At 56.3% G+C, this 57,671-nt stretch carries 52 protein-coding genes, 1 tRNA gene and 2 pseudogenes (1 of these 55 running past the window's edge); 16 read left to right on the top strand and 39 right to left on the bottom strand.

Annotated features, from left to right (window positions below; translation table 11 throughout):
- Positions 1-546, top strand: partial view of an ATP-grasp domain-containing protein gene (locus MLC59_RS12555; RefSeq protein ID WP_248234638.1) — the 3' end only. The gene continues 747 nt to the left of window position 1, outside the view; 546 of the gene's 1,293 nt are visible here — the last part of the coding sequence; its start codon lies off the left edge, out of view; it ends in the stop codon at positions 544-546.
- Positions 547-606: 60 nt separating this feature from the next.
- Here MLC59_RS12555 and MLC59_RS12550 read toward each other — a convergent pair whose 3' ends face one another.
- From MLC59_RS12550 to MLC59_RS12510, 9 genes are all read right to left on the bottom strand, one after another.
- Complete coding sequence (locus MLC59_RS12550; RefSeq protein WP_248234637.1) at positions 607-1,065, bottom strand: ATPase; 459 nt, start codon at positions 1,063-1,065, stop codon at positions 607-609.
- A gap of 200 nt (positions 1,066-1,265) precedes the next feature.
- Positions 1,266-1,652 carry a DUF302 domain-containing protein gene (locus MLC59_RS12545; RefSeq protein ID WP_062785101.1) on the bottom strand — a complete coding sequence of 129 codons (387 nt, stop codon included), beginning with the start codon at positions 1,650-1,652 and terminating at the stop codon, positions 1,266-1,268.
- Positions 1,653-1,676: 24 nt separating this feature from the next.
- Positions 1,677-4,037, bottom strand: a complete 2,361-nt coding sequence (locus MLC59_RS12540; protein ID WP_248234636.1) for a heavy metal translocating P-type ATPase — start codon at positions 4,035-4,037, stop codon at positions 1,677-1,679.
- Complete coding sequence (locus MLC59_RS12535; protein ID WP_096006448.1) at positions 4,030-4,257, bottom strand: DUF805 domain-containing protein; 228 nt, start codon at positions 4,255-4,257, stop codon at positions 4,030-4,032. Before MLC59_RS12535 ends, MLC59_RS12540 begins: the two co-directional genes overlap by 8 nt.
- Before the next feature lie 27 nt (positions 4,258-4,284).
- A complete protein-coding gene (locus MLC59_RS12530) occupies positions 4,285-5,640 on the bottom strand; it encodes an APC family permease (protein WP_149600501.1) in 1,356 nt (451 codons plus the stop codon).
- Positions 5,641-5,651: 11 nt separating this feature from the next.
- The gene (locus MLC59_RS12525) at positions 5,652-6,005 is read right to left on the bottom strand and encodes a hypothetical protein (RefSeq protein ID WP_248234635.1); all 354 of its coding nucleotides are present in this window, start codon (positions 6,003-6,005) and stop codon (positions 5,652-5,654) included.
- Positions 6,006-6,157: 152 nt separating this feature from the next.
- Positions 6,158-6,907 carry a copper resistance protein B gene (locus MLC59_RS12520; RefSeq protein ID WP_248234634.1) on the bottom strand — a complete coding sequence of 250 codons (750 nt, stop codon included), beginning with the start codon at positions 6,905-6,907 and terminating at the stop codon, positions 6,158-6,160.
- Entirely contained in the window at positions 6,904-8,685 is a 1,782-nt protein-coding gene (locus MLC59_RS12515) for a copper resistance system multicopper oxidase (protein ID WP_248234632.1), read from the bottom strand. Before MLC59_RS12515 ends, MLC59_RS12520 begins: the two co-directional genes overlap by 4 nt.
- A gap of 89 nt (positions 8,686-8,774) precedes the next feature.
- The gene (locus tag MLC59_RS12510; protein WP_248234631.1) at positions 8,775-9,308 is read right to left on the bottom strand and encodes a cupredoxin domain-containing protein; all 534 of its coding nucleotides are present in this window, start codon (positions 9,306-9,308) and stop codon (positions 8,775-8,777) included.
- A gap of 203 nt (positions 9,309-9,511) precedes the next feature.
- Between MLC59_RS12510 and MLC59_RS12505 the strand changes: the two genes are divergently transcribed.
- Entirely contained in the window at positions 9,512-10,180 is a 669-nt protein-coding gene (locus MLC59_RS12505) for a response regulator transcription factor (RefSeq protein WP_248234630.1), read from the top strand.
- Complete coding sequence (locus tag MLC59_RS12500) at positions 10,164-11,504, top strand: ATP-binding protein (protein ID WP_248234629.1); 1,341 nt, start codon at positions 10,164-10,166, stop codon at positions 11,502-11,504. Before MLC59_RS12505 ends, MLC59_RS12500 begins: the two co-directional genes overlap by 17 nt.
- 177 nt (positions 11,505-11,681) lie before the next feature.
- Here MLC59_RS12500 and MLC59_RS12495 read toward each other — a convergent pair whose 3' ends face one another.
- Positions 11,682-12,041, bottom strand: coding sequence for a hypothetical protein (locus MLC59_RS12495; RefSeq protein WP_248234628.1), 360 nt, complete (start codon positions 12,039-12,041; stop codon positions 11,682-11,684).
- A gap of 132 nt (positions 12,042-12,173) precedes the next feature.
- On the opposite strand from MLC59_RS12495, the pseudogene MLC59_RS20150 reads away from it, so the two are divergent.
- Positions 12,174-12,394, top strand: a pseudogene (locus tag MLC59_RS20150) (ISL3 family transposase); the annotation flags it as partial.
- Here the strand turns inward: MLC59_RS20150 and MLC59_RS12490 are convergent.
- Complete coding sequence (locus tag MLC59_RS12490; RefSeq protein WP_248234627.1) at positions 12,393-12,692, bottom strand: hypothetical protein; 300 nt, start codon at positions 12,690-12,692, stop codon at positions 12,393-12,395. The pseudogene MLC59_RS20150 and the gene MLC59_RS12490 overlap by 2 nt on opposite strands.
- Before the next feature lie 197 nt (positions 12,693-12,889).
- Between MLC59_RS12490 and MLC59_RS12485 the strand changes: the two are divergent.
- The 4 genes and pseudogenes from MLC59_RS12485 to MLC59_RS12470 form a co-directional block, all read left to right on the top strand.
- A pseudogene (locus MLC59_RS12485) lies at positions 12,890-13,118 on the top strand (IS1380 family transposase); the annotation flags it as partial.
- A 946-nt stretch (positions 13,119-14,064) separates the two neighbouring features.
- The gene (locus tag MLC59_RS12480; RefSeq protein WP_248234626.1) at positions 14,065-14,664 is read left to right on the top strand and encodes a hypothetical protein; all 600 of its coding nucleotides are present in this window, start codon (positions 14,065-14,067) and stop codon (positions 14,662-14,664) included.
- A complete protein-coding gene (locus MLC59_RS12475) occupies positions 14,657-17,038 on the top strand; it encodes a hypothetical protein (RefSeq protein ID WP_248234625.1) in 2,382 nt (793 codons plus the stop codon). The genes MLC59_RS12480 and MLC59_RS12475 overlap by 8 nt, the downstream gene beginning before the upstream one ends.
- Positions 17,035-20,295, top strand: a complete 3,261-nt coding sequence (locus MLC59_RS12470) for a site-specific integrase (RefSeq protein ID WP_248234624.1) — start codon at positions 17,035-17,037, stop codon at positions 20,293-20,295. The genes MLC59_RS12475 and MLC59_RS12470 overlap by 4 nt, the downstream gene beginning before the upstream one ends.
- Positions 20,296-20,619: 324 nt before the next feature.
- Here MLC59_RS12470 and MLC59_RS12465 read toward each other — a convergent pair whose 3' ends face one another.
- The 3 genes from MLC59_RS12465 to MLC59_RS20025 are packed head-to-tail and all read right to left on the bottom strand — an operon-like array spanning position 20,620 to position 22,370.
- Positions 20,620-20,934, bottom strand: coding sequence for a hypothetical protein (locus tag MLC59_RS12465; protein ID WP_248234622.1), 315 nt, complete (start codon positions 20,932-20,934; stop codon positions 20,620-20,622).
- Positions 20,924-22,141 (bottom strand): Arm DNA-binding domain-containing protein, encoded by a 1,218-nt coding sequence (locus MLC59_RS12460; protein ID WP_248234620.1) that lies wholly within the window; start codon positions 22,139-22,141, stop codon positions 20,924-20,926. The genes MLC59_RS12465 and MLC59_RS12460 overlap by 11 nt, the downstream gene beginning before the upstream one ends.
- Complete coding sequence (locus MLC59_RS20025; RefSeq protein WP_345799774.1) at positions 22,134-22,370, bottom strand: hypothetical protein; 237 nt, start codon at positions 22,368-22,370, stop codon at positions 22,134-22,136. Before MLC59_RS20025 ends, MLC59_RS12460 begins: the two co-directional genes overlap by 8 nt.
- A 154-nt stretch (positions 22,371-22,524) precedes the next feature.
- Here MLC59_RS20025 and MLC59_RS12455 point away from each other — a divergent pair, with 154 nt between their 5' ends.
- A complete protein-coding gene (locus MLC59_RS12455; RefSeq protein WP_248234619.1) occupies positions 22,525-22,764 on the top strand; it encodes a helix-turn-helix domain-containing protein in 240 nt (79 codons plus the stop codon).
- 702 nt (positions 22,765-23,466) lie between these two features.
- On the opposite strand, the gene MLC59_RS12450 is transcribed toward MLC59_RS12455, so the two are convergent.
- From MLC59_RS12450 to MLC59_RS12380, 15 genes are all read right to left on the bottom strand, one after another.
- On the bottom strand, positions 23,467-23,805 hold the full coding sequence (locus MLC59_RS12450) for a hypothetical protein (protein WP_248234618.1): 339 nt from the start codon (positions 23,803-23,805) through the stop codon (positions 23,467-23,469).
- 4 nt (positions 23,806-23,809) lie between these two features.
- Positions 23,810-25,207 carry a PDDEXK-like family protein gene (locus MLC59_RS12445; protein ID WP_248234617.1) on the bottom strand — a complete coding sequence of 466 codons (1,398 nt, stop codon included), beginning with the start codon at positions 25,205-25,207 and terminating at the stop codon, positions 23,810-23,812.
- Positions 25,208-28,363 carry a type I restriction endonuclease subunit R gene (locus MLC59_RS12440; protein ID WP_248234616.1) on the bottom strand — a complete coding sequence of 1,052 codons (3,156 nt, stop codon included), beginning with the start codon at positions 28,361-28,363 and terminating at the stop codon, positions 25,208-25,210. It lies immediately after the preceding gene.
- A 10-nt stretch (positions 28,364-28,373) separates the two neighbouring features.
- Positions 28,374-29,396 (bottom strand): virulence RhuM family protein/type II toxin-antitoxin system death-on-curing family toxin, encoded by a 1,023-nt coding sequence (locus tag MLC59_RS12435; RefSeq protein ID WP_248234615.1) that lies wholly within the window; start codon positions 29,394-29,396, stop codon positions 28,374-28,376.
- A gap of 134 nt (positions 29,397-29,530) precedes the next feature.
- Positions 29,531-30,784 (bottom strand): FRG domain-containing protein, encoded by a 1,254-nt coding sequence (locus MLC59_RS12430; RefSeq protein WP_248234614.1) that lies wholly within the window; start codon positions 30,782-30,784, stop codon positions 29,531-29,533.
- Positions 30,785-30,910: 126 nt separating this feature from the next.
- Complete coding sequence (locus MLC59_RS12425) at positions 30,911-32,269, bottom strand: restriction endonuclease subunit S (RefSeq protein ID WP_248234612.1); 1,359 nt, start codon at positions 32,267-32,269, stop codon at positions 30,911-30,913.
- Positions 32,259-32,846, bottom strand: coding sequence for a hypothetical protein (locus tag MLC59_RS12420; protein WP_248234610.1), 588 nt, complete (start codon positions 32,844-32,846; stop codon positions 32,259-32,261). The genes MLC59_RS12425 and MLC59_RS12420 overlap by 11 nt, the downstream gene beginning before the upstream one ends.
- Positions 32,843-33,457, bottom strand: a complete 615-nt coding sequence (locus MLC59_RS12415; RefSeq protein ID WP_248234609.1) for a Fic/DOC family protein — start codon at positions 33,455-33,457, stop codon at positions 32,843-32,845. Before MLC59_RS12415 ends, MLC59_RS12420 begins: the two co-directional genes overlap by 4 nt.
- Positions 33,458-33,484: 27 nt before the next feature.
- A complete protein-coding gene (locus MLC59_RS12410; protein ID WP_248234608.1) occupies positions 33,485-35,197 on the bottom strand; it encodes a class I SAM-dependent DNA methyltransferase in 1,713 nt (570 codons plus the stop codon).
- A 351-nt stretch (positions 35,198-35,548) separates the two neighbouring features.
- Positions 35,549-35,625: transfer RNA gene (locus MLC59_RS12405), tRNA-Arg, on the bottom strand.
- A gap of 160 nt (positions 35,626-35,785) precedes the next feature.
- Positions 35,786-36,574 (bottom strand): SDR family oxidoreductase, encoded by a 789-nt coding sequence (locus MLC59_RS12400; protein ID WP_248234607.1) that lies wholly within the window; start codon positions 36,572-36,574, stop codon positions 35,786-35,788.
- A gap of 45 nt (positions 36,575-36,619) precedes the next feature.
- On the bottom strand, positions 36,620-38,347 hold the full coding sequence (locus tag MLC59_RS12395; protein WP_248234606.1) for an AMP-binding protein: 1,728 nt from the start codon (positions 38,345-38,347) through the stop codon (positions 36,620-36,622).
- A gap of 50 nt (positions 38,348-38,397) precedes the next feature.
- Entirely contained in the window at positions 38,398-39,216 is an 819-nt protein-coding gene (locus MLC59_RS12390) for an enoyl-CoA hydratase-related protein (RefSeq protein WP_248234605.1), read from the bottom strand.
- A gap of 16 nt (positions 39,217-39,232) precedes the next feature.
- Complete coding sequence (locus tag MLC59_RS12385; protein ID WP_248234604.1) at positions 39,233-39,970, bottom strand: GntR family transcriptional regulator; 738 nt, start codon at positions 39,968-39,970, stop codon at positions 39,233-39,235.
- 157 nt (positions 39,971-40,127) lie between these two features.
- Entirely contained in the window at positions 40,128-40,889 is a 762-nt protein-coding gene (locus MLC59_RS12380) for a VOC family protein (protein ID WP_248234603.1), read from the bottom strand.
- A gap of 223 nt (positions 40,890-41,112) precedes the next feature.
- On the opposite strand from MLC59_RS12380, the gene MLC59_RS12375 reads away from it, so the two are divergent.
- Entirely contained in the window at positions 41,113-42,261 is a 1,149-nt protein-coding gene (locus tag MLC59_RS12375) for a C4-dicarboxylate TRAP transporter substrate-binding protein (RefSeq protein ID WP_248234602.1), read from the top strand.
- 103 nt (positions 42,262-42,364) lie between these two features.
- Here the strand turns inward: MLC59_RS12375 and MLC59_RS12370 are convergent, their stop codons facing one another.
- The 4 genes from MLC59_RS12370 to MLC59_RS12355 form a co-directional block, all read right to left on the bottom strand.
- Positions 42,365-43,534, bottom strand: a complete 1,170-nt coding sequence (locus MLC59_RS12370) for an acyl-CoA dehydrogenase family protein (protein WP_248234601.1) — start codon at positions 43,532-43,534, stop codon at positions 42,365-42,367.
- A complete protein-coding gene (locus tag MLC59_RS12365) occupies positions 43,531-44,706 on the bottom strand; it encodes an acyl-CoA dehydrogenase family protein (RefSeq protein WP_248234600.1) in 1,176 nt (391 codons plus the stop codon). Before MLC59_RS12365 ends, MLC59_RS12370 begins: the two co-directional genes overlap by 4 nt.
- A gap of 77 nt (positions 44,707-44,783) precedes the next feature.
- A complete protein-coding gene (locus MLC59_RS12360) occupies positions 44,784-45,602 on the bottom strand; it encodes an enoyl-CoA hydratase (protein WP_248234599.1) in 819 nt (272 codons plus the stop codon).
- 48 nt (positions 45,603-45,650) lie between these two features.
- Positions 45,651-46,454 (bottom strand): enoyl-CoA hydratase, encoded by an 804-nt coding sequence (locus MLC59_RS12355; protein ID WP_248234598.1) that lies wholly within the window; start codon positions 46,452-46,454, stop codon positions 45,651-45,653.
- Positions 46,455-46,670: 216 nt separating this feature from the next.
- Between MLC59_RS12355 and MLC59_RS12350 the strand changes: the two genes are divergently transcribed.
- Together MLC59_RS12350 and MLC59_RS12345 are read left to right on the top strand one after the other, a co-directional pair.
- Positions 46,671-47,366 carry a GntR family transcriptional regulator gene (locus MLC59_RS12350; RefSeq protein ID WP_248234597.1) on the top strand — a complete coding sequence of 232 codons (696 nt, stop codon included), beginning with the start codon at positions 46,671-46,673 and terminating at the stop codon, positions 47,364-47,366.
- A gap of 73 nt (positions 47,367-47,439) precedes the next feature.
- The gene (locus tag MLC59_RS12345) at positions 47,440-48,750 is read left to right on the top strand and encodes an amidohydrolase (protein WP_248234596.1); all 1,311 of its coding nucleotides are present in this window, start codon (positions 47,440-47,442) and stop codon (positions 48,748-48,750) included.
- A gap of 67 nt (positions 48,751-48,817) precedes the next feature.
- On the opposite strand, the gene MLC59_RS12340 is transcribed toward MLC59_RS12345, so the two are convergent.
- Positions 48,818-49,783, bottom strand: coding sequence for a GlxA family transcriptional regulator (locus MLC59_RS12340; RefSeq protein WP_248234595.1), 966 nt, complete (start codon positions 49,781-49,783; stop codon positions 48,818-48,820).
- Between the two features lie 105 nt (positions 49,784-49,888).
- Between MLC59_RS12340 and MLC59_RS12335 the strand changes: the two genes are divergently transcribed.
- Positions 49,889-50,431, top strand: a complete 543-nt coding sequence (locus MLC59_RS12335; protein ID WP_248234594.1) for a cysteine hydrolase family protein — start codon at positions 49,889-49,891, stop codon at positions 50,429-50,431.
- Positions 50,432-50,480: 49 nt separating this feature from the next.
- Here MLC59_RS12335 and MLC59_RS12330 read toward each other — a convergent pair whose 3' ends face one another.
- From MLC59_RS12330 to MLC59_RS12315, 4 genes are all read right to left on the bottom strand, one after another.
- The gene (locus tag MLC59_RS12330; protein WP_248234592.1) at positions 50,481-51,116 is read right to left on the bottom strand and encodes a biliverdin-producing heme oxygenase; all 636 of its coding nucleotides are present in this window, start codon (positions 51,114-51,116) and stop codon (positions 50,481-50,483) included.
- 68 nt (positions 51,117-51,184) lie between these two features.
- Positions 51,185-51,961, bottom strand: coding sequence for an outer membrane protein OmpK (locus tag MLC59_RS12325; protein ID WP_248234591.1), 777 nt, complete (start codon positions 51,959-51,961; stop codon positions 51,185-51,187).
- Positions 51,962-52,451: 490 nt separating this feature from the next.
- The gene (locus MLC59_RS12320; protein ID WP_248234590.1) at positions 52,452-52,940 is read right to left on the bottom strand and encodes a hypothetical protein; all 489 of its coding nucleotides are present in this window, start codon (positions 52,938-52,940) and stop codon (positions 52,452-52,454) included.
- Positions 52,941-52,973: 33 nt separating this feature from the next.
- Positions 52,974-53,750: a hypothetical protein gene (locus MLC59_RS12315; RefSeq protein WP_248234589.1), complete on the bottom strand. Its 777-nt coding sequence runs from the start codon at positions 53,748-53,750 to the stop codon at positions 52,974-52,976.
- A gap of 353 nt (positions 53,751-54,103) precedes the next feature.
- Between MLC59_RS12315 and MLC59_RS12310 the strand changes: the two genes are divergently transcribed.
- Positions 54,104-54,313 (top strand): hypothetical protein, encoded by a 210-nt coding sequence (locus MLC59_RS12310; protein WP_248234588.1) that lies wholly within the window; start codon positions 54,104-54,106, stop codon positions 54,311-54,313.
- A gap of 71 nt (positions 54,314-54,384) precedes the next feature.
- On the opposite strand, the gene MLC59_RS12305 is transcribed toward MLC59_RS12310, so the two are convergent.
- Positions 54,385-55,653, bottom strand: coding sequence for an MFS transporter (locus MLC59_RS12305; protein ID WP_248234587.1), 1,269 nt, complete (start codon positions 55,651-55,653; stop codon positions 54,385-54,387).
- 263 nt (positions 55,654-55,916) lie between these two features.
- Between MLC59_RS12305 and MLC59_RS12300 the strand changes: the two genes are divergently transcribed.
- Both MLC59_RS12300 and MLC59_RS12295 read left to right on the top strand, forming a co-directional pair.
- A complete protein-coding gene (locus MLC59_RS12300; RefSeq protein WP_248234586.1) occupies positions 55,917-56,594 on the top strand; it encodes a nitroreductase in 678 nt (225 codons plus the stop codon).
- 2 nt (positions 56,595-56,596) lie between these two features.
- Positions 56,597-57,565: a sensor domain-containing diguanylate cyclase gene (locus MLC59_RS12295; RefSeq protein WP_248234585.1), complete on the top strand. Its 969-nt coding sequence runs from the start codon at positions 56,597-56,599 to the stop codon at positions 57,563-57,565.
- Positions 57,566-57,671 lie beyond the last annotated feature (106 nt).

The following is a 57,671-nucleotide window of genomic DNA, read 5'->3' as shown; positions in this document are numbered from 1 at the left end:
GATTTTGCCTTGGAGGCCCCGGCTCTTGGGGCGCTGAGGCGCGCCTACCTCGACGGCGCGGCGGTCGTCACGCCCAATCCACGCGCCCATGCGCTGATGGCCGACAAACGGAACCTGATCCTGCTATCTGATGCCCAAACCCTGCGCGACTGGGGCCTGAGTGAAACCGAGGCAGGATTTCTGGATAGAGCTGTACCGAAGACCCGGCTGGTTTCAGCAAGTGATGAGGCGGAGTTGTGGAGCAACCGGCGTAAACTGTTTTTCAAACCGGTAGCGGGCCATGGCAGCAAGGGCGTCTATCGGGGCGAAAAACTAACCCGCCGCGTTTTCGAAGAGATCCTGAAGGGTGATTACATCGCGCAGAACTTCGTTCCCGCCGGAGAACGCATCCTGAGAGTGGATGGCACGGTCACCACCAGAAAGGTCGATATCCGTTTGTACACCTATGCCGGGCAACATCTGCTTGCCGCTGCCCGTGTGTACCAGGGCCAGGCCACCAACTTTCGAACGCCGGGAGGTGGCTTTGCGCCCGTCTTTGAGGTGTGAAGGTGAGCCTCAATTGGAAACATTCAAAGGGATTAAGCCGTCAGCAAAAGTGCTCGGATCTCATAGATCCTGCATTCGGCCAACCTGACGAGCCAGTCTCATCGACTCATTTTCCTCCATCGCCAAAAGAGATTCGAACAGCTCTTTTGCTTCTGGAATTTCGGCTTTTCCAATCAGCGTTTTGTAGAGATCAATAATCTGATCATGAAAGTCGAACACTTCCCGGCAGATACCATCAAAATCAAGCTTCGCGTAAGGCTCGTCGCAGGTTCGATGAGTTTTGATCGGATTATGGGACAGGTAGTCGTACACCCGAGTTTCCAGTGCCTTCTTATCCCCTTGGTGCTCAAACTCGTTCACGATCTGCTCTATTTCCGATTCATGAGCTGCCAGATAATCCAAAAGCGCACGGGCCCGTTCTTCCTCGTGCTTTGTTGCGCAATGGGACAGACAGCTCGCCAGATGTGAGTGCAGATCGCGCGTCCAGTCGATCAGTTGTCCAAAAGTCTTTATATCCATATCTTTTTTCCTTTTTTCCTTTTTTCCTTTTTTCCTTTTTTCTTCTCCATAATATGACTGACATCAAATAGGTATCCCGTCGTCAAATGAGGAGTCCTATTTGCATTTCCAGTGTTCAGTTGGGCTATGCGCTCGCCTGGCTAATTCGCTAATCCATTGCAAACCGCAGGCACTGCAGCAAATCGACGCCTCTACCGGCTTCAGATCGATTCCACAACCTCAGAGAGCATATCCCTGACCTTCCCGGCAACCTGCTTGAGCTCGTCATTATCGATGGCGCTCATGGAAGCCAATGGATCCACTGCACTTACCTCAATGCCCTCCGAAACCTCACGAAGAATAACGTTGCAAGGCAGCATGGCACCCACGCGAGGCTCCACACCGATGGCTTCCCAGGCCATGCCAGGATTGCAGGCCCCGAGAATCCGATAGGCCTGCATATCCTTGTCCAGCTTTTTCTTCATGGTGGCTTTGACATCAATTTCTGTCAGCACACCGAAGCCGTGATCAGTGAGGGCCTGACGCGCTCTTCTGTCCACGTCCTCGAAATCGACATCTTTGATAACTCGATCGATTGTGTATGACATAGCTACCTCCAATGATTCAGAAGTTCATTGCTTTGACCCGAGTTTCACCACCCTCAAACGCAGCGCATTCACAATCACGCTGACCGAGGACAGCGACATGGCGGCCGCTGCAAAAATGGGCGACAGCAGTATCCCGAAAAACGGGTACAAAACCCCTGCCGCTATCGGAACACCGGCGGAGTTGTAAACGAAGGCGAAAAACAGGTTCTGACGGATATTGCGCATGGTCGCCAGAGACAAACGGCGCGCCTCGACAATGCCCATCAGGTCGCCGCGCAGCAGCGTAATGCCGGCGCTTTCGATGGCGACATCGGTCCCGGTGCCCATGGCCACACCGACATCCGCCGTTGCCAGTGCAGGCGCATCGTTTACGCCGTCACCCGCCATCACGACAACACGGCCTTCGTCTTTCAGGCGCTGGACGATCTTGCCCTTATCTTCCGGCAGGACTTCCGCTTCCACTTCGTCGATATGCAGTTTTCGGGCAACTGCTTCAGCTGAAGTGCGGTTATCGCCGGTCAGCATGACCACCCGGATGCCGTCTTTTTGCAGCGCGGAAATAGCGGCTTCGGTGGTTTCCTTGACCGGATCGGCAATCGCCAGCAACCCTGCGACGTTTCCGTCGACAGCAGCAAAAATCACGGTAGCACCATCTTTTCGGAGCTGGTCGGCGTCGCCGTCAAATCGCGTGGTGTCGACATTTTCCGACTCCATGAGAAGGCGGTTACCAAGTAGCACCCGCTTGCCGTCTATTCGACCGGTAACCCCTTTACCATTCGGAGAGTCAAAGTCTTCCGCATCCGGAAGCTTCAGGTCCATGCCCTTGGCTTTATCGAGTATGGCGTGAGCCAGTGGGTGCTCACTGCCTTTCTCCAGGCCGCCTGCATAACGCATGAGACTACTGTCATCGAACCCGTTGGCCGCGACAAGCCGGGTGACTTGCGGCTTGCCCTCTGTCAGCGTGCCGGTTTTATCCACCACCACGGTGTCCACCTTCTCCATACGCTCCAAGGCTTCCGCATCGCGAATCAGAACGCCACTTTGAGCACCGCGTCCGACACCCACCATGATGGACATGGGCGTCGCCAAGCCAAGTGCGCAAGGGCAGGCAATGATCAGAACACTGACCGCTGCAATCAGCCCGAACGCCATAGGCGGCGTGGGCCCGAAGAATGACCAGGCTATAAAGGCGATAATGGCGATCACGATCACCGCAGGCACAAAATAACCCGCCACCTTGTCGGCCAGGCCCTGAATGGGCGCGCGGCTGCGCTGGGCGTTCGCCACCATCTGCACAATCTGGGACAGCATGGTGTCACGGCCAACCTTGTCGGCCCGCATGATAAAGCTGCCCTGCTGGTTGATACTGCCGCCGATCACCTGGTCGCCGGATTTTTTGCTGACTGCCAAAGGCTCACCGGTCACCATGGATTCATCCACGTTGGAGCTGCCTTCAAGCACCTCGCCGTCCAACGGCACCTTGTCTCCCGGACGCACCCGCAAGCGGTCACCGACCTTGACCTGATCAAGCGACACATCGGATTCGCTGCCATCGTCGTCCAGTTTTCTGGCCGTCGCCGGTGCCAGATCCAGCAGGGCCTTGATGGCACCAGAGGTTTTCTCTCTGGCGCGCAATTCCAGCACCTGCCCCAGCAGCACCAGCACCACGATGACAGCAGCCGCCTCGAAGTAGACGGCGACCGACCCGTCTTCCTGCCGGAAGGCGCCTGGGAAGATCTGCGGCGCCAGGGTCGCCACCAGGCTGTAGATCAGCGCGACGCCGGTACCAATGGCAATGAGCGTAAACATGTTCAAGTTACGGCTAACCACGGATTTCCAACCCCGGACGAAGAAGGGCCAACCGCACCAGAGCACCACAGGCGTTGCCAGCACCAGTTGAATCCAGTTGGACGTCTGCGGGGCTATAATGTGATCGAGTCCGGTGAGGTGCCCACCCATCTCCAGTACCAGTACAGGCAGGGCCAGCACCAGGCCGATCCAGAATCGGCGGGTCATGTCTTTGAGTTCTTCCGAAGGCCCGTCGTCCAGGCTTACCTGCTCGGGCTCTAGGGCCATGCCGCAGATTGGGCAGTCCCCTGGCCCTTGCTGCCGAATCTCGGGGTGCATGGGACAGGTATACATAGTGCCCGGCGCTACCGGCTCTTGCTGTTTCTTTTCCCAATCGAGGTACTGCTCAGGGTCCTCGTCGAATTTGGACTGGCAACGCGACGAGCAGAAGTACCAGGTTTTACCGCCATGCTGGCTGCGGTGTTCCGCGGTATGCGGATCGACTGCCATGCCGCAAACCGGATCCTTGGCGGTGTGCCCGCCAGGTTCTTTATCGGCGTGGTGATCGTGGTCATGGGCGTGATGGTGCTCAGCCATTCTGTTCTCCTGTTTTATCGGCGGGCCAGTCTGCAAATGCAATGAAATACAGCAGAACCAGATTGACGATAGGGATCAGTATCAGTACACCCATCCACCCCGGATACCCCGTGCGCTGGCAAATACGCCAGGCCGGAATGACGACCACAATGGCAATCACCAGCATCCACAGCCAGTGGCCTGCCCACATGGTGTTCCCGAACATGTTATCTCCCATCATGGCAATAGCCTCTCTTCCTGATTCTGGTTAATGGTGACGATGCGCGTGACTCTCTTCCTGTTTCGCTTGCGCGGATTCCGGCGATCTTTTCAGGAAAATCTGCTCGGAGACTGCAAGCACAATCATGGTGACCACTGCCACGCCGATGACGAACGGGTCCGTATTCAGTTTTACCCAGACAAAGCCGCCCAGAGCCAAAAGATCCAACAAGATGGCTGTAGTTGGCACCCAGGTGTTGGCCTTAATGTCTTTGCGAAGATAGCGCAGTACACCCCAGTGAATGGCAATGTCCATAATCAGGTAAAACACGATACCCAGCGCGGCAATTCGTGACAGATCAAAGAAGGCGGTGAGGATCAGCCCCAGGACAACGGTATACACCAGTGTGTGTTTCTGGATGCTGCCGGGCATGCCAAAATGCCGATGTGGTACGAGCTTCATCTCCGTCAGCATCGCCAGCATGCGGGATACCGCGAAGACGCTGGCGAGAATACCGCCCGCCGTGGCCATCATGGCAATAGCGACAGTAAACCAGACACCGTAATCGCCGAGAGCGGGACGCGCAGCAGCAGCGAGGGAGTAATCCTGCGTTTCGATAATTTCAGCCAGTGACAGGTTGCTGGCGACCGCGAAGCCCACCAGCGTGTAGATCACCACGCAGGCGGCAATGGAAATCACGATGGCGCGCCCGACGTTTCGCTTTGGGTCTATTACTTCCGAACCACTGTTGGTGATGGTCGTAAAGCCTTTGAACGCCAGAATCCCCAGTGCGGTTGCGCCCAGGAAGTTGCCCAGCGCTCCGGCTTCACCGGGCTCCGAAAAATCAACCGCGACTGAGTCGGCAATCCAGATCCCGACCAGACCGAAAATCAGTATGCCGCCGATTTTCAGGATCCCGATAAAGGAAGCCACCCCTTGAATCATCCGATTGCCCAGCAGGTTGATCAGAAAGGCCGCAAGAATGAGCGCCACGCCGAGAATGGGCACCATGCGGCCACTGTCATCCCCGCCGAAAAGTTGCATGGTGTAAGAGCCAAAGGTCCGGGCCAGGAAGCTCTGAGCGATGACCATGGAAAAATACATCAACAGGGCGTTGAAAGCCGTTGGCAGCCGGTTTCCGTAGGCTTTATGCAAGTACATGCCAATGCCCCCGGCCGACGGGTAGGCGTTGGAAATCTTGATATAGGAATACGCGCTGAAGCCAACAATCAAGGCCGCCGCGAGAAAGGCCAGCGGGAAAAGGACACCGGTCATCTGGGCCATCTGCCCGGTAAGTGCAAAAATACCGGCGCCAATCATGACGCCGGTACCCAGCATCACCGTCCCTGACAGAGTGAGACTACCTTCCTGGTAGCGAGTGCTTCGATCTTCCTCCCTGTTCATTCAACCTCCTGTTATTTTTTCATGGGTGGAATCTTGGAACAGCAGAACGGCTCATGCTTGGCATTTGCCCGGACGTTGTCGTCGGTAAACCGGTACCAGGCCAGTTTGCGCCGGGTCCACCATCCGGTTTTCAATTGGCCACCGCAGGCCTTGACCAGTTCCAGTAATTCATCGACAGACCAGTGGGTTCCGTCATATGTCACCCGCAATGTGCCATTCGGTTTACGCTCGGCGAAATCAACGCAGGGGTGGTGGTTAAGATCGTGGATGAGATCCTCCCACTGACCTTCTCCCATCCCCTCGATGGCCAATTTCCGGCGCAACAAAAACTGCTCCTGATTGGTTGCTTTGTGTGCTTTGGTCATGGGGTGACACCTCTCTTCCTGATGACTTCTCCCTGTATCAAAACACTTCAATCTGAACTGCGGCTGAAAATGGACACAGACTTTCGGTGGATTTGAGTTACATCAAATCATAGACGAAAAAGGGCCGTGGGTTTCCCCATGGCCCATCAGCATCAGAATGCGATTCGAGCGCCGATCACGGCAAACCAGTCTTCTGTACTTCCGCCGCCGGTTTCAGCTAGATCTGCGGTATCGCCGTATTTTCGTTCATGCACCACACCGACATAGGGTGAAAAGGCGCGATCAACCAAGTCATAACGCAGACGCAGCCCAGCTTCGGTGGAGACCAGACCTTTGCCAACGCCAATTTCACGATCCTCACTGAACGCGACCGTCGCATCCAGTGTCGCCCCTAGGATCCAATAATTGGTTAGCAATAATTCATACTCTGCGTCCAGTTCAGCGGACGTCTCACCTTCATTGCTCACATACAGGTTGGCGTCAACCTCAAACCATTGCGGTGCAAGCCCAGCGACACCCAGCACGGCATAAGTGCGATCCGGTCCTTCAGGGGTGTCGAAGCGAACACCCGCTTTGGCGTCGAAGAACTTGGAAATGGGGATCTGGCCGACCAACTGGTTTTCCAGTGTTTCGTAGGCCTGCTCCTCTATCTCGTATTCACCGGTTGTGAGCAGCCGGACTTTAAAATCGTCGGTGCCATAGAAGGCATCCGCATTCCAGACGCCCAGCTCCTCGTCATCGTCGCTATAGCGGTATTCAAACTCCTCAAATTGCACACCCCAGGTTGTGAGCGGCTGTTTACGAGCCGTGGTGTCGGAAATCATTTCCTGAGCTGTCACCGCCGTTGAGAAACCAACTGTGGCAAGAAAACTGACGGCGACAAGTGATCGAATACAACTCATGCCTCACCTCCATCTTCACCAATCACGTCTGCTTTGGCCTGCGTCGACTCTGGCCCACCTTCAACAATGACCTTGCGGAACATACCAGCGGCCGCGTGATAGGACAGGTGACAGTGGAACGCCCACTGACCGGGCGCGTCGACCTCGGTTTCCATGTAAACCGTGGTGCCTGGCTGCACACTGACCGTGTGCTTGATCGGGTTCCATTGGTCTGCACCAACATCGAGAATGGACCACATACCGTGCAGGTGCATAGGGTGAGTCATCATGGTCTCGTTCACGAATTTGAAGCGAACTCGCTCACCGTATTTGAGACGAATTGGGTCTGCGTCTTCGTACTTGACGCCATTAATGCTCCAGGTGTAACGCTCCATATTACCGGTCAGGCGAAGCTCTATTTCCCGGGTCGGTTCCCGGTCTTCGTACAGCGGATCCTGAGCCTTCAAGTCAGCGTATGACAGAAACTTACCTCCATTCGCCGCTTTGGGCATGAGGCCGCTGCCCTTGGCATAGAAAGGATCGCTTTTATCTTCTTTTCCCATCGTCATGGCACCATGGTCCATACCGGACATGTCCGAATGATCCATAGCTTCCATATTGGAATGATCCATGCCGTCCATGTTGGAGTGGTCCATCCCCTCCATAGAAGAGTGTTCCAGCCCGGACATATCTTCTGAGCTGTCCATATCCATGTTCCCATGATCCATGCCCGCCATGCTGCCATGGTCCATACCAGGCATACCGCCCATATCAGCCATGGTCAGTCGGGCAGCTTCACGAAGTTGCGGCACTGCCGCTTCCATGCCCTCTTCGGGGGCCAGTGTTGCCCTGGCGTATCCGGAACGTCCCATGGATTCAGCGAAGATGGTGTACGCCTGCTCATCCTTCGGACGTACGATCACGTCGTAGGTTTCCGCTACTCCGATCCGAAATTCATCGACACTAACCGGCTGAACGTTGTTGCCATCGGCCTGAACCACCGTCATATCCAGACCGGGAATCCGGATATCAAAGTAGGTCATGGCCGAAGAGTTGATGAATCGCAGCCGGATGCGTTCGCCCGGTTCAAAAAGCCCAGTCCAGTTCTGGTCCGGCCCCTTACCGTTGATCAGGCCCGTAAAGCCTTGCAGGTCCTCAACGTCAGCTTTCATCATGCGCATGTCGCCCCAGGCCATCCGGTCTCGGACCGTATTCATCAGCCCATTCTTTGACACGTCCGAGAAAAACTCACCCACGGTTTGCTGCTCGCGGTTGTAATAGTCCGGCATCATTTTCAGGTTGCGCATGATGCGGTCACCGGAATGGGGGTGTTTATCAGTCAGCTGTACCACGAATTCACGATCGTAGCGGAACGGCTCACGGCCCTCGGGCTCAATGACAATGGCACCATAGGCCCCGTCTGGCTCCTGAAAACCGGAATGGCTGTGGAACCAGTAGGTGCCCGCTTGCTGGATAGGAAATTCGTAGGTGAACGTTTCACCCGGCTTGATGCCAGGGAAACTGATACCTGGCACACCGTCCTGATTGAAAGGCAGGATCAGACCGTGCCAGTGAATGGACGTCATCTCATCCAGGTTGTTGGTCACATTGATCTTGACGGTTTCACCTTCCTTGAAGCGCATCACCGGTCCCGGAGATGCACCGTTATAGCCAATACCTTCTTTCACGAAATCGCCGGTATCAATTTCGACCCGATCAACCGTGAGATCATATTCGCCGGCCATAACCGATGTAGACATCAGCAGGCTTAACAACACCGAACCTAAACGGCTTTTCATGCTTGTTACTCCAAATAGCACTGCACCAAGGACCCCACAGGAGAAATACCTGTAGGCCCTCTGCTTCAACGCTTTACTAGTGAGCTGAGTTACTGAACCTTAACGTCACCGTACATCCCTGCCTGGTAATGACCCGGCACATTGCAGGCGAACTCGATATTGCTGTTATCGGAAAACTTCCAGATGACTTCCTGGCTCTGGCCCGGTTCCAGCAGGACGCTGTTGGGGTCATCGTGTTTCATGGACTGGCCGTTCCCCATGTCCATTTCCATCATGTCGTGGTTGAGTTTTCCGCCCTGGATGACGCCATGCTCGACCATCATCATCATTTCCTCCTGATGGCCCTCGTGCATCTCTGGGGTGCCGATGTTGAATTCGTGAACGAGGTTCCCTTTGTTCTCCACCATGAACCGCACCGTTTCCCCGGGGCTTACGGTGATTGATTCCGGTTCATAGTAGTTGTCGTACATTTCGACTGTTATGGTTCGGCTGACCTCTGAGGCTTTGCCGGGCTCACCACTCGCAGCGCCGTGACCATGGCCTCCACCATGGGTTCCAGCGGCAAAGGCGGTCGCCGACAATGAGATAGCCGCAGCAGCAACGAGAAATTTTGATATGGTCATATATCTTCTCCCTTGAACAGATTTGGCCCTGGAGGCCGGGTTGTCTCACTCAAAACTTGAGCAATATCCAGAAACGGTTGCTACCATCGCTCAGCAACCTGAATCCATGCTGAAAATCGGAATTATTTTTTGTTCAGGCCCAATTCAGCTTGGGCAGCAACACTGGCGGGCTTTGATGTTCAAATTGGGAAGGAAGATCAGGAATGCGATTACTTCTGGTGGAAGATGACCCTCTGCTGGCAAACGGGCTAAGCGCCCAGCTGGAAAAGGCCGGTTTCAGCGTGGATACCGCCCGTACAGCACGGGAGGCCCGGCAACTCGGGCAGCAGGAAAGCTACCGGGCCGGTATTCTTGACCTGGGCCTGCCCGACGGCAACGGTCTGGACGTACTGAGGCAGTGGCGGACGCATAAGGTCAGCTTCCCGGTGCTGATCCTGACCGCCAGGGGAGACTGGCAGGACAAGGTCAATGGACTGAAGGCCGGCGCTGATGATTACCTCGCGAAACCTTTCCAGACGGAGGAACTGATTGCCCGGCTTCACGCCATCGTCCGGCGAAGCGAAGGCCGAATAATGGATACCCTGACAGCGGGCCGATTCGAGCTGGACGAAAATCGCCAGACGTTAAGAGCCGGTGACCAGACCGAACATAGCCTGACCGGTACGGAGTTCCGCTTGCTCCGTTGTCTGATGAGTCGACCCGGGCAGGTTTTCTCGAAAGAACAGCTTCTGGACCAGCTATACAGCCTCGACGACACACCCAGCGAAAACGTTATCGAGGCCTATGTGCGGCGGCTCAGGAAGCTGGTGGGTCCGGACACCATAAAGACCCGACGTGGTCAGGGGTACCTGTTCGATGCCGATAGCCGCTAGACCTCGCTCAGTCAGGGGGATGCTCCTGATTCTGCTGCTTCCGGCCGGTATTGGCCTGATGGCGCTGGCCTGGATCATCCATGGGGCCTTGCTGGAGAGGATGTCCACGGACTTTGTAGAAAGCCGCCTGAAAGATGAGGTGGCTTTTCTGGAACACCAGATCCGCCAGTCCGGCGGCCGGATTGATACACTCCAAACCGGCGACTACTTCCAGGAAGTGTTCCACCATGCCTTCGCCATTGCCTCTCCGTCCCGGCAGTCCATTTCACCGGAAACCTGGACTCCGCTGCTGAGGCCGTTGCTCTCGTCCGAGCAGGAGGGAGCCGTAAGAGTCCGGGATGCTGAGGTACCCGCTGCGCCTTCCGAAATGCTTGGGTATCGCCGTGCCTTCACGGTCGACGGAAATTCCTTCGTGGTCATTGTTGCCGAGGATATGGAAGCACTTCAGCAAAGTCAGGCCGAACTCCACACCTGGACTGCCGTCGTCTCGGTTTTACTGGTCACTCTGATGGTCGGAAGCATATGGGTGGGCATCACTCTGGCCCTGCGGCCAGTAGTGGGCCTTCGGGCGAGCCTGAAAAAGCTTCAGTCAGGCGATATCTCCCGTATTAACGCAGACGGCCCGGAGGAGTTCCGGCCCCTCGTTCAGCAACTCAATCAGCTGCTGGATTCACTGGATGACCGGTTGGAACGCTCCCGTGACGCCCTTGCCAACCTTTCCCACAGTGTGAAAACGCCCATAGCGGCTGTCAGACAGATCCTGGAAGACACCAGCCGACCGCTTGATGAGAACCTGAGACGGGAAATGGCGTCGCGCCTCGACGACATAGATGCTCAGCTGGAGTCAGAAATGCGGCGAAGCCGGTTTGCAGGACCACAGGTCGGTCAAAGTGCCTGCCCGGTCAAACAGGCCCGGGACCTGCTGTGGATGCTCGGCCGCCTCTACCCCGATAAATCTTTTGAACTGTCAACGGATCTGCCTGAACACCATCGCTGGCCTGTTGAGGAGCATGATCTGAACGAAATCCTTGGCAACTTGCTGGATAACGCAGGCAAATGGTCGTCCCGCTGGGTGGAGCTCACGCTGGGTGAAGATCAAGGCCAGTTAAAAATCATCATCAGCGACGACGGGGCCGGCGTCTCAGAAACAGCCCGGTCACAATTGGGCAAGCGCGGACTGAGGCTCGACGAACAAACACCCGGTCATGGATTGGGGCTGGCTATTGTCCACGCGATAGTTGAGCGTTATCAGGGACAGGTTCATTACACGTCCAGTAAAGCGGGAGGTCTCTCTGCAGTTGTTGAAATTCATGGTTCAGATTGATTCCGCGTCACGGTCTTCCCAGTATCAAGTGATACTTCCCACCATAATAACCCTAACGCTGTAGTGACATAGTGAAGACCACCGATCTCTGAAGTCTTCTGTTGGGTCCTGTCAGTAAAATGACTGAGGGCCAGTAGACTGGCCCTGACAACTCTTACTGCCCCGCTAAAATGATGCCTAATTCCAGTAGTACGTGTGGCCTGCCTTGGCGCCATCCACAAAAACATCAACATATCGATAGGTCATCGTACAGCCTTCCGGGTTGCCACTCCCCCCAGACATCGGATCCCACTGACACATTTTTCCATGTACATAATGCTCGGGAACGGTTTCGCAGACCCTCGTTTTGTCCCAGCCTCCCAGGCCATACCCGTAATCGTTGTTTTCAACCCACTCGCACACTTCCCGCTCCGGGACGTAGGCTGCAAAACCATACGTGTGAGACATATTGCTCCCGCCACTGCTGCCGTCAGCACTAACCGCGCACGAAGAGAACGGCGGCAAGGGCGGCTCGAAGTCTTCCAGGCGGTCCTTCATCGCGGATTTCGCCGCACCGCATCCGGATGGGAATCCCCCGGGCTCTCTTCCATTTCGTGTGGAATCGGTCGCCAGCTAACGCCTTTTTGAGTCATACTCCCTGATATCTTCTGACCTCCAGCGAACATCTCTATGAATCCGGAACTCTTGTTCACACAAGCCTTGGGTCTGACGTCACCATGGGCTGTCGATGACATCGATTTTGACCCAAAGGCCCAGCGTATCGATTTCCGGGTCTCCTGTGAGGCGAAGCAATTACCGTGTCCTGGTTGTGGGCGAGCTGATCAGCCTATTCACGACCGGAAACCGCGAACCTGGCGGACTTCTTCCAGTTTGCCGCCTACGTCTATGCTAATTTTTCACACAGAATGGAAGAGAGCGCCATTTCGCTAAGCTGTAAAAACAAATATCCATGCGATTACGTGGTTCAATGAAGTAACCGTATTGCCCGCTTATCCGGTCCATCTCTTCACTTCCCTCGAGATCCCAAAAATAGAAAAGTGCCTCTCCGTCGATAATCAAGCAAGCAACATAATGATCATCGGGGCCTCGCTCTTCTTCTGATGCCCAGCGGAAATCAGTAGCTTCTCTCAGTGTCAACAGTTCTGCAATGGCTTTTTGGAGATCAGTCACATTTGCGTCTTCAGGCATACATTGTGCCTCCTCGTAAATGAGCCCAGTCTAGAACAGTTTTGTACCGGCGTTTCCGGTGCCAGAATTTGCGCTCTAACAAGCCCCTGAATCCGTGAGTTGCACGAGCTGAACTTGCGCCCTAAGCCTGCAACAGGAAGGCCTCGAACGATAAAATAACGCCTGCCATCCATTCGCCCAGTCAGTACTTTCAGCTCATCCGTACATTTACTTTCCAGCAATCCAGAACCAAAGTCTATACAACAGGCTCTGATTGGACACTATCTGAATCGGCACACTTCGCTGACCAAAGTCGCTCGCACCATCACCAAGGGGCACGTTATTCCATACATTGAACTGGTCGAGAGCTCCCTGGGCCTGATTACCTCGGGCAAGAGTGACTTCGAGGCGGCCAAGCCGGCGTGCACGAACTCATTTTTTCGATCTCACGACCAAACAGCTCATGGTCTTGGCCTTAGGCGTGGCGGTCAAAGCGTAGTAGCTGATGTGCTTACAGTGTTTGCACGCCGAGAAGCCAGCATCCATCAATTCTTCCGCACTAATTTCCTCCCCTTCGGATTACTTACCGCCCAAGATAGCCTTCAGCGTCGTTGCGGAGGAGCCAGCTTGCGAAAGGTGAATTCCACGATGCCGCGTACGGTCCTGACGGGAGTTTGGGATACCTCTCCTGCGCATCGAACAACGCGGGCAAGGTCTTGATGGCCACTGACAATAACGATTCGGGTCTGCTTGGCCAGAGCTTCAGCCAGCTACTCCGATTAACTCTGGTGGCCCAAATCACGATCTATAGAGCGAACCGCCTCTTCCAGAGCCTGTTCAGACTGGCAGATGGTGCCCTGAAGCTGACTGCCCAGAATGGTTCGCTCGGTGACGACGATGATCGAGCTGGGTAGCTTGTTACCATCATTATCCTAAAGCTGGGCTGACTGATGGGCTGCAGGGGCAGTGGAGTTGGATTTGCCGGAGACCACGTACTGTGCTGGATGAGATAGCGCTAACCTGCACCTTTCCTCGCGGGTGGTCCTGATTAGTTGGTTGACCACGCCCCACTGGTGGTGACCGTTATTCTGAGCCCGGTTTCTGGTCGCTGCTGATTGAGCCCTATCCAGAAGGGCGTGGCTACCCGCCAAACCCGAAATTCCACACCCGGCGTTTCGCCGCACTAATTCACTCCACAGTTACTCCAGCCAAGGCTTGCCTTTCCGTAGCTGTTGCAGCTTCGATGTTGTTGCGCTGCCCGACATAACATTCATCTAGTAAATGCAAAACAACGCGTCATTTTTTTAGATTATGAACTTTCGCTCCACCCCCGGTTTTGGAGGGTTTTTCTGTGGGATTCTGAGCGGGCAACGATCAAATAGGAGATTAGTCCATGTCCCAGTCCCCGGAAACAACCTGGTTTCCAGGAATCAGACTCACACATGTCCGAGTGAGTGAGCTTTCAGCAATCCCGGATATCGAACCCTCCGCCCTGGAGGTATTGGTGGCACCAATACCTGCGATGAGAAAAAGAGAGGCGTTCACGACTGCAGTGGTACAACTTGCAGCCTCCCTGCATATGCCAGTTGTATGGCAGCCGGAGACGGGCAAGCGGTTTTTTCGTGTGCTGGCCAATCTTCGCACGGCTGAGGTTTGCCGACAGCAGTTGGCACCGGGAGAGCGAATACCCGTTCTCGTAGTCAGCGATCTACCGGCCCATATCTCGACAGGAGAGCTCATTGCATTGGCCGGGTTCGTTTCGTCGATCTGGCATGGGCTGGATGCCACCTCGTCCGGAAATCTATTGAATCAGCAAGCGACTCTCATTCACCCCGCGACTATGGCTCGTTACCTGCCAGAGCTATCGACGAAATTGGGTCGTGAGCGTCTCCTCGGTCTGAACCGCCGTTACCAAATCCCGAAGCGAGCTCAGGCTAAGTCGCCTACATCGCAAGAGTCACTGGCTCTCGCGCAGGAGGATGGTGATGACTAACTTTGTCGAACTGACGGTTGAGGGCCAGCTGAAGGACCTCGTGCGCCCTCGCCCGGACTGGTTTGAGATGAATGCGATCGAGGACGGTCTGGCGAAAATCATCCCCGAATTTGCAACTCTGGGTATCGACCTCCCCCATAAAGACTCACTGCTCACCATCTGTGCTCAGGGGCGAATAGATAAAGCTGTTAATGTCGATAAAGAGGCTAGTCAGGGCGTCAGGGGTCTGAAGGGGCTCTTTCCACAGCACGCCGCCATCATCGAGCTAGGCCGACGAGACCAAGTACCTGAAGCCCTCCTACGACTCTCAGCCCTGATTATCGTATGCGTGAGCGATTGGAGCCGAAAGCTTGAACCCTCAGCCCGTGACGCACAGGACGTCGTCATATTCGATCGCCGCGTAGAGGGAGTTTGGCGCCAGATCCGTCTAATTTCGCAGCCAGGGCTAAATCGCCTGCCGCCCGTAGTTGGCGACGTGGAAGAGTTCTACAGCCGCCTAGAGGAGACATTGGAGGATATCGATCCGAGAGAGGCCGAGGCGCTAGGTCAGGATTATAGCTACCTCACTGAGATCGCCAGATTTTTCAATTTTTATTTAGGTGGGGGGCGGATTTATCAGCGCTCCCGAAAACACGGGGACCAGCCACGGAAGATTAGGCCTGTTCCTTTGCCTCAGAACGTGCTCGATACTGATCCTGATTCAGATCTGGATGCTGGTTCCTCTCCGGAAACCGCGGTTATCAGTCGTCGGCGCCCTGAGGAGGTGAGAGCGACCGAGCATTATCTGGCGGGCAACTCCCCTGATGAGGTCGAGGACGGTCCGCGGCTAATTAAATCAGCGCGTCCTCTGTCGACCGGCTTGGGGGGCAATCCGGTACAGGCGGCAATACGTGTGGCCAATCGAAAAATCCACCAGCGGCGAGCCGCACAGCTGCTGCCTGGACGGTGGCAGACATTGAATGAGGCAGAAGTTCGTTCACTTATCTCCGCAATTCTGAATCCGGAAGTAACGCTCGGTGCGAGCAGCAGAGCGATCCTTTTGTTGAGCCTGCTCACCGGGCGTGATCTGGATGCCGTGTTTGAGACAAGCCTCGTTCGAGATGCCAGCCAGGTACCGAAGGCCAACTCTATCCAGGATATAACAGCCATTTACGTGGTTGCAGAATCTCGAGAGTGGGTTGTCAAAGCGCTGCAGCCAGAGTCGCGCCGGACCCGGAAAAAAGCCTGGAAGAGCGTTTTAGCAGACCACGAACCCCTACTTTATCTCCCTATCCCTGAATCGTTTTGGTCAGTGCTGGAGCCATTAGTTGCTGACAGAAAACGGCAAGTTAAAAAGCGATCTGTAAAGCTATTTAGCAATGTAAGCCACGAGCGCGCGAACGCTGAAATCACGGCTTTCTTGTCATCTATCAATAGAGGCAATCGAGGCCGAACCACCCTCGCCCGTATAGCCTATCACCTCACTGAGGAGTTACACGCGGAATCTGGCGACCTGATTGAAGCATCGCTTGTCACAGGTCGTCAGCCACCGTACGGCGCCTCAGCGGCAATCTACTATCACCATTGTGACCGCCAGAAATTACTGGACCAGTATTCGAGCGTCACTCGCCGCTGGCAGTCTTGGGTTCTCGCAGACAGCGCATCAGCGCCCGAGTGCCAGCGAGCATTGCTTGATGGAACCGTAGGTTCAGATCTCGTCATTGATACGCCGGTGGTAGCTGACCTGTTTAAGGCGCTCCGGGAGCAAGTTGAATATGACCGGGATCTGCTCGGCACCCTCGAAGGCCTCCGCGTTTTTCATAACTCTCTAACCAACTATGTCGTGCTCATGCTGTTCTGGATGAGCGGATATCGTGCCGTTCAAGACCCCCTGTCCGAGCAATGCGAATTTAACCACCGACGACGGTGGCTGGTTATCGCTGATAAAACAGGGGATGGCTACGGCCACTGTCGCATGGTTCCAGCTTGTCAGGTTCTGGCGGATCAGCTGGTTGCCTATCACTCTCACGCCGAATGGCTGAGGAACCGTCTGTCACTGATTATTGAAAACCGACAGCATGGGTCTTTTTTGTTCTACCTCGACACACAGCTCGACGAGGTTCAGTTGCGTCCAGCGTCAATGGAGACCTTGCTGGAATGGGCCTACGTCTTGCCCTTAAACCTCAATCGCCACTGGCTACGCGGTGAGTTGCGTCGACTCGACGTCTCTGGACCCTACGTTGATCGTTTTATGGGGCACTGGTCGATGGGGCAGGAACCATGGGGGAGGTTCTCGGCGGTTGACCCTGTCGATTTTCATGGGGTTCTGGACAGTGCACTCGGTCAGTTGGCCGAGAAGATCGGTTTGCAGGTGGTCGAGGGGATTGCAAGATGACTGACACGTTCGATGGTGTTTATGAGCCGTGGGTTAGCCCGATCTCAAAGCTCGCCAGAGCGATAAAAAAGCACGGCAGCCAAGATTCGTTGGGCGCCAAGCGCCGGGAATTTAATCGCATTAAACAAAAACATGCCTGGCTGTCAGCGGCGATCCAACGGCTTCAAGACGGGTACCCACAACTGTATCGCGGTAGTCGAGAAGTTGAGCTATCTGCCAAGCAGATTGACGAGCTGTTCGAGGAGGTTTGTCAGGATTCCGGTGGCTACCAACTAAAAGAAATTCAGCATTATCTGGTGGTTGGGCTCGCACAGGGTGTTAGAGAGCTGGGCTGGCAAATGCCTGTGCCGGCACCGATAGCAATCAGCCGGGTTGAGTCGTCCAATGCAAATCCGGAAATGTTCCGGCGCCTCCAGCAATTCGATGAATTGGATAATGCATTTTACGCCCGACTGGAATGCGCTGAGGGTTCAGAAAAGCCGGACATCGTACATGACGCAGGCGAACTGTTGTTCTCGTTCTGTTTTCATTCTGGAGTTTGCAACAAGACATGGCTCAAGGAGATCCCGAACGGTATTCGTGCAGGGGCGGGTGTTGAACAGGGTATCGTCTGGCTGGACCTGGGTGAGGAAAACAACCTCGAGAATACCGATTACCAGGACCGAAGAAGGCGCGTATTCCTGGCGCCGGTTACCCAAATCCTCCTCTGGCGCTGGTATCAACGATGGGGAAAGACGTGGCCGAAAGATCCCAAATCCCTGAAGTATCGATCTTTTGATAACCTGCTTGAGCAGTTCACGAAAAAACTTTGCCAGTTGGCGGGACTCACCTCCAGTGTTGCTGGTAGTTGCCTGCGCCTGTCCGAGGCAAATCTCGTAACCACGCTCCCAAGTACCATCGTTCATTATCTGCTTAGCAATCGAATCGGACCACCCTTGACTGCGGGGAACTGGCACCGATTGCTGACCGATCAGCGATATAAAAGCACTCAGTCTGGTAAAGACCGGGAAGGAGAAGTGAGCCCCGCCGTAAAGCTGGTACGGGTGAGCGGTCAATTCCCGGATCAGAAAAAGCTCTATAAGGAGTTGCTCAAAGGCATCAAGGACGAACCCAATAATGTGGGCCGCGAGTTCATCAGCACGTTCGTGGACAAAGAGGATGTCTCCCCAATCCTCCAACTGATGGCCAGTTGGGCAGGTCACCTTCTCGAGCACGGTGGCGTGGTAAAAAAGAAGCTTTCTGACCGCTCAGTTATTCGGTATCTCGACTGGATAAAAGGGATACTCGTATATGCGGACGATCTATCCGACCCTCTGAACGTGGACGAGGACAGCTGGCAGGCGATCTATGACGAGATCGTAGCCAATGCTCACGGAGCAGTGGCTGACTGTGCCGGACGATTATCCGCTTTCCATCAGTTTTTGGTGCAGGGGTACGGTATCCCACCGGTCGACATCGCCGGGATGAGTGCCGACCGGCAGGTAGATGCCCGCATCCTGACGCCTCGCGAATACCAGAGGATACGAGAAGCACTCCAGCACCGGGCCGCTCATGACGACCTCGCAGAGTGCCAGGAGCTCATTCTGATCCTGGGTTACCGCTTGGGGCTGCGCCGTGGTGAGGCTTATAGCCGATTGTTTGGCGATTTCGCAGGGCTGGATGACCCACTCGTCGAAAAGCCCGAACTGCTGGTTCGTCCGAACAAAAACGCGCGGATAAAATCGGAAACCTCCACGCGCCGTCTGCCGATTCATATCCTGCTGACCCAGGATGAGCTGACTACACTGCGTCGCTTTTATCAACGCCAGCAGAGCGTTGTTGCAGGTAATGCTGCAAAAAGGCCGGTGTTTGCGGAGGTGGCTGGAGGATACTGGCCTGCGGTCACCTCACGTGTTTTCGACCCGATTACCGATCTACTCCAACAGGTTACGGGCGACGAGAACTTCCGTTTTCACCACCTGCGACACTCGTTCGTCACGTTCACGTTTTTACGGTTGCTGGAACGGGAGCCGAGTGAGTTTATCCCCTTGGAGTGGCGCCAGGACGAAACCGGAGTCGACCTACTACCGGCAGTTGGACATCGTCTATGGGAGAAAGCTGGTTTACCAGATACTGGGCAAGCCTTATGGTTGATGGCGATGTGGGCTGGGCACGCCTCGCCTCAGGTCACCGTAGAATGTTATTCCCACCTGATGGATTGGATTGTCGGGTGTTATCTGAGCCAGAGGCACGATCCAAAGTTGTCCCTTGAATGCCAGCAAGTACTGCTTGATAAGTCACCTTCAGCGTTGGAGAGGTACCGGAGCCGTAAACAGCTTACCGGGTCACCAACACCGGCAAGTGTGCTTTGCGCAGTATTGGCAGAAAGCTGGCCCGTGGCCGGTCGAAAAAAGCCTCCCTCCATGCAAGAGCACCAACCGCTTGTCCATGAAAACAGTGAACTGCGAATCAAGATCGGATGGATGGACGCATACAACCTGCAGCTGTGGTCTATCCAATCGGTAACGGAACACGGCATGGAGAAACCTCGAGGGCTGATGGCCGCCGCCGAGCTAGTGGGCATATCCAGTGAGACCGCTGAACGCTGGAACAAGAACGCCAGGTCTGTCATGTCCATGACAACCAACCGCGAGCGCGCGCCCCATAATCAGTCGGCTCTTGTCTCGCCTAGCCCTCGCCCCAAGTTATCTCGGGGCACAGAAGACGTTATGCGGTCGCTGGAGGAAAAAGATCTTTCGCGTCGTTTACCGGAACTTCCAGGCCAATTCCTGGCGCCGCCCAATACGCCAGATACCCAAAACTACGCCGAAAAGTATTTCTTGGGGCTTGTTGATTGGTTTGAGCGTGACCCTGAGCATGCGGAACTGTGTATGCGAGCGGCTTTGGAGAGCTCTCAAAGGAGTAAACCTGAGATCCGACCGCGTGGAGCTGTACGGCAGCGACTGTTCTTCGATCTGCTCCGTGAGTTAGGGCTCAAGAGCCGGACAACGTTGTCCATCAAAATTGCTCCAGAGACGGACCGAAAGCGGGTCAAAAAATTCTGGTCTGACTATTTCGGAGTCCCTCCCTCGAGTATTACCTGCAAGCTGGAAACCCTACCGAAGAAACTAGGCATCAATGGCCGCTGCCATATCTCGGTAGATGCACCACCGGCTCTAGACAGAGGTCAGAACCTGTTTTGGTCAACGTTGAGATTTGCATTGCTTTCGGCGTATGTCGTCTGCGCCAACGAAAGCGTTGGTGGGGAGGAAGGTTGATGCGCGTCTCATAAAAGGGTCAGGCGGCTGCTAAAAACCTAGCAGCCGCCGCCAGGCTAACTAGGCTCAATAGCCTGCACATGCAGAGTAGACGCCCCTGGTTGGCAACCAATCCGCAGCACCGCAGAAACCCGCTGCCCCGGAGTGGGACACCACCCCGATGGCATGCGGAGCTCATGCATGATGGCCACGACATGTCGGCCCCGGCAGAGCAGGACCAGACGCCACACCCGCAGGCCAAAATAACGTTTCGGCATTAATTGCGTGCTCAGAATGGTGAACCGGTCCGACCAGTACGCCAGACGAATCTCGGCCTGTTGAGTGTCAGCCATAGTGCACCTCCAGCGTATTCAGGGCGCACTCCAGTTGACGGACGAACCACGCGAGGCTCTCCTCCCCAGGCAGCACCCGGTGCGCCAGCATCTGGCGGCACACCCAGGTCTCCAGTGCCTCCAGATTCGATCGTTCACCTCCTAGGCCCAGGTGCAGTACCAACCCTCTTCCCTCGGGAATCTGGAAAGCTGCGTTCAACGCGCTGGCCACATTGCGAATCACCCTCCTCTCGCGAGGAAGAAGGTTTGTCAGCGGAACAAACGTTAAACCTGGCGTGGTATCGCTGATATCGAACTCAGTTTTCATGGCACACCTCCTCACCCGTTTCCGCTGAAGCATCGAACTCGGTAATAAGAAGCCGCTCGAACGCGGAACCATCACGGCGGGTCAGGTTGGGCACATAGCGGCTATAGACTCGGAACAGCATCTCGGTTGTGGTATGCCCCATCTGCCGGGCTATCCACTCCGGGTTCTCGCCTGCGGCAAGCCAGAGTGTGGCAGCAGTGTGGCGAGTCTGGTAAGGCCGGCGCTTACGCAGGCCAAGGTGCCTGAGCAACGGATACCACACCCTCTTGGTTACGTTGTTATGGGACAGGGGCGTTCCCGACCGGGTGCAGAACACAAACTTCCTGTCGCCGGTCGCCCGCTGCTGCTCCTTGAGGGCGTCATATACCAGCTGCGACATTTCGATGTTGCGGAACGATCCATCGTTTTTGGTGTAGCCCAGCTCACCGTTCACCAATGACTGCCTTACCAGAATTTGTCGGCGTTTAAAGTCCACATATTCCCACTGCAGCCCGTCGATTTCTCCGGTACGCATACCGGTGAAGAACCGGACAGTGTAGTAGTTACGGAAGTCCGGACGAACCGCTGCCAAAATCAACTTCACCTCATCCAGGTCGAATGGCTCCACATCCGTGCGGGGCACCTTCAGGGATTTGATCCCGTGATAGGGTGAGCTAAACTCGTACCGGTTGGCTGCCTCTCCCAGAATCATGCGCAAAGGCGTCATGATTCGGTTGATACGACTAGTGGAAAGCTGCTTCCCGCTCCGGGTGGTTACTTTGGCGAGTGAAGCCCGGAAGTCGAGAATGTCTTTCTTGGTGATGCGGCCAACTTCTTTTTCCCCGAACTCAGGGATCAGGTAGTTGTCCAGCGTTCCCTGTATCGTGATGTAGTGGGACTTTCGCCACTGAATTTTCATCTCGTCGAACCAGTCTTGCGCAAACTCTGTGAATAGTGGCGTCTCGTGTTGTTCCTCCCTTGAGCCCTTTTGCCGCTGGTTCGGTGAGTGCTTTGAGAACTTCTGAACGTTTGCACTGCCCGGGAAGTATTTTTCGTACTCGAACACCCCAAGCGTGATTTCCGCCTCGATTCTTTCAAGCAGCACCGTCAGTTTCTTTCGGTTTTTCGGCGTGTCTTCCAGTGCAGTCTGCTCCCTGCAGCGCACCCCTTGAAAGCGGAAGTCCATGAACAGTTTTTCCGTGGACTTGCGTACTCGAATACTACCCATTGATCACACCCCCGTTAGCCATCGGAATAGCAAAAGCGTCTCGCTCTGAGTGGAGCCCCATGTCCCGCTCGATTGGCTCCCATAAATAGAGGATTTTTCTGCCACCAAAGGGCCGGATGTAATGGATCCCCTCAATGAGCACGTTGTCTTTGAGGCGTTCCCGGATTGTCCGCGTGTCGTACTTGATACGATCTGCCAACTCTTGAGTGGTAAGGTACTGTATAGTCATCCTACGTCCCTCTTGATCTATTAATGTAGCTCACAGACTACATAATAGGCCGTTTTAGGTCGCTGTCAAGAGTCTTTTGATGCTTTTGCGCTACAACCGATGAGAGATGGCTTCTGCTCTGCTAGTATTACTGTTCCATTGGGAAGGGTGCGAGATGATCCGATTTCACTTGAAAGAGCTACTGGCGGAAAAGAGTTTCCGTGAGAACCGGAGGGTAACGCTGGACGAGGTGTCAAAGGCGACCGGGATACACAGAACGACCCTGTCTAAAATCGCCAATCAGCGTGGGTATAACGCGACGACCGACATTCTGGACAAACTTTGCGAATACTTTGATGTGCCTCTGGAGGAGGTTGCTCAGTATGTAGTGCTTAAGGATGATAACGAGACGTGAGCGGATGGTTATCATTTTTTCTTCGTTTCTGGTGCCTTGACCATTGCTACAAAAGAGAAGCATAATCAAAGCGTTCCGGTTAGAGTGTTCCCCGCGCATGCGGGGGTAAACCGGCGGTTGCCCGAAAACGACTTACACCTGAGCAGTGTTCCCCGCGCATGCGGGGGTAAACCGCCAATGTCGAAATAGTGCCAATATAAATAACAGTGTTCCCCGCGCATGCGGGGGTAAACCGGGATCAGCATTGAGCCCCAGCCCCGGCGGGCAGTGTTCCCCGCGCATGCGGGGGTAAACCGAGCGCCAGCTTGCTATGGATGATCCCCTGGAGGTGTTCCCCGCGCATGCGGGGGTAAACCGGGTATATGCCCGCACATCGAGGCGAACCGGGCGTGTTCCCCGCGCGAGCGGGGGTAAACCGGACCGGGCCCGGGAGATGTTCGCCCACTATAGGTGTTCCCCGCGCGAGCGGGGGTAAACCGCGGACGCCTACGGGTGGCAGCTTCACGGACAAGTGTTCCCCGCGTTAGCGGGGGTGTAGACCGGCGGAAATTGCATGCCGGCGATAAAGTCGGTTATGTTTCCCGCGCTAGCGGGGGAAAGCCATTTTTGGTTAATGTTGGGAGCCTGGTCCGCGTATGAGCGGATTAAGCACCAGACGAGACGGTCTCCGTTCATTCAACCCCGTGTAGCACGGGGTTGTTTTTACTTGTCCCTCAACTCTTCAACATATGCTCTCGGGAGCCATTCGATAGACAGCTGTCTTCCGTTGATATGCACGACGCCTTGGCCGGCGTTCGGCTCGCCTTGCTGTGCTCGATAGGTCATCAAGGTGTCCAGCAGCTCCATCATCTGGAACTTGAAGTCTGAGCCTTTGATCGTCTCGTAGTCCTCGTCTTTATTCAGCTGCCAGGTTGCCAGATCCAGCCGGTTCTCCTCGGGGTCTCCGAAGAACAGTATCCGCCCGCTAATGTCGGTGCCGCCCAGGTGCTGTTGTGCCAGCTGGTCGAGGCGGGTTTGGTCGAACTCTGCATCATATTCCATGTGTTTATCCTTTGCGGATTAGAGTTGTAATTAGCTTTTCGAGAAGGGCATGTTGGGGGCTTGAGCCAAAATTGGCCAAATCATGAATGCCTTCGTATTCCATTCGCTTTGATTGAGTCAGTGCCTCGGGAAATATGGATTCTCTGAGCTTGGATGATGATTCTTTATCCCATGCTAGAGTTCCAACTATTGCTCTTTCATTATCCGTTGCGTCTCGGCGAAGCAAACAGCCAACATGGAGCCTCTTAGATCCGTAGAACAAAGCAATGACAGCCCGCTGTTTCAAAGGGGCGGTTTGGAGAAGGTAAAACTTCCCTTTGTTCGTGCGATCTCGACCATCCCCAAAAAAGTTGGATCTTGCGGAATATATCAAGCTGTCTGGGCGCTTGGCGTAATCTGGGGTTAAAAACGGAAGCAACTGATCCGCATGATCATGATCGATTTCAGTAACCAATCCCTTCTCGGCGTGCTCGCGGAACATATTCTCCAAGTGATGACTCATCGCCGCTTGCAACCAACTTCTGTGGATTGAGGGAAGCTCTTTCGCTATTTGAGCAGCCTGCTCATGGTAGTCTTTCCCAAGGGAAATATTTCGATCCAGGAAGTCTTTCAGTGTGGTCACGTTGCTCTCATACTCCCTTGTTGCCCGCTCAATGATAGATTGGTAATCGTTAATCGCACTTACTATGTTGCTGCTGTTTTCATTAGTGCGAATTGCCCGAATACAACAATCAAGCCAGGATTGAATGCTCTTTATGGTTCCACTAGCCTGCCTCTGATACCAAAGATTCATATAACGCGAGACGGGGTTACCTTTTTCATCCAAAAGCTGGTGGCAGTCTTTTTCTTTACTGAGGGTCAGAAATCTCTTGGCGTCTAATGACTTGTCATCGTGTGCCGAGCCAAGCCCGAGTTTTGAAGGCCGCTTTCTTCCTTTGGTCAGATAGATAAACAGGGTGTTTTTTGCTTTTCGCTGGCTGTTTGCGCCGATAGCATCAAGGTAGCGGAGCACTTGTCGCTTCTGGTCTTTTGCGTTCAGCTTGTTCTCGATAACGATCTCTTTCTCACCATCGGTGATATAGAGGTCGATCTGGTCACTTTGCCCGTTGGGGCAATATTCCTTTCGAACAACAGTGGACTCTATATCCAGCCAACCTGCCCAGCCGATGGACTCAAGAAACAGCTCAAGAAAACGCGTGCCTTGATAGTGTTTTCCATGCGGGTTTAGCAATGAGTAGATGAATCGAGTGTGGAGACGTACTTCGTCGTTCGGACTTAGCACAGAACCAAGAGCAGTAAAGTCGTTGAGTCCTTGTTGCTTTTGTTGTCTCTGGAGGTCTCTGAGTTCACTTAATTCACTGAAAAAAGACTCCCAAGAGTCGATTTCGCTGGATACTGTCATTTACTTCGTCCAGTGGTTAGAAAGGGCTTCAGCCTGCTCCATAATCAACTCAATGGCAGCAGGCGCTTTATCCGGCGGATACTTGTAGCGCTGCAACGTCCGCCGCACCAGAATCCTCAGCTTCGCCCGTACACTCTCCCGCACCTGCCAGTCCACGGTGGTGGATTTGCGCAGCTTGTCGGTGATCTCCACGGCGATCTTTTTCAGGATCTCGTCACCCAGCTCCCGCACGGCGCTTTCGTTGCTGGCCAGGGCGTCGTAGAAGGCCACTTCGTCCGGATTCAGACCGAGGGCGGCGTCACGCTCCATTTCCGCCTGGAACTGCTTGGCCATGGCGATCAGCTCTTCGATTACTTGGGCTGTCTCGATGCCCCGGTTGTTGTACTTGCGCAGCGTCTCCTGCAGGCGGTCGGCGTATTTCTTCTCCTGCACCACGTTGTTGCGGGTCTTGGCTTTGATGTCGTCTTTGAGCAGCTTCTCCAGCAGTTCCACGGCGAAGTTCTTGTAGGGCATCTGCCGCACGTCTTCCAGGAACTCGTCAGAGAGCAGGCCGATGTTGGGCTTGTCCAGGCCGCACAGGGCGAAGACATCCGTTACCCCTTCTGCCACCAGAGCGTTGTCCAGGATCTGCTTCAGGGCGGTGTTCTTCTCTTCCTCGGTCAGTTTCTTGTCCACGCTGGTGAACTTGGTGATGGCCGTCTTTACTTGCGACAGGAACGCCACCTCCTTCTGCAGTGCCTGGGCTTCGTCTAGGGTGGCGCACAGGGAGAAGGCCTTGTTCATGGCCAGCACGGTATCCAGGAAGCGCTTCTTGCCGTCTTCCAGGCTGAGCACGTAGTTGGCGGTGGGCACCAGATACTTGTGGGGCTCAGTCTCGAATCCGCTGTAGCTGAATCCCTTACCTTTGGGGCCGGGCGCAAACATGCCGTGGATGATGTCCAGCTTCTCCAGCAGGATGGCGTAGGCTTCCTCGGCGCTGTGGGTGGGCGAGCCTTTGCCCTTGGCATCGGTGTAGGTTTTCAGCGCCTGCTTGAGCTCGTTGGCAATGCCGATGTAATCCACCACCAGCCCGCCGGGCTTGTCCTTGAACACGCGGTTCACCCGGGCAATGGCCTGCATCAGGTTGTGGCCCTTCATGGGCTTGTCCACGTACATGGTGTGGCAGCAGGGCGCATCGAAGCCGGTCAGCCACATATCTCGCACGATCACCAGCTTGAGCGGGTCGTTGATGTCTTTGAAGCGCTTCTCGAACCGTTTCTTGGTCTGTTTGTTATGGATGTGCGGTTGCAGCAGGGGGCGGTCAGAGGCGGAGCCGGTCATCACGATCTTGATGGCGCCTTTCTCCGAATCATCGTCGTGCCACTCCGGGCGCAGGGCGACAATCTCGTTATACAGGTGCACCGCAATCTCGCGGCTCATGGCCACAATCATGGCCTTGCCATCGATGGTGCTGGAGCGGGTTTCAAAGTGGTTCACCAGGTCTTCCGCTACCTGCTTCAGGCGAGGGCCGGCACCGACCAGCTTTTCCAGCCGGCTCCACTCGCCCTTGGTTTTCTCGCGGCTGCCAACGTCTTCGTCGTCCTCAACCACTTCCTCCACCTGGTCGGACAGCTCCTCGATCTGTTCGCGGTTGATGTCCAGCTTGGCCAGGCGGGATTCGTAGAAGATGGGTACTGTTGCTCCATCGTCCACGGCATCCTGGATGTCGTAGATGGACACGTAATCGCCGAACACGGCCCGGGTGTCTTTGTCTTCGCTCTCGATGGGGGTGCCGGTAAAGCCGATGAACGAGGCATTGGGCAGGGCATCGCGCATGTGGCGGGCGTAGCCGAACTTGTAGGTGCCGTCCTTCTTGAGGGTGGCTTTCAGGCCGTACTGGCTGCGGTGGGCTTCATCCGAGATCACCACGATGTTGTGGCGGTCGTTCAGAATCGGGTGGCCGGATTCGTCATTCAGCAGCGCGAACTTCTGAACCGTGGTGAAGATGATGCCGCCGGATTCCCGCTCAGACAGCAGGCGGCGCAGGGTGTCCCGGTCATCTGCCTGCACCGGCTCCTGCTTCAGCAATTCCCGGGCGGCACTGAAAGTGGCGAACAACTGGCCGTCAAGATCGTTGCGGTCGGTGACCACGATCAGGGTGGGATTGTTCATCTCGGGCTGCTGCAGCAGCTTGCCGGCGTAACAGCACATGGAAATGCTCTTGCCGGAGCCCTGGGTATGCCACACCACGCCGGCTTTCTTGCTGCCGGGCAGAACCTCGTCACCGTAGGTGGCGCGCTTCTCTTGAATACCATTGCCACTCATATCCCGGGCGGCAATCACGGTGGCACGAACCGCCTCTCGTACAGCATGGAACTGATGGTAACCGGCAATCTTCTTGATCAGCTTGTCGGAATCGGTCTCGAAGATCACAAAGTAGCGGATGTAATCGAGGAACAGCTCCCGGTCGAAGAAGCCCCGCACCATGGTTTCCAGTTGCCATTCCAATAGCGGCTTGTCGTCCTCATGCTTGAGGGTGCGCCAGGGCATGTAGCGTTCCTGGCTGGCGGTGAGGGAGCCTACCCGGGCCAGATAGCCGTCGCTGATAATCGCCGCCTCGTTGTAGGCAAACAGATCGGAGCATTCATCTTTGTAGGTCTGGATCTGGTTGTAGGCATCCCAGATGTTCACGTTCTCGGCGCCGGGGCTTTTCAGCTCCAACACTGCGAGGGGCAAGCCGTTGATAAAACAGACCACATCCGGCCGGCGGAGCTGTTTGGAGCCTTCTAGGGTGAACTGGTTGATGGCCCGGAAGCGGTTGGCGGTCAGGTCGCCGAAGTCCACCAGAAAGGCCTGGTCGTGAACTACCTTGTCGTCGCGCTTGTACTCCACCGGCACACCGTCCAGCAGCAGGCGGTGAAAGGCCCGGTTGCTAATCACGACATCCAGGCTTTCCGGTTTGCGGACAACGGCCACAGCTTGCTCAACGGCGCTCTGGGGTAGGTGAGGGTTGATGCGGCGAATGGCCGCCTCAAGATCCGCCAGCAACAATACCTGCCGGTAATCGGCCCGTTCCGGGGCTTCGCCCTCCGGTGCCAGGTCTGGCCCGTGGGCGATCTCCCAGCCGCCTTCGGCAAACCATTCCAGGCATTGTTGTTCCAGCTGATCTTCCGTCATACCTCAGTCCTTATTCCCCTTCACCTCTAACATCGGCGGGCTCCTTCAGCAGCAGGAAATGCTCAATCAGCCGGATCATCAGGGTTTTCTGATCCGGCAGGCTTTCCGCCACCAGCAGGGCCAAGGCCACCAGGGTGTTGTCATTAATCAGTTGTTCTACCGGCCGCGCCAGCAAAGCGGCGTTGCGGCGCAGATACCATAAAAACAGAAACGAGCCGCAGCGCTTGTTGCCATCGGCCAGCGGGTGGTTCTTGATAACGAAGTACAGTAGGTGAGCGGCACGGGTGGCCACGTTCGGATAAAAGAGTTCGTCCCCAAAGCCCTGCTCGATCGTCGCCAACGCAGAAGCCAGGCCGTTACCCCGTAACTGGCCGAACAGCTCGGTGGCCTCGCCCTTCGCCATGAGCGTTTGCTTGAGTTCGCCAATGGCTTTTAGTGCCTCGTCCAGCTCCAGCGGCTGCATATCCGGCTGCTTGATGCCAACCTCCGCCAGCTGTTGCTCATCGTAGCCTTGCAGCAGGCTCCAGGAGCGGGCGTAATCGCTGATTACCCGGGCGACAGCCTCGCCTTCATTGGATACCAGGCCCTGATTGGTGAGGGTGCGGCTCAGCAGGTCAACGGCCTGCTCAAACTCGATGCCGCGCTCGGCCAAGCGGCGCTGGTTGAGGGTGTAGCCCTGTACCAAGTGGTCTTTGAGAACCTGGGTGGCCCATTTACGAAAATGCACGCCACGCTGGGATTTCACCCGGTAGCCAACAGAGATGATCATGTCCAGATTGTAGTGATCAATTTCCCGCTGAACCTGACGCTTGCCTTCCTGGCGAACTATCCGGAATTTCCGGATAGTTGGTTCTTTCTCTAGTTCACCCTCTTGGAACACATTGCCCACGTGCTCGTTGACGGTGCGCACATCTTTGCCAAACAGCTCCGCCATCTGGACTTGGCTGAGCCAGACGGTTTCCTGCTCCAGTGCCACTTCCAGCTGCGCCTGGCCGTCGGTTGAGGTGAAGATTCGTACTTGTCGTTCAGTCATGACAGTTCCTTGTCGTTGAGTGTTGTAGGCTGGCGAGCTTTGTCATCCACCATTGCCAACAACAGTCGCCGGCAACGAACACATGTCGCACTCCGTTATCCTGTTTCAAGCCAGGCTTACGGACAGTACCCAATCTAAGCGCCTGATTCATCGCTTTCATTTTGGGTAGTTGATATGTCAAGTATGTTTGAAAGTACCTGTTCTTGAGCTTCCTGAGGGTATTTGTGTTTGCGAAGCAGGGCTCGGGCTTTGACCTTTATCTCGGCTTGGATTGATTCACGGCCTTGCCAGTCTACCAGCTTCCGGGTCGCGAGCAGTTTCGACAGCTCTTTCGACAGTACAGTTAGCGAGCCATGATCAAACCCCTCTGCCGCTTGAGGTTGGCAGAGTAGATCCGTGACAGATTGGAATTCTCCTACATATGGTTCAGGCGGATACGTTACGGGGGAAGTAGGCCCCTCATCATCCTTGGCAGCTCTTTTCAAAGCGTTTTTCTTGGCTTGGACGGCACGATTTTTTTCGGCGTCAATCATGAATGCGTTGCAATAATCTGCAGCGCCAATTAAGTCAGGGAATAAGCTAGCGTGGTGCACGTTCATGCGCCGCAGGTGACGCAAACATTCCTGTTGCATTTCGTTCTTAATGTAAATTTTACAGATGTAGCGCGCCAGTATTCCCGGCTCTTCGTTAACTGATGCATCTTTCAATGAATCAATAGGGAATTCGTCGCCCCATAGCACTTCCGCTAATTTGTTTTCTATGGTCGAGTCTTCAGGTGCAAAGGTAAACAATCCCGCTTGGCTTACCAGGCGGCCGTGGTCATCCTTTCGGGGTTCGAAAACTCTTATGTCAGGGCATATCTCATCATCGGCAATAAACGTCTTGTTCAGTACATAGATGGCTCGGTACGGATTTTCTTTTTCGTCTTTTCTGTCCTCCTTCGAGAACGCAAAGAACAATGCCACGTATGGTGAATAGGTCCAGTCCAGCAAAGGCGTCATCAGACCGTGGTGCTGTCCAATCGACCACAGCTCGTCATCCTCAACACCTTCGTCGAGTAATGAGTGGTCATTGACACGACCTCTGATCGCTTTACGAAATAAAGCCAAAGTGTCAGTGGCCAACTTCGAGGTGATAATACCGTTGTCAGTTAAGCGTCCGAGCGTTGGTGTCATGCTCCAGTCGAATCGACGGTGTCCTCTAAAAACTAGCTCAGTTTCCTGCGGATTGAAGAAAGGGCTTTCCAGCATCCCAACAAAATCCTGCCAACTCTCTAGTCGTGTTACAGGGATACGGCCGCTGATATCGTCAGCCAGAATGTCGAAGCTGGCTGCGGGGTTTTCATTATTCCAAACAGGTACTTTGTCCCATGTGTAGGATTCGCTCACTCGCAGCAACTCCATCCATCAGGGTTTGACTCCAACCATATTTTCAGTCGCTGGTCACCAATAAATCGCCCTGAGGCAAACGGGTTAGAATCCAACAGCTCGTTGCCGCTGGCGGTTGAGATCACTCTAAACATTGACTGACCCCTCAGCCCCCTCTGTTTGATTCGCAACATCAGTGACAGATAGTTCTCCTGATAGAAGTTTTGGGAGCATTGCGTCTCGAATAGCTGAGAGTGTTTCGTTCTGCTTTTCATTCCTGAACTGGTTTACTACTAGATCTTTGGCAATGCTGCCGAACCTGCTGGCGATAGAGTCGTCCGGAACCACGATCTCTTTAATTACAAAGTCCGGCCAGTGTCCTTTGTACTCTATAAATTCCTGCTTACCGTGTGTGGCGAAATATAACCAAAAGATGTTGAGTGCCTTGGCAGGTTTACTTTTAAATGGGAGTACGTTCTGAATTGCACTGAACTCGTGCATGATGAGACGCATATAGCAGGTGTGATTTGCAAACACGATAACAGGGTCATCAGGGCAGGCTGTGACTCCAGGTTTTTCATTGTGATACCCGATAATCCCTGATTTCCCTTGGTCGAGAACCGGAACGTCACCAGTTTCTGAAGCTGTCTTTTGGGAATACTTTTTTCCAACCGGTATTCGAGTTACCAGGTCGCCTATCTGGTTGACTCTCCATCCCTCCGGAATCTCCCCCAACTCACTATCCTGCATAGCCGACGGAAACAGCTCGGCGGTGGCGCGGAGCTCGGCGTATTGCTCGGGGTGTTCGGCCTGGAGGCGGGTTAGCTCCGCTTCGCCTTTGCCGGAAATGGCCTGCATGGCGGCGAGCAGGGCGTCTTCCTCGCTGCCGCCGGCTTCCAGTGCGGCGATCTTGGCTTTGACCGGCTCGAAATCGACAAACCAGCTTTTGAAGATGGCTTGGGCCATCTGCTCGAGGGTTTGGTTGATTTGGTGGTTGGTTCGAATTTTCGCTTCAAGGTTTTCTAGGGAATCGGTCAAAAGTCGTTTTTCCGCATCTAAATCAGGAATCTTGAAGCTAAAGAAATCGTCCCGGCTCAACCCAAGATTTGTAGTTCCCGTTGCATGTGACCGACAGTATTGCCGATATTGCGGAGTTCGAAGGAGCCAGTAAAAGTATTCTTTCGGAATATCGCTCTTGAAAATCAGCTTTACTGTATCTTGAGTCATCCTCCCAACAGATACGGATTTAGGCACTCGGGCAATCGCCCCGAGCAAGTCTCCAGCTTGAGTGACATCTTTCAATGAAACATAGAGATCCCCGGGGCGCACCAATAATTTTTCTGCGGAGGGGCCGCCATAAGTTCTTAGTTTGTCCGATCTGAACCCGCCATCTCTTTCGATAGAACCTAAGCCCAATAAAACAGGGCCGGGCTGATCAAGCAATGCGCTCTTATATGTCGTTCCGCGTTGCAGCTCCACGTGGTCACCAATGGTGCTATAGGTCATAACCCAGTCCCCCAAGGTTCCGCTTGATCTCAGCTTTCAGTCGCGCACTCTCTGCAAACTGCTCCCACAGCTGCTTGGTCAACCTCGCCATCTTCCCGGCAAAGGGCTCGCCATCGATCTCCTGTTCGGCAGTGCTGACATAGCGGCCCGGAGTCAGTACAAAATCATGCTTGCTGATCTCGTCTTCCGTGTAGTGGTCAATAGGTTTCGACTTGCTAGATAATGGCTCTGACTTACCAGATAAGGGCGCATACCTGCTGGATAACAGTTCTGGCCCAGTGAGTAAGGCGTTATTTGTGTCCGCTTTCCACCGAGAGCGTCTGAAGGCTGACAGGACTGCCGGCCTTCCAGGTGTTATAATTCTGGCAATCATTTTGTTCTGGAGTCGTCCCATGGTCCGTAAAAAAAGCTCAGACAAGGTATCAGTTTCCCGCGCCAGTATCCTGCGAGCTGTCGCCAGCTCAAGCGCCATCGAAACCGGCGAGCGTACCGAGGTTATCGAGAAGCGTTTGAAATCCCGCGCGCGCCGCACCAGAAAGTTAGCGTTGGCCTCCTGATTCACGATAAAAAGGCTCACTGCTGTGCCTCCAGAACGTCCCGGATCAGGCGTTCAATGTATTGATAATCTCCGTCCCGCCCCGCCTGAATGGCTTTAAAGTAGAAGTCCTTGTGTTCATCCCAAAGGCTGTAGTCGAGCGGCTCGGCACCGGCCTTGGTGGCCATTACATCCAGTAGTAATCGCGATATCCGCCCGTTGCCCTCCCGAAAAGGGTGAATCAGGATGAACTCCACATGCACTTCGGCGAGGAAAGCGACCAGTTCTTCGTCGCTCATCTCGGGAAGCTCGTAAAAACGGGAGAGATAGCGCGCTTCAAATGTCTCTGCCAGCTTTGGAATCTGGACCGGTGACGCAAACCGGATGTTCGGCTTGGACATATCAACGGTACGACTCTGGTCTGCCCAGCTATACACATTACCCAGCCAGGCACGATGCCACTGGCAGAGCGTCTCGAAGGTGAGCTCTTCCGGGAAATTGTCGAATACCTGTAGGTAGAGTTCCTCAAGCAGGTCTGTCTCTGCTATGTTCATTTCTTCCGGGTCGGTAATGCCGGGAAGATTACGCAACACTTTGTTGTCGGAGCCCGGCTGGTACTCGCCCTCGCTGCCGGTAATGTCGTAGCGACTCATAGCGATGGCCTCATTTGCAGAGGACGCTCAGAGTTCATACCCCAGCCTCCCAAGATTCCGCTTGATCTCAGCCTCCAGCCGGTCACTCTCTGCAAACTGCTCCCGTAACTGTCCGGTCAATCGCGCCATCTTCACTGCAAAGGGCTCTCCATCGTCTTCCTGCTCCTGAGCACCCACATAGCGCCCCGGCGTCAGCACAAAGTCATGCTTCTTGATCTCATCCAGGCTGGCGGATTTGCAGAACCCCGCGACATCCTCGTAGCCTTCGCCGCGTTGCCAGGCATGGAAGGTGTCGGCGACCTTGGCGATGTCGTCATTGGTGAAGTCCCGCAGCACACGATCCCGCATGAAGCCCAGGTTGCGGGCATCGATGAACAGGAACTCTTCCCGGCGGTCACGCTTCTTCGCGTTGCGCACCATGCCGTTGGCTTTGTCCCGGGTCAAGAACCAGATGCAGGCCGGGATCTGGGTGTTGGTGAACAGCTGGCCAGGCAGGGCAACCATGCATTCCACCAGGTCTTCTTCGACCAATCGCTTGCGGATTTCGCCTTCGTTGTTGGTGTTGGAGCTCATGGAGCCGTTGGCCAGCAGCAGGGCCATGCTGCCGGTGGGCGCCAGGTGGTGGATCATGTGTTGCATCCACGCAAAGTTGGCGTTGCCCTTTGGCGGGGTGCCGTATTTCCAGCGGTTGTCTTCGGCCAGGGATTCGCTCCACCAGTCCTTCATGTTGAAGGGCGGGTTGGCCATTACGAAGTCGGCGCGTAAATCCGGATGCTGATCATTCAAAAAGGTATCGGCGTTTTTCTTGCCAAAGTTGAAGTCGATGCCTCGGATGGCCATGTTCATGGCGGCCAGACGCCAGGTGGTGGGGTTGGACTCCTGGCCGTATACGGAGATGTGTTTCTTCTGCTCGCTGGCGTCGTAGTGCTGTTCTTTGGCGTGTTCTTCGATGAACTTGTCGCTGGAGACAAAGAACCCGCCGGAACCCATGGCCGGGTCGTACACGCGGCCGGAGTAGGGTTCGAGCATTTCCACAATCAGGGTCACGATGCTCTTGGGGGTGTAGTATTGGCCACCCTGCTTACCTTCGGCGAGGGCGAACTGGCCAAGGAAGTATTCGTACACATGGCCGAGGATGTCTTTGCTGTGCAGGCTCAGCCTCTCGCCGTCGAAGACGGGCTTGGTGAAAGAGGTGTCTGAGAAGGTGTTGATCAGGCCCAGCAGTTTGTCGTTCTCCAGTTGGTACTGGCTGATGCGGTTGAGAATGCCCTTGAGCTTGGCGTTGCTCTTCTCGATCTCTTCCAGGGCGTTGTCGATCAGCCAGGACACGGAACGCAGCTTTATGTCGTTACCGGCGTCGTCCTGCCAGAGCACGGTGCCCACGGGCAGCACGGCTTTTTCTTTCAGGGTGCTCCAGCGGGCCGGCTTGGGCACCCAGAACACGTTGGCTTCGCGGTAGTAATCTAATACTTCCAGCTCTTCCAACAGGGCTTGCTGGTAGTCCTCGTCGCCGTCGTAGTCTTCCGGCGGCAAATAGTAGATGTCGTCGTTCTCATCCTTGAATCGTTCCAGCAATTCTTCCTGGCGCTCCTCGAAGGCATCGGAGACGTACTTCAGGAAGATCAGGCCCAGCACCACATGCTTGTAGTTGGCGGCATCTAGGTTGGCGCGGAGCTTGTCGGCGGCTTTCCAGAGTTTGTCGTCCAGGGCTTTGAGGAATTGCTGTTCCGTGTTGTTCATTGCTCGGCTGTTCCCTATGAGAAGTTACGGCTTTCGTTCTCTGTTAAAGCGTAAAGGCACGGAGCGACAAGCGTGTGTCGGTTCGTGCCTTGGATTGTTCCGGAGCGTTGCGGGCAATACCGGGGGTGTATTGCTTGCTAACCACTCGATATAGGGTTGTTTTACGTGAGTTGCTGGGGCAAGGCAAGACAGTGGAAGGCTGTGCCCAAACTTGCTTCGGCGAATGTAGTGCAAAGGTCAGGAATACGGTTGGATGCTAAATGGTGAAAAAGTGGTGGGCACTGTCTGGGCACCATTTGGGCACAGACATAAAAAAAGGACCTGCGTTTTCACGCAAGTCCTTGATAAATATGGCCCGCCCGATAGGATTCGAACCTATGACCTTTGCCTCCGGAGGGCAACGCTCTATCCAGCTGAGCTACGGGCGGATGAAACTGTTCGCTTGGTGCGTCAATTTCGAGTGCGCAATCTTACGTGGGCGGACGGAATCTGTCTAGCCCCCGAGAACATTAAGCAAGGGCCGAAAGTCCTGCAAAGATACCCCGCGCTGAAGGAATGGTTTCTACCACTCGCACACCCGACGGGACGCTAGTCCACATACGGCAACCTGGCATAGGCATGACCACCATCAACGGCAATGGTATCCCCTATCACATAGTCGCCTGCGCGGGACGCCAGGTAGATAGCCGCACCGGCCATATCCTCATCGTTACCGACACGCCCCAATGGTGTCATTTTGGCCACCTGGTCACCGTTGTCCCGGGCATCGCGGTTCATTTCTGACGGGAAGGGGCCCGGGGCGATACCGCTGACCACGATACGATCCTGCACCAGGCGTGCAGCGATGCGGCGGGTCAGGAAGATCAGGCCGGACTTGGAAGCGTGGTAGGAGTAGGTTTCCCACGGGTTCAGACGGATGCCGTCAATGGAGGCGATGTTGATGACCTTGGAGGGCTTCTGATCCGATGCGCCGGCCTTCAACATCCCATGCAGTGATTGGGTGAGGAAAAACGGCGATTTCAGGTTCAGGTCCATTACCTTGTCCCAGCCATGCTCGGGAAACTCGTCAAACGCGGCACTCCAGGCGGCGCCGGCGTTATTAACCAGGATATCCAGGTGGTCTTCCCGCTCCTGCAGCTTGCGGGTCAACTCCCGGCAGCCTTCCACGGTGGAGAGGTCCTGTGGCAGGGAGAAGCAGCGACCATTGCCCTCGGAAAGCTCCTCGGCGGCGGCATCACACTGCTCGGCCTTGCGGGACGAGATATAGACCTTGGCACCCTGGGCGACAAAGCCGGCGGCGATCATCTTGCCGATACCACGGGAACCGCCGGTGACCAGGGCGGTGCGGCCTTCAAGGGAAAACAGGTTTTCAAACATTGCATTGCTCCGGATTGTCATTGTGGGTGACCCGGGGTGGCCAGGTCAGGGACTCTCTGCGTTTATCTCTTCAAGGATCTGGTTCTTCAGCACAAACTTCTGCACTTTGTTGGTGGGCGTTACGGGCAACGAATCCACAAAGCGCACATAGGCTGGCAGCATGTACCTGGGCATCTGTTGCTCTGCCCAGGCACGCAGTGCCTCTTCGGTGAGAGCATCACCGCTGTCGGACAATTCGACGAAGACGGCGATATCGTCTTCACTGCCCACTCTTGCCGGAACAGGAACGGCAGCCACAGCCCTGACCGAGGGGTGGGCGCTGATCACGCTCTCCACCTCGAACGACGAGACGTTTTCTCCCCGGACGCGGAAGTAGCCACCCATCCGGTCCACAAACCGGTAGGTGCCGTCGGCGTCCTGGACACCGGCATCACCGGTATGGAACCAGAGGTTCCGCCACGCCTTCAGGGTGGCCTCGGGCTTGTTCAGGTATTGCTGCATCAGGGCACCGGGTGTTCGGGGACGAAACGCGATTTCCCCGACCGTGCCCCGGGGCAGCGGGTTGTCGTTCTCGTCCATGATCGCCGCTTCCAGGAACGGGTTGGCGTTACCGATAAAGCCCTTGGGGACGCCAGCAGCCCCGTCGACCACCACGCCACCCAGGTACTGGATACGCTCTCGCATCACTGCTTTCGGCAGGCTGCGGTACAGCTCCGGTGGCGTGCCGGGCTCGTCACCGAACTCGTCGATCAGGGCCATGAATCCGCTACCCGATTCTGTCTGGCCAAAGCCGCAACTGACAAAGTCGAACCCGAAACGACGGGCCACCTCGTGATGGCTGGCCGCCAACGGCTGCATATGCACCTTGGAGAGGGTGTTTTGACGGTCATCAGGCCGCTCCGGCGCCCCCATCAACCAGGGCACCATCACATCCATCAACAGGCAGGAGGTGGCGCGGCATTCGGCGATCCGGTTCCAGAAGTCGTTGGGGCTGAAGCGGTTCCAAAGTCCTACCGCATTACCCTTCCACAGCGCCCGGGTCAGCAGGGCGTATACACCACCGACATGGTACAGCGGCAGGTCGCAGTAGATGACCTCGTCATCGCCGTCCATGATCCGCAGGGGGAAGCAGTACTGATTGATCCAGCGATGGCCAAGCACCACACCCTTGGCCGGCCCGGTGGTGCCGGAGGTATAGATGATAGTGGCCGGATCGTAGGGGCCCAGGGTGACATCCGGCAAGGCGCCACCCGGCTGCTGGAAACCGGAGAGGGTATGACAGGTAACGCCGGGCAACTGCATGTCTTCAGGGCCGGTGGAGGCTGCGCCATAGTCCGCCGGGAACACGACCACCTGGTCAATCGTCAGTTCGCTGGCAATGTCCGCCAGCACATCGGAAAAGGCCGTATCGGTAATCATCACCGCCGGGCTGGTGTCGTTAATCTGGTAGCTAAGTAACTGACCGCGAAGGTTAAAGTTATGGGGCGCATAGAGCGCACCAACACGCCAGGCCGCAAACATGGCGATGGTCGCGCTCAGGGCGTTGCCGGTAAGCACACTGACACGGTCGCCCTTTTTAACACCCAGCGCGGCCAGGCCGGCTGCCAGTGCGTCACTGCGCTGGCGCACCTCGGCAAAGCTGAGCTGGAGGCCGGTTTCACCGAAGTGGATGAAGGTCTTGTCCGGCGTTTTGTCGGCCCACTCGTCTAGTTTGTACAGGGCGATATCGCCTTCGGATACCAGGTGTTCGTAGAGATCGGCTCGTTGCATCATATTATTGTTCTCCTGTTGCCGTTTACGCGCCAAGGTTTTCCCGTCGGGGGTCAGAGCCCGATAAACTCTGGGTCCCGACCTTCCCGGATGGCCGTGTTCGCCTCCCGGTGATCAGCGGTCAGCGTGCAGAGCACGTGGTTTTCCGCCTCCATGTCCAGGGTTTCCCCGATGCTGCCCTGCTCGGCCATGCTCACGTTCTGCTTGATACAGCCAAAAGAGGTGGTGGGGCCATCGGCCAGGCTCATGGCCAGATCGAAGGCCTCTTTATCTGCAGCACCGGAGGGCACCACCCGGGTTACCAACCCCATGTTCAGGCTTTCCGCCACACTCAGGTCCGGAGACAGCAGCAGCATTTCGCGGGCCCTGGCGCTGCCCAGCAGACGGGTCAGGAAATACACGCCGCCATAACCACCCGACAGGCCAAACCTTGCGTAGCCGGTGGACAGCCAGGTGGATTCGTCGGCAATACGAATGTCGGACGCCAGGGCCAGGGCGAGGCCCGGGCCGGTTACCCTGCCCTTCAAGGCCGTAACGACTGGCAGGGGAGTCTCATGGATCATGCGGGAAACCTCCATCAGGCGGCGCAGGTCTGCCGTCTTGCGGGAGAAGTCGAAGGCCCACCGGGTTTTGTCCGACAGGGCGTCGAACTCGCCGCCAATGCAGAAATGATCACCGGCGCCCTGAATGAGGATTGCCCTTACCCGGTCATCCCGGCGTGCTTCCGAGAAGGCCTGCAGCAAGGCTTCCGCCAGCTCCGCATTCAGGGCGTTGTTCCGGGCCGGGCGGTTCAGGGTCAGGACCAGAAGCCCCCGGTGGAGGGATGACATCAGCGGGCTGTCCACCGGTGGCTCCTCCTCGCTCGCTGTCATGGGGGCCGCGCAAGGATTACTGGTCGGGTGCATCGTAAATAATCCTTTCCGGGTGAACGTCCTGGCCGCGCAGTTTGCGGATAACCTTCATGCCTTCATCCCGGGAGGCGAAGATAATGTCACGCATCAGCCGCTCTGCCCGCTCATCCTGGCCGGTGGCGATGGCTTCGTGCAGTGAGCGACAGCTGGCGGCCATCTGTTCCCGACGTTCAGGGGTCAGGTAGTCGAGGGGCTGACTGCCCCACAACACGCCCCACAGGGAGTTCTTGAACAGGTCGCGCATGGTGCGGCGCAGGTGCTCGTTACCACAGTTGGCAGCAACGATACTGAGCAGGCGCCAGGACAGGGTGGCCACCGCAAGGGGCTCGGCCTCGCGATTTTCAACAAGCTTTTCCAGTTGCCTGGTGACCTCATCCAATTGGGTTATGGCCTCCCGGGGTGCCGTCCTGGCCATGTACCGCACCGCCAGTCCCGCCATTACTGCCTGCACATTGAAAACATCGGCAATGGAGTCGATGGTGGGCTTGATCACGTAGGCGCCCCGGCGGGGAAGGATCTCCACCAGGCCCCGACGCTCCAGTGCGTGGAACGCGTCACGGATGGGGCCGCGGCTGACGCCATAGAAAGACGCCAGCTCTTGCTCCCTCAATGGGTGACCATCGGCAAACTCGCCATCAACGATCCGGCGGGCAAGCTGGTCGGCAATCTGCCCGGGGACCGTCGTGGTCCGGCTGGTTTTCCAATCAAGTGCCACGCTTTCCATCCTTCCTCCGTAACCACCTGGCAACCAATGTGAATAACTACCGAGTATAGGGGCATGCAGCTTATGGTCAACAGTTAATTGTTAACAATTTACCAGGACAGTAGCCAGCAACAAACAGTTACTAGCTATGCCTATGAAGTCAGGGCAGTTATTTGAGGTAGAACCGGACGCCGCAAACCACCACGCAATCATCCATCACGGGCAGCTCCCTCTGACGGCAACGTTCCCGGATGGCTTCAGCGTCAGACACAGCCAGGTCGATGCCACCAAGGCCATCGCCCCGGCCGTCCTCGGCGGGCACAAACCGAAGGTGTGCATTGTCCAGCGCGATCCGCAGGCCGTCGGAACCCTCCTCCACCGGACGGTCCAGGATCTCGCCCCAACGCTTTGCCAGCGCCTGAGGGTCGTCGCTCTGCAGTTCGGCACCGGTTACCCCGGTTGCCAGGCCTGACGGCTTGCTGGACTGCCAGTTGGGGCCTGCCGGATGATAATCCCCGTCGAGGGGGCCGCCCTCACCGGTCTGGTTGATTTCCAGCAACGCGCCGCCGGTATCCCGTGGGTGCAACTGCAGCCCGCAGTAGTCATCCACTTCCAGTTTTGCGGCGATGCGGACGCCCACCTGCTCCATGCGGGACTCCCAATAGCCGAGATCATCCGTATCGTTGATTACCATGTAACCGCCATCACCCCCGCGGCGCTCCAGGTAGCGCCCTGCTGCCGTGCCCTCGGCGATCGGAGCCACCACCTCGATAAACGACGTACCAATTCGCAACAGGGCGTTGTGGAGCCCGAAGTGCTCCACCCCCGGATCCCGGTGGCACACCTCGATATCGAAGACGGCCTTCAGGTCTTCAACCACCGGTTCAAGTTTTTCCGCCACCAGGCACAACTGTCGCAGCCTCAGATACATCGCTCTCTCCTTTTGTTCGTGTTAGTGGCACAAGCATAACCTTGCCAGCCTGCCGCAGGCCAGCAACTTTATTTTTTATAAAATATAGTTTATACAGTATGTCGACTTGGCAACCCTATCAGTTCAAACCGGGTCCACGACTGACAACAACAAAATCGCCCTGCCGATTCCCCCGACGCCACTGGCGCTTTCTGGCAGGGCCAGGTACATGAAGGAGACCTCCATGCGCAGATCCACAATCTGTTCCGCTATTGCGGCAACCGCCATACTGGGCCTCAGCACCAACGCCAGTGCCGGACAACTCAATTACGCAGCCGGTGCACCCGCATCCGTGCCCCAGTACCAAAGTATTGAAAAGTATGCCCAGGCCGTCGAAGACAATAGCGGCGGAGAGTACAACCTGAAGGTCTTCGCCATGACGCTGCTGAACTTTGCCGAGATGTCCGACGGCGTCTGGGACGGCCTGGCCGATATTGGCTGGGTGATTCCCCCCTACCATCCGCAGGCTTACCCCCACTCCAACTTCATCGGTGAAAGCTCGCTGATGATGAAGCCCTTCACCGGTGAGCACGCCGGCAAGGAAGGCTGGGCCTTTGGTGGGGCGCTCACCGAGTACATGTTCAACGACTGCCCGGACTGTCTCGCCGAGTTCGATGCCCAGAACCAGGTACCCACAGCGTTCGTGGCGGGCACCTGGAGCGGGCTGATCTGTACTACCCCCATCAAATCGCTGGATGACCTCGACGGTGCCCGCATCCGCACCGGTTCCGCCAATCATGCCCGCTGGGCAGAAGCGGTAGGCGCCACGCCAATCCAGATGTCCGCCAACGAAATGCGAGAGGCGCTGGACACTGGCGTGGCGGACTGCGCTGTGCTGGACCTGTCCAACATCCCGGCCTACGGCGTTGAGGAATCCATTAGCGACATCACCACCGCCGTCCCGGGCGGCCTCTTCCCGTCCTCCCCGTTCCAGTTCAACCAGGACACCTGGAGCAGTTTCAGCACCGAGGAGCGGGAAGCCATGCTGAAGTCCGCAGCAACCGGAGCAGCGGCCATTCTGACCCAGTATCGGGAAGACATGCTGACGACCAGGGCGCTTATGAAAGACCTGGGCGCAAACTTCCACGAGGCTGACGGAGATGTCAGTGCCGCGTCAGAAGCCTTTGCAAAGGACGATCTGAAGGCCGCCGCCAGGAGCTACGCCGAGAAATACGACATCCAGAACGGTGAGCAAAAGCTTGAAGACTTCCGCGAGCTGCTGGATAAATGGCGCGAGCTGGTCAAGGACGTGGAAACCTCAGAAGCCCTGGCTGACCTGCTCTGGTCCGAGGTGCTGTCCGACGTGGACGCGGCAACCTATGGCGTGAAGTGATCGAATGAGCCGTCGCCGACGGCTCATTTGTTACCCCCCCTCGTCACTCCCTTCGCCATCCCGGAAGAAACAGCGAAGGGAGGTTTCGGTTTTCACCCGGCGGTCAGTACAGCGACGCCATAAGGTCGGTACCCGCCTTGCGCTCCGTGCGATAGCGCTCCAGATGATACCGGGAGTCGCCCCAGGCCAGGTCCAGTGCCGTCACCTTGCGGAAGTAATGGCTGATAGCGGCTTCATCGGTCACCCCGATACCACCATGCAGCTGCACCGCATCACTGACCACAAACCGGGCACAGCCCATAATCTTGGCGCGAATGCCGGAGACGAACGCACTGCGATCGCTCTCGGAACCCCGGAACAGCCCGGTTGCCAGCAGTTGCAGCATGGCCCGGGCGTACTCCAGCTCAATGGCCATGTTCGCCAGCCGGTGCTGTATGGCCTGGAAGGAGGCAATGGCCTGTCCGAACTGTTTGCGGGTCTGGGCATAGTCCACGGTCAGTTTCAATGCGGCATCCATGGCACCGACCGCTTCCGCACAGGTCATGGCCGCCCCCATGTTCATGCCCGCCCGCATCAGGGCCTCACCCTCACCGGGCTTGCCCACCAGGGCATCGCTGCCGACAGCCACCTGGCGGAAGTGGATGTCTGCCGCGCCCTGCCCGTCGATATTGCGATGGGTAACCAGTTCAACGCCATCGGCATCTTTCGGCACCAGGAACATGGCAGGCCCATCGACCGTAGCGGCAGACACCAGCAGCGAATCCGCATGGGGCGCCGCCAGCACCGTGGATTTCTCACCGTCCAGCTGCCACCCCCCGCCGGTTTGGCTGGCTTTTACGGCCTCAGGAGCCAGGTCAAACCGCCGGTTGGGCTCGGCCCAGGCCAGGGCCAGCAGCCGCTCGCCGGTCATCATCTCGTTGAACACAGAGGCAAAGCGATCACGCTCCCCGGTGGCCACCAGGACCGCTGCCGGCGCCAGCACACCGCTGACCAGCGGTTCGACCACCAACCCGTAACCGAACTGTTCCAGTACCAGAAACGGCTCGGTGCCACTCTGGGCGTAACCCTCCCAGTCTTCGGGAAAGCAGGCCGCAACCAGGCCAAGGTCCGCCACCTGCTTCCAGAAGGCTTTGTTGAACCCGCCCTCACGGACGGTGGCCCGGTAATGGTCAAAGGTGTATTCGTTGGCGATGAAGCGCTCAACGCTTGCCTGGAGCTGTGATTCATCGCTGGAGAGCGCCAGCCCTGTGGATTCATCATCATGGGTCGTCATAGGTGCAGCCCCCGCTTGGCAATGATGTTGTACTGGATTTCGTTTGCGCCACCATAGATGGAGACGGCACGGCGGATAAGGTACTGGGACATGGCCCCCGGAGACGCCCGGATGCCGTATTCTTCCTCGCCGTCCTCGTACACCGGCAGGGCATGGGGCCCAAGGGCCTCGATCCAAAGGCCGGCGATACGCTGCTGCAGTTCTGCGCCACGGGCTTTGATCATGGAGGCCGCGGCGTTGCTGTCGATACCGGTCACGCCATCAATGATGCGATACACCATCATTTCATGGGCCGCCATATCGACCTCGGCACGGGCCAACTCGGCGTCCAGTACCGGGTTGCTGGCCAGGGTGTCACCGTTTTCCCTGAGTTCCGCCAGCAATGACCGCAGCCGGTTCAGGTCACTCTTGGACTGGGGCAGGTAAGCACTGCCGGTCCGTTCGTTTTCCAGCAGGAACTTGGCATAGCGCCAGCCCTGGTTTTCCTCGCCCACCAGGTTTTCCACCGGAACCTTCACGTCTTCCAGGAAGATCTCATTCACATAGTGGGACATGTCCTGGGTAATGATGGGCCGCACGGTGACACCGGGACTTTTCATATCGATCAGCATCATGCTGATACCACCCTGGCTGGCGCCGTCGCGATTGGTGCGAACCAGGCAAAAGATCATGTCCGCCAAGTGGGCCTCACTGGTCCAGGTCTTCTGGCCATTGACCACATAATGGTCGCCTTCCAGGGTGGCGGTGGTTTTCAGTGACGCCAGGTCGGAGCCGGCATTGGGTTCCGAGAAGCCCTGGCACCAGAACTCGGAGCCGTCCAGGATGGCCGGCAGGTAGCGGGCCTTTTGCTGTTCAGTCCCAAACTCGCACAATACCGGCCCGATCAGGTGAAACCCGAAGGGGTTGCGGGGTGGCGCATCCGCATTGGCCATCTCGATCTCGAACACCATGCGCTTGAGCGGTGACCAGCCCGTGCCGCCATACTCTTTGGGCCAGTTGGGGGCTGACCATCCCTTCTTGTGGAGTATCTCCATCCACCGGCGCATGTCCTCCTTGGTGGCATGGAAGCCCCTACGGGCCCGCTCGCGCATATCGTCCGGCAGGTTTTCCGCCACAAACGTTCGGATTTCTTCCCTGAACTCCCGGAAGCCGGATAAAAAGCTGTCTTTCATGAAATCCTCGTCGCTGTCTGCTTTCTCGGAAGGCTCCCAGGAGCCTGCGCGATTTCTGCCGCGCAGACTCCTGGCCATCAACGCCCGGTAAACTTCGGGGCCCGCTTTTCCATGAAATGGGCGACACCTTCCTTGAAATCCTCGCTGGAGAAGGACTTCAGCATTTCCTCATCGGCGTATTCCCAGGACTCCGCCAGGTCCTGGAACAGGGAATCAAAGATCTGCCGCTTCATCACCCGCAGGGATCTTGGGGAGGACAGGGTCACCAGCTGCGTGGTCCACTCCTGCACTTTCTCGAGGAAGCCGTCTTCCGGCAGGGTCCACACCAGCCCCATCGCCTCGGCTTCTGCCGCTTCGACGTTCCGGCTGGAATACAGCAGGTCGACGGCATTCATGGGGCCGACAAGGCGGGGCAGCATCCAGGCAATGCCGTGTTCCGCCACCAGGCCACGACGGGCAAAGGCGGTGGTCAGCTTGGTGTGGTCGGCCATAAAACGTACATCACAGAACAGCGACATACAGAGCCCCATGCCAGCGCAGGGGCCGTTGATCGCGGCCACAATGGGCTTGGAGACCCGCAGCAGGTAGCTGAATTTCTGGCGGTAGTTTCGCTCGATGCCGTCGACCTGATTATCGTCCTTTTTCTCCACCGCCTCGTCGGCGTCGGAGTCTTCCATCACCGCGCTGAGCAGGCTCATATCGGCCCCGGCGCAAAAGCCCCGGCCTTCGCCGGTAATGATGATGGCCCGCACCTCGTCATCCGCATCGGCGGCTTCAATGGCCGAGCGGACTTCCTTCTCCATGGTCAGGGTCCAGGCGTTCAGTTTGTCCGGGCGATTGAGGGAAATGGTGGCCACATGGCCATCGCGGCGATACAGGATGTCTTCGTAGCTCATGGTTATAACCTTGTTTTTGGTGTCACGTGTCGGTTGATCGAAAACGTCTTATCGATTGCGGAAGACTGCCGGGCGTTTTTCAAGGAAGGCCCTGGCAGCCTCGATGTGATCCTCGGTGGCGCCACACCGAATGTGGCGGATGGATTCGTGGTCCAGCAGCTGGGCCAGCGTCGCGCCCTGCTCAGCATAATTCAGGTTAGCCTTGATGTGCCCCTGGGCAATGCCGGGGCCGGCGGCCAGCTTGCGGGCCAGCTTCCGGGTTTCCTCCTGCAGGTCATCGTCTGGCACCACCCGGTTTACCAGCCCCCACTCTTTCGCCTCATCCGCTTTCAGCACGGGGGAGAGCAGCGCAAACTCCCGGGCACGGTGACCCAGGCGGTGGGTAAGAAAGTAGGTGCTGCCCAGGTCGCCGGACAACGCCACGTTAATAAAGGCCGACGTTATCTTGAGGGTGTCGGAGGCCACCGCGATATCGCAGGCCAGGGCCAGCGAAAGGCCAGCCCCGGCCACCGCACCCCGGGTCATGGCGATGGTGGGTTTCGGCATTTCATGGAGCAGGCGGGCACTTTCCGCACCCAGTCTGAGTTGCTGGGCTGTCACTTCGATTGGCGGGGCATCAGCCTTCCTGTCCAACTGATTCGCCATGGATTCCACATCACCGCCGGCACAGAAACCACGCCCAGCGCCGGTGAGCACCACCACCCGGACCTGGTCATCCACTGATGCCTGCTCCAGGGCCGCCCGAAGGTCAGTAATCATGGTGTTGGTGAGCGCGTTGAGCTTGTCGGGGCGATTCAGCGTGATCCAGAGGACGCCCTCTTCCAGTTCCTGAACGAGCTCTTGTGCAGCCACGGATATCTCCTTTTGTCATTGGTATAGGGAAGGCGGGAATGTCAGACACGACGTAAACATTGACAGGCCGGCATTCACAAACTTAATTTTTTATAAAATATATAATATAGTGTGTCAAGGAAACCGCTTGGCAACGACGGGTGGGCTTGTACAATTGACGCTTCGCCTCAGCAGGGCAACGGAAACCACCGGAAGATTCAGGAGCTAGCCGCAAACATGTTCATTCATAATGAGGAAGGTGTCAGATCAGAGAGCCTGACGTTGCAGGCCTATCGATTCCTCCGCTATGCATTGATGAGCGGCCGGTTCCAGCCCGGTGAGAAGATCAAGCTCAAGGAAGTGTCGGAAGACCTGGGTATCAGCCAGACCCCGGTGCGGGAAGCCCTCGGCCGGCTGGTATCCGAACAGATCCTGTCACAGGTGGATCGCCGCTCGGTACAGGTTCCCACCCTGACCACCGAACGCTACACGGAAATCCGGGACCTGTGCTGGACGCTTGAGGGCCAGGCAGCCACCCGGGCAGCGGAACTGGCAACGGAAGAGGATATAACACAGTTCAAAGTGCTCTATGAGCAGTTCTGCCAGGCCTGCAAAGACCAGGACCAGGCCAAAGCGACAGTCGCCAACGCCAATATTCACCTTTTCCTTTGCGAACTGGCTGATATGCCGATGTTGTCCCGGATTGTGCGCAACCTTTGGCTGCAGTCCGGCCCGGTCCTGAATGCCTTTGCCTATTTCACCAATCCGACTGATGGCGCCTCACATCCTTTGCTGGATGTGATCAGGGGACTGGAAAGTCATGATCCCGAGATGACGAAGAAAGCTGTCCAGGCGGACATCGTAACCATTTCCGATAGCGTCCTGGCGAAGCTGGATGCCTCACACTCAGCAGAAAACTCGACTGCCAGATAGCAGGACAGTCACCCCAAAGGCCGGACCAACCTCATAACAAACACCGGCCGTCCATCAAAATAAGGAGAACAATATGCGTAAAACCCTGCTCGGGCTCGCCCTGGCCTGCACCACTGCCGCACCGGCCATGGTGATGGGCGCCTCACTCACCGACAAGGTGATGGAAGGCGCCAAATCCGTTCACCAGAAAGCCATTGAATGGCGCCACGACATCCATGAGCACCCAGAACTGGGCAACCAGGAGCACCGCACGGCCGAACTGATTGCCGACCATCTGCGTTCACTGGGCATGGAGGTGCAGACGGACGTGGGCACCACCGGTGTGGTTGCGGTACTGAAAGGCGGAAAACCAGGTCCTGTGGTTGGGTTGCGCGCCGACATGGATGCCCTGCCCGTCAAGGAGCAGACCGGACTGCCCTATGCCTCCGAAGTGAAGCAGGACTACCAGGGCAAGGAAAGCTGGGTGATGCACGCCTGTGGCCACGACGCCCACGTGGCGATCCTGATGGCGGTGGCAGAGAACCTGGCCAGCGTAAAGGATGAGCTACCCGGCACGGTCAAGTTTATTTTCCAGCCCGCCGAGGAAGGCCCCAGCGACTACGTCTATAAGGGAGAACAGCATTTCGGGGGCCGCCTGCTGGTCGACGAAGGCGTTCTGAAAAGTCCCGATGTGGATGCCATCTTCGGGTTGCACGTCACCTCGAAAGCCCCCACCGGCATCATCAGTTATCGCAGTGGCCCCACCATGGCCAGCAGCTCTGACCTGTACATTACCGTCAACGGCGAGCAGACGCACGGTGCCGCACCCTGGGATGGCGTCGATCCGGTGGTTGCCAGCGCCCAGATCATCAACGGCCTGCAAACTATTGTCAGCCGCAAGACCAACATCATGCCGGCACCGGCCGTGGTCACCATCGGCACCATTGAAGGCGGCTCGCGCCACAACATCATCCCCGACAAGGTGGAGATGAGCGGCACCATCCGCACCTTCAACGATGATGTCCAGAAGCAGGTCAACGAGCATGTCAAGCAGACCGCAGAGCACACAGCCCATGCCCATGGAGCCGAAGCCGAAGTCACCATCGTGGATAACTACGCCACGACGGTGAATGACCCGGAGCTGACCGCAAAGATGCTGCCGACCCTGCAAAAGGTCGCCCCTCAACGGGTATTCGAAGCGCCCCTGGTGACCGGGTCCGAGGACTTCTCCTACTATGCACGGGAAGTACCGGGACTGTTCTTCTTCCTTGGGGTGACGCCGATGGACAAGATGAAGGATGCAGCGCCCAACCACTCGCCGCACTTCCTGGTGGATGACCAAGCCCTGGTCACCGGCATCCAGGCCTTATCTGCACTGACAACCGACTACCTGACCAGCGAGTGATCCCGCCCTGGCTTCAGGGACGAAGCCCTATCTGACCGTAAACCTTACGCTGAATGTGACCGGCCGTTTAACCGGCACCCCCAAACCTCCGACGGTAATCACCCGGTTTGAGCCCCACGATACGGGAAAACACCTTGCGAAAGGCCCCGGCATCAGCATACCCAACTTCCCACGCGACACTTTCCACAGGCAACCCGCTGGTCTGCAACAATTCCTGTGCCTTGCTGATCCTCAGTCGCTGGCAATATTCCCCGGTCGTCATACCGGTCGCTTTCTGAAACCGCCGTAGCAGGGTACGTTGCTCCAACCCGGCTTGCCTGGCCATGCTCTCCAGCGAGGCTTCCCTGGCGCCCGTAGTCTGTAACCAGTGCTGAACCTTCAGTACCGCCCTGTCCTGGTGACGGAAGTTGGGGGTGAACACACTATAGTAACGCTGCTCCCGACCCGGTGGGTCAATCAGCAACATGCGCGCAGTGCGGAGCATGACGTCGGCGCCGAGAAAACGCTCGACCAGCCTGAGGCCCAGGTCCGTCCAGGACATCACCCCTCCGGCGGTGATGATATCGCCATCATCGATAAGCAACCGGTCCGTATCGACCCTGGCAGCCGGGAATCGCGAACGAAACCTGTCCCGGTAGACCCAGTGGGTGGTGGCGGTCCTGCCGTTCAGGAGTCCGGTTTCGCCAAGCACAAACGCCCCGGCACAGACCGAGCTGAGCACCACACCGCCCTGGTGCTGCTCACGAAGCCAGTCAGCATAGACCGCCGCCTGTTCTGCGGTTGGTGGCTGCTCCAGGCACGGCGGCAGGATCAGAACCGAGAGCGCACTGCCAGCACCCGGTGAGGTATCGAATACGCGCACCAGCTCACCCGACCCATGCGCCTGTTCCCAATGACTGATCCGCAGCCCCTCGCTGGCGCCTTCCTGCTTCGCCGACGTCGATGCCATGACCAGAAGGTCAGTCAGGCCCAGAACCGCAGCTTGTTGCGCGCCCGGATAGCGCAGGATTCCCAGTTCTGCAGGCTGCCCCATTATGTCGTTTTCACCCTGTAATCTGTCGAAATTGCCACTGACGATTGTGGACTGCTACGCGCACAATCACCAGAGATACAACAGACCGATGAATAGGAGCAGATGATGAGCAAACGAGCCGTCCTGGTAGTAGACCTGCAGTGCGAATACTTTGCTGGCGGTAAGCTGCCGCTGAACAATATTGATAAAGCAGCCACCAACGCAGCCGGTGTAATCGAGAAAGCCAGAAGCAACGGCGACCTGCTGGTGCACATTCACCACGAATCGCAAAGCCCGGACGCGCCGGTGTTCACTCCCGGAACCGAGGGCGTGAACATTCACGAATCGGTAAAACCCCGGGGAGAAGAGCCAGTCATTCTCAAGAACTACCCGAACTCCTTCCGGGAAACACCGCTCAGGGACATGCTGGACGCCAAGGGTATTGAGGAAGTGGTGGTCATCGGTGCGATGAGCCATATGTGCATCGAGGCCACCAGTCGGGCGGCAGCAGACTTTGGTTACCAGGTCACCGTGCTGGAAGATGCCTGCGCCACGATGGACCTGGAGTTCAATGGAACAACCGTGCCTGCCGCACAGGTTCACGCCACCGCCATGGCCGCGCTGGCATTCGCCTATGCGACGGTCCAGACCACCAGGGACTTTCAGTAAGGGCCATCCCGAGAGAACGACTGATACAGGGTGAGCTCAGCGGATCAGTTCACCTGCATGGCTGTTCAGGGCTCACCTGCAAAACACAGGTGAGCTCCCGGTCAAGGTGGGCGTGCAAGGCTGAAAACGTCCTGTCAGCCCCCTCGATAATGCTCTTGTAATCGTCCTGGTACCTGATTGCCATATCCGTGCTCAGCCAGCGACGGAAAGCCGCCCATGAACTGTCCCACTGATAAATATTAAAGAAACTCGCGCCTGTATCCCCGGTGATACCAAGCGTGTTCGCCAGGTGCCTCGAAATAAAGCGGCCGCCCTGGGTAGAGCCCTCAATCACATAGAGCACTCCCAACAGTTGCGCCTCACCACCGTCCAGCCGGGGCTCTATCGAAGGGTAGGTTAAATCGGGACACGCACAGCCCATAACCCGACAGTCATTGGCCAGCAGGGGCGCTCGCGGAAGGTACCGGTACTCCGGATTGGGGTGCTGCCGAAGAAGGGCCGCTGTGGCGGGAACCAACTCCGGCTCCAGGGACCGGTAGAACGCCCACATGGATTGCAGCAACTGGCAGTATTCTTCCTCCGTTAGACTGGCGGAAAGCAGCCGCGTCAGCATCGGCTGAGCCTCAAGCGCCGTATGCGCCGGCCTGGTTTGCTCGCGCAATTGTTGCAACAGTGACTGGGTCAAAGTAACTCCTGGCTTATCCACTGGCCCGGGAGTCCGGCAGGATGATTTTACCGAACTCCCGGGAGCGATCAGAAATGAAACTTCAACAGTGCGCTTACAGAGCTCTGTGTGTCGATCAGGGTATCATCCAGACCGAACTTGTTGTGCCAGTACTGGTACTCAACGCCAGCGTAGAGCTTGCCGGGATTGCCCATGAAATTGCCCACATCCAGCTTGATCTGCGGGGTAAACTGGAGTTCCGACTTATGGTCGCTGGCTGAGGTGGACCAGTCGATATAGCCGTCTACCAGGAACAGCGCCGAACCAACGCTGAAAGGCACAGCCCAGGTTACGGTGGTCTGCCAGTCATCGGCAGTCTCACTATTGTCCACGTAGTAGAACGCGGTATTGAAGAAGTTGAAGCCAGGAACGTCCCAGGCCAGGCCGAAGCCCGCCATGTAATTGTTCATCTCGGTGCTGCCGCCAAACTCGTACTGGCCGGCCAGCATCACATCCTTGATTGGGCCAAAGGACAGGTCCTGACCGGTCAGCCAGCTGCCGTTTATTGTGGGCGCAAACTCGCCATAGATCTCATCTGTACCCTCCAGGTCGCCCTGGGGCTGGTCCCGGTCAATAAAGAAGAAGGTGCCGCCCCAGTCATGGGCCGTAACGTTCTCGAAGGTGAAATAAGTGGCCTCGTACTCCATGCCACCATCACCGCCTGCGTCAAATTCCACACCTTGATACTGGTCGCTGTGAAGGATGGAGATGCTTGAATCGCCAAAAAACTTCTCGGCGTGGGCCGCGGGTGCAAAGGAAACTACTGCAACACAGCCGGCAATCATGGTCTTACGACATGAGTTCATGGTTGAACCTCTCTGGTTATTTTTTGGACTATCGTTGGTAAACGGATGCCCTTTGATCGTTATGGCCGCGCCGACATGGCCCGCCAGGGAAAGCGGCGTAACAAGTCGGGCAAACACCGGATTTGATGACACAGGACCAGCATCAGAATGTTGACCACACAGGGCAGCATTGCTAGCAGCTCCCGGCGCCAGGTAGCGAACACTACCAGCGTCCTGGTAATCCAGCCAAGCCCGACGATCATGGAATCGGCCCACATGGACTTACAGACCCGTCACAGAAAGGCGGCGATCGAGAACCGTCACCTGGTATTGGGCAGCAGCAGAGGGAAACAACGGAGAGGGAATGAAGGCAGCCAGGAAGGTCCCTTAGCCTTCGTCAGGTGCCGTACCGGCCAATATCACCGTACTTACTGATACAGGCCCTGCACGGGAAAGGGAATATCGTGCAATGGGAATCACCCATTGCACGATGAGTGAAGCTGCCCGGGTATCAGAACAGGCTTTTAATCGGGCGCTCGAAATCTGAAGCTTGCCGGCTCATCTGGTGACCCGAGGTAATCAACAGTGTTGAACCATCAACCGAAAACTCTGATTCTGCATTGTCAAAGTCCTGCTGCGGCTCAATCACAACCTGTGTCAGCTCAGCAATGACTTCTTTGTAGTCTTCATCACTGTTACAGATATTTGCCATCGCTTCGAGTGCGGCGCTGTTCCGATCGCCAACATGCCCGTACACCCATTGAGATTTATATTTGTTGCTTTCAAGCTTACCCTGATTCTCTGTGATCATCTCACCATAGGCATCCCACTTTACCTCAAGCTCGAGAGCTTCGTTGCCACAGGCGCTGGCTGTGCTGGCAACTTGCTCAGAAAGGGTGCTCTCGACTTGCTTCATTGCTTTTTTCTCTACCACTGTAGCAGCGGTAGCGGTATGTGAAGCCAGGGCGGCCAGTGCTACGATTGCAATTTCCTTTTTCACGATCAACTTTCCTCCTTTATTAAATTAAATCGATCAAAAACGTTCAAACAAGGAACGGTAGGATGACTCTTTTATGTTTTCCATTGAACTTGCGAGTGAAACCTCAATAGTGGCTTCATCCAGACTGACCTTGTGCGAACCAAAGTCATCACTAAGCGTGAATGAAATACTCTGCAAGTCTTGAACAGCACCACGATAGTCAGCATCAATATTGCAGATCTCAACCAGGGCGTTCAGATAGTGGGATGCAAGCCCGGGAACTGCCTTTTCCTCATCACCACTGAAGTCAGACCAGACAATCTCTGGCTCGAGGGTCGTTGAGCAACCGGACTGAAACGATTCAATTGCCGCCTCAACCGACTTTTTCGCAGCAACTTTACTAACGGGAAGGGCCTGTCGCTGTTCATACCGTTCCAGCATCCGCTGCTCCATGGCAACATCAGCTGAAGAGGTAAGAACCATAGGCACCGGATCACTGCCATTCAAATAGACTTCAATATAAGGAACAATCGTACCCTGTATCAGCGTTTGCCGGCCATTATTACGCACTGTGGTAAACGGAGCGTTAACCATCTGGTAATAATACCCATCCCGGGAGTCACTCGTATTATTTCGCTTTTCATACAGCATGGCCTGGCCATCATATTCATGACCGAAGCCATCAAATCCTATTATAAAGCTTCCCTCACCTTCTGAAGGAACAATCACTAAACGTGCATCGACCTCCGGACTGATACTCTGGTAGACCTTTGAATGCGCCACGTGGGAGAACAGAGCAAAGGTCATCACTAAAATAACATTTTTCAACATAAACTCTCCTTGTTTACTTTCCTTGGGATTTAACAAACCGCGATATCGTTATACACCTTCGATAAATCAGCGAAGCGGGGGGGGGGGGCGTTCCGAGCCCTGGTACCGGGCCGAAGGCCTGCTGAGCGGAAGCAATGCGCCACTACGAATTAACCGGACAGCGGTTGAGATTGCCTTGGCGCGCCATGTGGCGCCATGCGAGGCCAGGCTGCCGACCCTGAGCCATAACGACAGGCACAACGGGGCCGTCCGGAGTTGATATCCGGAGTATATGTGTTATCGCTTCGGGGAAAGGCCGGCCTGGAACATGAATTGACCAGACTCACTGCGGGACTGTTACTCATTCTACGTCCTTGTATCAGATTACTGCCAAAGCCCAGCTCGACGAGTACTCCAATCGCTGGCTCGACAGCACCATGTTGCTATCTGGCGCATCGCTGACTGACGTCAACTTTCCCTATGCGCATCCTGATGACGTGGTTTATATCCATAAAATTCCGTGGATGCAAGCTCTTTTTGTCTGCGAAAGCGATGCACGCCAGGCGCGCCCCACCAGAAAATGAATACCCGAGAGGCCGGCGAACCAGGCCCTGATGCAGGGTAAAGGGGGCCACCCATTATCTGGCCCTTATATTCACGTTGCCAGTGAGACGGCACCCCGCTGTGACCAGGGGTACTCCTTCACCGGCAAGTGGACAACGGCGGATAACGCCCCTACGCCGACGCCAACCCACCAAACCAGGGTGTAGTTGTTGTAGATATCGTAAAGCGCCCCGCCCAGCCACACGCCGAGAAAACCCCCGAGCTGGTGGGAGAAGAATACCAGGCCATAGAGGGTACCCATGTACTTGAGACCGTAGATATGGGCCACCAGGCCGGAGGTCAGCGGGACCGTAGCCAACCACAGTGAGCCCATTGCCACCGAGAACAGCACCACACTCTCTGGCGTAATGGGAGCCATGATGAATGCACCAGCCACAAGGGTACGTAGCAGGTAGATGATGGCCAGCAGGTATTTCCGGGAATAATGGTTACCCAGCCAGCCCGCCAGCAGGGTACCCCCGATATTGAACAGCCCGATCAGTGCAATGGAGATGGCCCCCAACCCGGCGGCAGAGGTGACACCCAGCGTGTACAGCAAGCTTCCCGGATCAACCGGGCCACACATTTCGGTGATAAAGGCGGGAAAATGCGCGGTGATAAATGCCAGTTGGTAACCGCAGGAGAAAAAGCCGATAAAGATCAGGATAAACGATGGGTCTTTTACCGCACGACGGATAACGCGGCCCATTGGCTCTTCGGTGGCAGCCGGCTTCTGCAGCTTAGGTGCCCGCATCATCAAAAGTGCCAGCATGGACACCATGATAAACCCGGCGAATACGACAAAGACGGACTGCCAGGGCATCTGGCTCAGCAGCGACTGGGCGACCGGCGGCCCGACAATCTGGCCTGCGGAGCCCGCGGCCGTGGCTATACCCAGGGCCATGGACCGGTGTTTGTCCGGCGCCGCCCGGCCAACCACGGCCAGAATCACCCCAAAGCCGGTGCCCGCAATACCGAAGCCCACCAGCAGTTCCAGTAACTGGTGCTGGCCGGGAGTGATCGCATAGGCCGAGAGCACCAGGCCAATGACATAGAATGCCCCACCGCCCAATATGGCCTTGCGGTCACCGTAACGTTCCGCAAAGGCACCGAAAATAGGCTGCCCGATCCCCCACGCCAGGTTCTGTATCGCAATGGCCAGGGAAAACGACTCCCTTGGCCAGGCAAACTCAGCTGCAATCGGTAACTGAAACAGTCCGAAGGAGGCGCGAACGGCGAAGCTCACGAGGATGATGATACACCCGGCAATCAAAACGGGACTGATCAGCCGGTCATAGGTACCGGAGGGGGCGTTAGCCACGGCAGGGTCTCACTTTATTCACTGACAGGGAGCAGGGGCAAAGCGGAGATAGTTCACGATTGTGCCGCGGCATGCAAGTGCAACAGCACGGTTACCTCCATTCAATGAAACGTTCGGTTAAACGCCTCACCATCGGCGTTTGATCACCTATACTTTACTCGCTTCCGGTTCCGGGTCATTCTTGGGCGATAATTTCAGGCCGGGTTATCGGGGATAAACCCAGCCAACCTGTGAACATATCCAATTCAACAAAAAGGTTATCAATGAAACTCGACCAGGCAATCCGGGAGCGACGTTCCATTCGTGGTTTTCAGGACAAACCCGTACCCAAGGAGCTCCTTGAGGAAATCATCGAACTGGCCAACCGCGCCCCTTCCTCCATGAACACCCAGCCGTGGCACCTCCACGTACTGACCGGCGAACCCCTGGAGCGGGTCCGTCAGGGCAATACGGAGAGAATGCTGGCCGGCATACCTCCAAGCCGCGAGATCCACGACCACGGTGCCTACGAGGGTGTTCACCGTGAAAGGCAGGTTGAAATCGCCGTCCAGCTGTTTGAAGCCATGGGCATTGAACGCCATGACAAGGAGCGCCGGCAGGACTGGGTAATGAGAGGTTTCCGCCAGTTCGATGCGCCGGTATCCATCGTCGTCTGTTTCGACCGGGACCTGCTGGATAACACCATTGCCCACTTTGACACCGGCGCCATGACCTACGGCCTGGTGCTTTCGGCCTGGAGCCGGGGCCTCGGGGCAGTGATCAATGGCCAGGGCATTATGCAGAGCCCGGTGGTACGGGAAGTGGCGAACATTCCGGATGACCAGGTCATACTCACCTGCGTGGCACTGGGCTGGCCTGACGACGAGTTTGTCGCCAATTCGGTGGTGTCCCGGCGACGCCCCCTTCCCAACACAGCCCGCTTCCTGGGCTTTGACGCCTGACCATGACCGTTGACAAGGGAAACGCCTCAACCCTGCCAGGCATCTCGGAGAGTGACTCCCTGGTCTTGCTGCGGACAACCGCCGAGTTGTCCTTCAACTCGGTGGTCATTACCGACCCGCAGCACCGGATTCTCTACGCGAACCCGGCATTCTGTAACATGACGGGCTACTCGCTGGACGAGCTTGTAGGCAGCAATCCGCGGATACTGCAGGGCCCCCTGACAGATCCGCTGGTCGTAGAACGGCTGAGGCGGGAGCTGAAAGCCAGTGGCTGCTTCTCCGGTTCTACCATCAATTACCGCAAGAATGGCCGCCCGTACCTGGTGGAATGGAATATTTCACCCGTCAACGACAACAATGGCGAACGTCGCTACTACGTCTCCATCCAGAAAGACATCACCCAGCTGCACGCCGAGCAGTCCACCGGCAATCTGTTCGCCAAGGCCATAGATGCCGCCTACGATGGTATTTTCATCACCAATGCGGAAGGGGTTATCGAGTTCGCCAACCAGGGCTTCGAGATCATTACCGGTTACTCCCCCATCGAAGTGGTTGGTCGCAAGCCGTCAGTACTGAAATCCGGCAAGCACGATGACACCTTCTATCAGGGGCTCTGGCGCCACCTCAATGAGGGCATCCCGTTCCGGGCGATGGTCACCAACCGTCACAAGAACGGCCAGGAGATCCACTGCCAGCAGACCATCACGCCGGTCAAGAACGCGGATGGTGAGATCACACACTTTATCAGCATCATCAAGGACCTGACGGACCGGGTCTTTGCCGAACTGAAATTACGCGAGCAAGCGTCCCATGACGCCCTCACCGGCCTGCTCAACCGCCGGGCCGGGGAAATCGAGCTGGACGTGGCGCTCATCCAGGCTGAAGAGAAAAGTTCACCATTCTGCCTGCTGATGACGGACATCGATAACTTCAAGGCGGTTACTAAGGAGTTCAAAAGTAAGCGAACATGATGTATAATAAAAACATTGCTCGCGGACTATATCGGATATCAGCTCTTATGCGCCATGACGACGGTCGTAAACTGGACCATAAAACTCTGGAAGCACTTCGGGTTCG

The sequence above is a fragment of the Marinobacter bryozoorum genome (assembly GCF_023156245.1).
GTDB lineage: Bacteria > Pseudomonadota > Gammaproteobacteria > Pseudomonadales > Oleiphilaceae > Marinobacter > Marinobacter bryozoorum.
The sequence above is the reverse complement of the archived record's forward strand: the minus strand, read 5'-3'. Positions and strand labels throughout refer to the sequence as shown.

Bases quoted from the DNA above. Each gene is read 5' to 3' on its own strand.
- MLC59_RS12550 (WP_248234637.1), bottom strand. From the start codon at position 1,065: ATGGATATAAAGACTTTTGGACAACTGATCGACTGGACGCGCGATCTG.
- MLC59_RS12545 (WP_062785101.1), bottom strand. From the start codon at position 1,652: ATGTCATACACAATCGATCGAGTTATCAAAGATGTCGATTTCGAGGAC.
- MLC59_RS12540 (WP_248234636.1), bottom strand. From the start codon at position 4,037: ATGGCTGAGCACCATCACGCCCATGACCACGATCACCACGCCGATAAA.
- MLC59_RS12535 (WP_096006448.1), bottom strand. From the start codon at position 4,257: ATGATGGGAGATAACATGTTCGGGAACACCATGTGGGCAGGCCACTGG.
- MLC59_RS12530 (WP_149600501.1), bottom strand. From the start codon at position 5,640: ATGAACAGGGAGGAAGATCGAAGCACTCGCTACCAGGAAGGTAGTCTC.
- MLC59_RS12525 (WP_248234635.1), bottom strand. From the start codon at position 6,005: ATGACCAAAGCACACAAAGCAACCAATCAGGAGCAGTTTTTGTTGCGC.
- MLC59_RS12520 (WP_248234634.1), bottom strand. From the start codon at position 6,907: ATGAGTTGTATTCGATCACTTGTCGCCGTCAGTTTTCTTGCCACAGTT.
- MLC59_RS12515 (WP_248234632.1), bottom strand. From the start codon at position 8,685: ATGAAAAGCCGTTTAGGTTCGGTGTTGTTAAGCCTGCTGATGTCTACA.
- MLC59_RS12510 (WP_248234631.1), bottom strand. From the start codon at position 9,308: ATGACCATATCAAAATTTCTCGTTGCTGCTGCGGCTATCTCATTGTCG.
- MLC59_RS12505 (WP_248234630.1), top strand. From the start codon at position 9,512: ATGCGATTACTTCTGGTGGAAGATGACCCTCTGCTGGCAAACGGGCTA.
- MLC59_RS12500 (WP_248234629.1), top strand. From the start codon at position 10,164: ATGCCGATAGCCGCTAGACCTCGCTCAGTCAGGGGGATGCTCCTGATT.
- MLC59_RS12495 (WP_248234628.1), bottom strand. From the start codon at position 12,041: ATGAAGGACCGCCTGGAAGACTTCGAGCCGCCCTTGCCGCCGTTCTCT.
- MLC59_RS12490 (WP_248234627.1), bottom strand. From the start codon at position 12,692: ATGCCTGAAGACGCAAATGTGACTGATCTCCAAAAAGCCATTGCAGAA.
- MLC59_RS12480 (WP_248234626.1), top strand. From the start codon at position 14,065: ATGTCCCAGTCCCCGGAAACAACCTGGTTTCCAGGAATCAGACTCACA.
- MLC59_RS12475 (WP_248234625.1), top strand. From the start codon at position 14,657: ATGACTAACTTTGTCGAACTGACGGTTGAGGGCCAGCTGAAGGACCTC.
- MLC59_RS12470 (WP_248234624.1), top strand. From the start codon at position 17,035: ATGACTGACACGTTCGATGGTGTTTATGAGCCGTGGGTTAGCCCGATC.
- MLC59_RS12465 (WP_248234622.1), bottom strand. From the start codon at position 20,934: ATGAAAACTGAGTTCGATATCAGCGATACCACGCCAGGTTTAACGTTT.
- MLC59_RS12460 (WP_248234620.1), bottom strand. From the start codon at position 22,141: ATGGGTAGTATTCGAGTACGCAAGTCCACGGAAAAACTGTTCATGGAC.
- MLC59_RS20025 (WP_345799774.1), bottom strand. From the start codon at position 22,370: ATGACTATACAGTACCTTACCACTCAAGAGTTGGCAGATCGTATCAAG.
- MLC59_RS12455 (WP_248234619.1), top strand. From the start codon at position 22,525: ATGATCCGATTTCACTTGAAAGAGCTACTGGCGGAAAAGAGTTTCCGT.
- MLC59_RS12450 (WP_248234618.1), bottom strand. From the start codon at position 23,805: ATGGAATATGATGCAGAGTTCGACCAAACCCGCCTCGACCAGCTGGCA.
- MLC59_RS12445 (WP_248234617.1), bottom strand. From the start codon at position 25,207: ATGACAGTATCCAGCGAAATCGACTCTTGGGAGTCTTTTTTCAGTGAA.
- MLC59_RS12440 (WP_248234616.1), bottom strand. From the start codon at position 28,363: ATGACGGAAGATCAGCTGGAACAACAATGCCTGGAATGGTTTGCCGAA.
- MLC59_RS12435 (WP_248234615.1), bottom strand. From the start codon at position 29,396: ATGACTGAACGACAAGTACGAATCTTCACCTCAACCGACGGCCAGGCG.
- MLC59_RS12425 (WP_248234612.1), bottom strand. From the start codon at position 32,269: ATGACCTATAGCACCATTGGTGACCACGTGGAGCTGCAACGCGGAACG.
- MLC59_RS12415 (WP_248234609.1), bottom strand. From the start codon at position 33,457: ATGAGTCGCTACGACATTACCGGCAGCGAGGGCGAGTACCAGCCGGGC.
- MLC59_RS12410 (WP_248234608.1), bottom strand. From the start codon at position 35,197: ATGAACAACACGGAACAGCAATTCCTCAAAGCCCTGGACGACAAACTC.
- MLC59_RS12400 (WP_248234607.1), bottom strand. From the start codon at position 36,574: ATGTTTGAAAACCTGTTTTCCCTTGAAGGCCGCACCGCCCTGGTCACC.
- MLC59_RS12395 (WP_248234606.1), bottom strand. From the start codon at position 38,347: ATGATGCAACGAGCCGATCTCTACGAACACCTGGTATCCGAAGGCGAT.
- MLC59_RS12390 (WP_248234605.1), bottom strand. From the start codon at position 39,216: ATGACAGCGAGCGAGGAGGAGCCACCGGTGGACAGCCCGCTGATGTCA.
- MLC59_RS12380 (WP_248234603.1), bottom strand. From the start codon at position 40,889: ATGTATCTGAGGCTGCGACAGTTGTGCCTGGTGGCGGAAAAACTTGAA.
- MLC59_RS12375 (WP_248234602.1), top strand. From the start codon at position 41,113: ATGCGCAGATCCACAATCTGTTCCGCTATTGCGGCAACCGCCATACTG.
- MLC59_RS12370 (WP_248234601.1), bottom strand. From the start codon at position 43,534: ATGACGACCCATGATGATGAATCCACAGGGCTGGCGCTCTCCAGCGAT.
- MLC59_RS12365 (WP_248234600.1), bottom strand. From the start codon at position 44,706: ATGAAAGACAGCTTTTTATCCGGCTTCCGGGAGTTCAGGGAAGAAATC.
- MLC59_RS12360 (WP_248234599.1), bottom strand. From the start codon at position 45,602: ATGAGCTACGAAGACATCCTGTATCGCCGCGATGGCCATGTGGCCACC.
- MLC59_RS12350 (WP_248234597.1), top strand. From the start codon at position 46,671: ATGTTCATTCATAATGAGGAAGGTGTCAGATCAGAGAGCCTGACGTTG.
- MLC59_RS12345 (WP_248234596.1), top strand. From the start codon at position 47,440: ATGCGTAAAACCCTGCTCGGGCTCGCCCTGGCCTGCACCACTGCCGCA.
- MLC59_RS12340 (WP_248234595.1), bottom strand. From the start codon at position 49,783: ATGGGGCAGCCTGCAGAACTGGGAATCCTGCGCTATCCGGGCGCGCAA.
- MLC59_RS12335 (WP_248234594.1), top strand. From the start codon at position 49,889: ATGAGCAAACGAGCCGTCCTGGTAGTAGACCTGCAGTGCGAATACTTT.
- MLC59_RS12325 (WP_248234591.1), bottom strand. From the start codon at position 51,961: ATGAACTCATGTCGTAAGACCATGATTGCCGGCTGTGTTGCAGTAGTT.
- MLC59_RS12315 (WP_248234589.1), bottom strand. From the start codon at position 53,750: ATGTTGAAAAATGTTATTTTAGTGATGACCTTTGCTCTGTTCTCCCAC.
- MLC59_RS12300 (WP_248234586.1), top strand. From the start codon at position 55,917: ATGAAACTCGACCAGGCAATCCGGGAGCGACGTTCCATTCGTGGTTTT.
- MLC59_RS12295 (WP_248234585.1), top strand. From the start codon at position 56,597: ATGACCGTTGACAAGGGAAACGCCTCAACCCTGCCAGGCATCTCGGAG.